Annotated in this window: 50 protein-coding genes and 1 tRNA gene (1 of these 51 running past the window's edge); 30 read left to right on the forward strand and 21 right to left on the reverse strand. The window is 47.4% G+C overall.

From position 1 onward, the window contains the following. A protein-coding gene (locus tag LZD49_RS04810) for an HD domain-containing protein (protein ID WP_234666185.1) crosses the window boundary here: on the forward strand, positions 1 to 39 show its end. The gene continues 2,973 nt to the left of window position 1, outside the view; 39 of the gene's 3,012 nt are visible here — the last part of the coding sequence; its start codon lies beyond the left edge, outside the window; its stop codon occupies positions 37 to 39. Between the two features lie 691 nt (positions 40 to 730). Here LZD49_RS04810 and LZD49_RS04815 read toward each other — a convergent pair. The 3 genes from LZD49_RS04815 to LZD49_RS04820 all read right to left on the reverse strand — a co-directional run bounded on the left by LZD49_RS04815 (position 731) and on the right by LZD49_RS04820 (position 1,901). Further along, on the reverse strand, positions 731 to 898 hold the full coding sequence (locus LZD49_RS04815; protein WP_234666186.1) for a hypothetical protein: 168 nt from the start codon (positions 896 to 898) through the stop codon (positions 731 to 733). A 254-nt stretch (positions 899 to 1,152) separates the two neighbouring features. Next, positions 1,153 to 1,656 carry a DUF3805 domain-containing protein gene (locus tag LZD49_RS35985; protein WP_409021295.1) on the reverse strand — a complete coding sequence of 168 codons (504 nt, stop codon included), beginning with the start codon at positions 1,654 to 1,656 and terminating at the stop codon, positions 1,153 to 1,155. Between the two features lie 29 nt (positions 1,657 to 1,685). Further along, complete coding sequence (locus LZD49_RS04820; RefSeq protein WP_234666187.1) at positions 1,686 to 1,901, reverse strand: hypothetical protein; 216 nt, start codon at positions 1,899 to 1,901, stop codon at positions 1,686 to 1,688. Between the two features lie 445 nt (positions 1,902 to 2,346). On the opposite strand from LZD49_RS04820, the gene LZD49_RS04825 reads away from it, so the two are divergent. From LZD49_RS04825 to LZD49_RS04860, 8 genes are all read left to right on the forward strand, one after another. Beyond that, positions 2,347 to 3,258: a hypothetical protein gene (locus LZD49_RS04825; RefSeq protein ID WP_234666188.1), complete on the forward strand. Its 912-nt coding sequence runs from the start codon at positions 2,347 to 2,349 to the stop codon at positions 3,256 to 3,258. A 361-nt stretch (positions 3,259 to 3,619) separates the two neighbouring features. Beyond that, positions 3,620 to 3,937, forward strand: coding sequence for a hypothetical protein (locus LZD49_RS04830; RefSeq protein ID WP_234666189.1), 318 nt, complete (start codon positions 3,620 to 3,622; stop codon positions 3,935 to 3,937). Between the two features lie 4 nt (positions 3,938 to 3,941). Continuing rightward, on the forward strand, positions 3,942 to 4,319 hold the full coding sequence (locus LZD49_RS04835) for a hypothetical protein (protein WP_234666190.1): 378 nt from the start codon (positions 3,942 to 3,944) through the stop codon (positions 4,317 to 4,319). Beyond that, entirely contained in the window at positions 4,316 to 5,014 is a 699-nt protein-coding gene (locus LZD49_RS04840; RefSeq protein ID WP_234666191.1) for a hypothetical protein, read from the forward strand. Before LZD49_RS04835 ends, LZD49_RS04840 begins: the two co-directional genes overlap by 4 nt. Then, the gene (locus tag LZD49_RS04845; RefSeq protein ID WP_234666192.1) at positions 5,007 to 5,531 is read left to right on the forward strand and encodes a hypothetical protein; all 525 of its coding nucleotides are present in this window, start codon (positions 5,007 to 5,009) and stop codon (positions 5,529 to 5,531) included. Before LZD49_RS04840 ends, LZD49_RS04845 begins: the two co-directional genes overlap by 8 nt. Positions 5,532 to 5,739: 208 nt before the next feature. Continuing rightward, positions 5,740 to 6,399, forward strand: a complete 660-nt coding sequence (locus LZD49_RS04850) for a hypothetical protein (protein ID WP_234666193.1) — start codon at positions 5,740 to 5,742, stop codon at positions 6,397 to 6,399. Next, positions 6,396 to 7,241, forward strand: a complete 846-nt coding sequence (locus LZD49_RS04855) for a relaxase/mobilization nuclease domain-containing protein (RefSeq protein WP_234666194.1) — start codon at positions 6,396 to 6,398, stop codon at positions 7,239 to 7,241. Before LZD49_RS04850 ends, LZD49_RS04855 begins: the two co-directional genes overlap by 4 nt. Positions 7,242 to 7,296: 55 nt before the next feature. Beyond that, positions 7,297 to 7,764, forward strand: a complete 468-nt coding sequence (locus tag LZD49_RS04860) for a hypothetical protein (RefSeq protein WP_234666195.1) — start codon at positions 7,297 to 7,299, stop codon at positions 7,762 to 7,764. Between the two features lie 64 nt (positions 7,765 to 7,828). Here LZD49_RS04860 and LZD49_RS04865 read toward each other — a convergent pair whose 3' ends face one another. Then, positions 7,829 to 8,227: a helix-turn-helix domain-containing protein gene (locus LZD49_RS04865; protein WP_234666196.1), complete on the reverse strand. Its 399-nt coding sequence runs from the start codon at positions 8,225 to 8,227 to the stop codon at positions 7,829 to 7,831. 140 nt (positions 8,228 to 8,367) lie between these two features. Here LZD49_RS04865 and LZD49_RS04870 point away from each other — a divergent pair, with 140 nt between their 5' ends. Both LZD49_RS04870 and LZD49_RS04875 read left to right on the forward strand, forming a co-directional pair. Beyond that, the gene (locus LZD49_RS04870) at positions 8,368 to 8,985 is read left to right on the forward strand and encodes a hypothetical protein (RefSeq protein ID WP_234666197.1); all 618 of its coding nucleotides are present in this window, start codon (positions 8,368 to 8,370) and stop codon (positions 8,983 to 8,985) included. A 118-nt stretch (positions 8,986 to 9,103) separates the two neighbouring features. Beyond that, complete coding sequence (locus LZD49_RS04875) at positions 9,104 to 10,660, forward strand: MutS-related protein (protein WP_234666198.1); 1,557 nt, start codon at positions 9,104 to 9,106, stop codon at positions 10,658 to 10,660. A 99-nt stretch (positions 10,661 to 10,759) separates the two neighbouring features. Here the strand turns inward: LZD49_RS04875 and LZD49_RS04880 are convergent, their stop codons facing one another. Both LZD49_RS04880 and LZD49_RS04885 read right to left on the reverse strand, forming a co-directional pair. Further along, positions 10,760 to 11,317, reverse strand: a complete 558-nt coding sequence (locus tag LZD49_RS04880) for a cysteine hydrolase family protein (protein ID WP_234666199.1) — start codon at positions 11,315 to 11,317, stop codon at positions 10,760 to 10,762. Between the two features lie 38 nt (positions 11,318 to 11,355). Then, positions 11,356 to 12,465 carry a serine hydrolase gene (locus LZD49_RS04885; RefSeq protein WP_234666200.1) on the reverse strand — a complete coding sequence of 370 codons (1,110 nt, stop codon included), beginning with the start codon at positions 12,463 to 12,465 and terminating at the stop codon, positions 11,356 to 11,358. A 268-nt stretch (positions 12,466 to 12,733) separates the two neighbouring features. On the opposite strand from LZD49_RS04885, the gene LZD49_RS04890 reads away from it, so the two are divergent. The 4 genes from LZD49_RS04890 (at position 12,734) to LZD49_RS04905 (ending at position 16,305) form a co-directional block, all read left to right on the forward strand. Next, the gene (locus LZD49_RS04890) at positions 12,734 to 13,291 is read left to right on the forward strand and encodes an antirestriction protein ArdA (RefSeq protein WP_234666201.1); all 558 of its coding nucleotides are present in this window, start codon (positions 12,734 to 12,736) and stop codon (positions 13,289 to 13,291) included. A gap of 169 nt (positions 13,292 to 13,460) precedes the next feature. Then, a complete protein-coding gene (locus tag LZD49_RS04895; protein ID WP_234666202.1) occupies positions 13,461 to 13,781 on the forward strand; it encodes a helix-turn-helix domain-containing protein in 321 nt (106 codons plus the stop codon). Between the two features lie 607 nt (positions 13,782 to 14,388). Beyond that, positions 14,389 to 14,523 (forward strand): helix-turn-helix domain-containing protein, encoded by a 135-nt coding sequence (locus LZD49_RS04900; RefSeq protein ID WP_234666203.1) that lies wholly within the window; start codon positions 14,389 to 14,391, stop codon positions 14,521 to 14,523. Between the two features lie 360 nt (positions 14,524 to 14,883). Continuing rightward, on the forward strand, positions 14,884 to 16,305 hold the full coding sequence (locus LZD49_RS04905) for a hypothetical protein (protein WP_234666204.1): 1,422 nt from the start codon (positions 14,884 to 14,886) through the stop codon (positions 16,303 to 16,305). A gap of 814 nt (positions 16,306 to 17,119) precedes the next feature. Here the strand turns inward: LZD49_RS04905 and LZD49_RS04910 are convergent. From LZD49_RS04910 to LZD49_RS04935, 6 genes are all read right to left on the reverse strand, one after another. Further along, entirely contained in the window at positions 17,120 to 17,572 is a 453-nt protein-coding gene (locus tag LZD49_RS04910; protein ID WP_234666205.1) for a hypothetical protein, read from the reverse strand. Positions 17,573 to 17,862: 290 nt separating this feature from the next. After that, entirely contained in the window at positions 17,863 to 20,235 is a 2,373-nt protein-coding gene (locus LZD49_RS04915) for a TonB-dependent receptor (RefSeq protein WP_234666206.1), read from the reverse strand. 30 nt (positions 20,236 to 20,265) lie between these two features. After that, positions 20,266 to 21,231, reverse strand: a complete 966-nt coding sequence (locus LZD49_RS04920) for a DUF4249 family protein (protein ID WP_234666207.1) — start codon at positions 21,229 to 21,231, stop codon at positions 20,266 to 20,268. Positions 21,232 to 21,253: 22 nt separating this feature from the next. Continuing rightward, a complete protein-coding gene (locus LZD49_RS04925) occupies positions 21,254 to 22,543 on the reverse strand; it encodes a hypothetical protein (protein ID WP_234666208.1) in 1,290 nt (429 codons plus the stop codon). Positions 22,544 to 22,868: 325 nt separating this feature from the next. After that, positions 22,869 to 23,207 (reverse strand): hypothetical protein, encoded by a 339-nt coding sequence (locus tag LZD49_RS04930; protein ID WP_234666209.1) that lies wholly within the window; start codon positions 23,205 to 23,207, stop codon positions 22,869 to 22,871. Between the two features lie 434 nt (positions 23,208 to 23,641). Continuing rightward, positions 23,642 to 25,999 carry an ABC transporter permease gene (locus tag LZD49_RS04935; RefSeq protein WP_234666210.1) on the reverse strand — a complete coding sequence of 786 codons (2,358 nt, stop codon included), beginning with the start codon at positions 25,997 to 25,999 and terminating at the stop codon, positions 23,642 to 23,644. A 270-nt stretch (positions 26,000 to 26,269) separates the two neighbouring features. Between LZD49_RS04935 and LZD49_RS04940 the strand changes: the two genes are divergently transcribed. Further along, the gene (locus LZD49_RS04940; RefSeq protein WP_234666211.1) at positions 26,270 to 26,920 is read left to right on the forward strand and encodes a hypothetical protein; all 651 of its coding nucleotides are present in this window, start codon (positions 26,270 to 26,272) and stop codon (positions 26,918 to 26,920) included. A 276-nt stretch (positions 26,921 to 27,196) separates the two neighbouring features. After that, entirely contained in the window at positions 27,197 to 27,619 is a 423-nt protein-coding gene (locus LZD49_RS04945) for a hypothetical protein (RefSeq protein WP_234666212.1), read from the forward strand. 180 nt (positions 27,620 to 27,799) lie between these two features. Here the strand turns inward: LZD49_RS04945 and LZD49_RS04950 are convergent, their stop codons facing one another. From LZD49_RS04950 to LZD49_RS04960, 3 genes are all read right to left on the reverse strand, one after another. Then, the gene (locus tag LZD49_RS04950; RefSeq protein ID WP_234666213.1) at positions 27,800 to 29,071 is read right to left on the reverse strand and encodes an erythromycin esterase family protein; all 1,272 of its coding nucleotides are present in this window, start codon (positions 29,069 to 29,071) and stop codon (positions 27,800 to 27,802) included. 543 nt (positions 29,072 to 29,614) lie between these two features. Then, positions 29,615 to 30,925 carry a site-specific integrase gene (locus tag LZD49_RS04955; protein ID WP_234666214.1) on the reverse strand — a complete coding sequence of 437 codons (1,311 nt, stop codon included), beginning with the start codon at positions 30,923 to 30,925 and terminating at the stop codon, positions 29,615 to 29,617. Positions 30,926 to 31,175: 250 nt separating this feature from the next. After that, positions 31,176 to 31,248 (reverse strand) — tRNA-Lys (locus LZD49_RS04960). 490 nt (positions 31,249 to 31,738) lie between these two features. On the opposite strand from LZD49_RS04960, the gene LZD49_RS04965 reads away from it, so the two are divergent. From LZD49_RS04965 to LZD49_RS05020, 12 genes are all read left to right on the forward strand, one after another. Further along, a complete protein-coding gene (locus LZD49_RS04965) occupies positions 31,739 to 31,882 on the forward strand; it encodes a hypothetical protein (protein WP_234666215.1) in 144 nt (47 codons plus the stop codon). A gap of 21 nt (positions 31,883 to 31,903) precedes the next feature. Next, a complete protein-coding gene (locus LZD49_RS04970) occupies positions 31,904 to 32,083 on the forward strand; it encodes a hypothetical protein (RefSeq protein WP_234666216.1) in 180 nt (59 codons plus the stop codon). A 54-nt stretch (positions 32,084 to 32,137) separates the two neighbouring features. Then, positions 32,138 to 35,167 carry a two-component regulator propeller domain-containing protein gene (locus LZD49_RS04975; protein ID WP_234666217.1) on the forward strand — a complete coding sequence of 1,010 codons (3,030 nt, stop codon included), beginning with the start codon at positions 32,138 to 32,140 and terminating at the stop codon, positions 35,165 to 35,167. Next, positions 35,164 to 35,970 carry a LytTR family DNA-binding domain-containing protein gene (locus LZD49_RS04980; RefSeq protein ID WP_234666218.1) on the forward strand — a complete coding sequence of 269 codons (807 nt, stop codon included), beginning with the start codon at positions 35,164 to 35,166 and terminating at the stop codon, positions 35,968 to 35,970. Before LZD49_RS04975 ends, LZD49_RS04980 begins: the two co-directional genes overlap by 4 nt. Positions 35,971 to 36,311: 341 nt before the next feature. Then, positions 36,312 to 36,896 (forward strand): RNA polymerase sigma factor, encoded by a 585-nt coding sequence (locus LZD49_RS04985; protein WP_234666219.1) that lies wholly within the window; start codon positions 36,312 to 36,314, stop codon positions 36,894 to 36,896. A 138-nt stretch (positions 36,897 to 37,034) separates the two neighbouring features. Next, the gene (locus tag LZD49_RS04990; protein ID WP_234666220.1) at positions 37,035 to 37,643 is read left to right on the forward strand and encodes an alpha-ketoglutarate-dependent dioxygenase AlkB; all 609 of its coding nucleotides are present in this window, start codon (positions 37,035 to 37,037) and stop codon (positions 37,641 to 37,643) included. 114 nt (positions 37,644 to 37,757) lie between these two features. Next, positions 37,758 to 38,201, forward strand: coding sequence for a hypothetical protein (locus LZD49_RS04995; protein ID WP_234666221.1), 444 nt, complete (start codon positions 37,758 to 37,760; stop codon positions 38,199 to 38,201). Positions 38,202 to 38,466: 265 nt separating this feature from the next. Then, positions 38,467 to 41,559: a TonB-dependent receptor gene (locus tag LZD49_RS05000; protein ID WP_234666222.1), complete on the forward strand. Its 3,093-nt coding sequence runs from the start codon at positions 38,467 to 38,469 to the stop codon at positions 41,557 to 41,559. 9 nt (positions 41,560 to 41,568) lie between these two features. Next, a complete protein-coding gene (locus LZD49_RS05005) occupies positions 41,569 to 43,068 on the forward strand; it encodes a RagB/SusD family nutrient uptake outer membrane protein (protein ID WP_234666223.1) in 1,500 nt (499 codons plus the stop codon). Positions 43,069 to 43,300: 232 nt separating this feature from the next. Further along, positions 43,301 to 44,350 (forward strand): glycosyltransferase family 2 protein, encoded by a 1,050-nt coding sequence (locus LZD49_RS05010; protein ID WP_234666224.1) that lies wholly within the window; start codon positions 43,301 to 43,303, stop codon positions 44,348 to 44,350. 10 nt (positions 44,351 to 44,360) lie between these two features. Then, the gene (locus LZD49_RS05015; RefSeq protein ID WP_234666225.1) at positions 44,361 to 46,028 is read left to right on the forward strand and encodes a glycosyltransferase family 39 protein; all 1,668 of its coding nucleotides are present in this window, start codon (positions 44,361 to 44,363) and stop codon (positions 46,026 to 46,028) included. 6 nt (positions 46,029 to 46,034) lie between these two features. Beyond that, positions 46,035 to 46,928: a lysylphosphatidylglycerol synthase transmembrane domain-containing protein gene (locus LZD49_RS05020; RefSeq protein ID WP_234666226.1), complete on the forward strand. Its 894-nt coding sequence runs from the start codon at positions 46,035 to 46,037 to the stop codon at positions 46,926 to 46,928. Between the two features lie 111 nt (positions 46,929 to 47,039). On the opposite strand, the gene LZD49_RS05025 is transcribed toward LZD49_RS05020, so the two are convergent. After that, positions 47,040 to 48,536 carry a choice-of-anchor I family protein gene (locus LZD49_RS05025; RefSeq protein ID WP_234666227.1) on the reverse strand — a complete coding sequence of 499 codons (1,497 nt, stop codon included), beginning with the start codon at positions 48,534 to 48,536 and terminating at the stop codon, positions 47,040 to 47,042. A 228-nt stretch (positions 48,537 to 48,764) separates the two neighbouring features. Here LZD49_RS05025 and LZD49_RS05030 point away from each other — a divergent pair, with 228 nt between their 5' ends. Further along, a complete protein-coding gene (locus LZD49_RS05030) occupies positions 48,765 to 50,342 on the forward strand; it encodes a calcineurin-like phosphoesterase family protein (RefSeq protein ID WP_234666228.1) in 1,578 nt (525 codons plus the stop codon). A 3-nt stretch (positions 50,343 to 50,345) separates the two neighbouring features. Here LZD49_RS05030 and LZD49_RS05035 read toward each other — a convergent pair whose 3' ends face one another. The 5 genes from LZD49_RS05035 to LZD49_RS05055 form a co-directional block, all read right to left on the reverse strand. After that, positions 50,346 to 51,164 carry a ThuA domain-containing protein gene (locus tag LZD49_RS05035; protein WP_234666229.1) on the reverse strand — a complete coding sequence of 273 codons (819 nt, stop codon included), beginning with the start codon at positions 51,162 to 51,164 and terminating at the stop codon, positions 50,346 to 50,348. Positions 51,165 to 51,302: 138 nt separating this feature from the next. Next, positions 51,303 to 52,736: a TolC family protein gene (locus tag LZD49_RS05040; protein WP_234666230.1), complete on the reverse strand. Its 1,434-nt coding sequence runs from the start codon at positions 52,734 to 52,736 to the stop codon at positions 51,303 to 51,305. After that, positions 52,726 to 55,932 carry an efflux RND transporter permease subunit gene (locus LZD49_RS05045; RefSeq protein WP_234666231.1) on the reverse strand — a complete coding sequence of 1,069 codons (3,207 nt, stop codon included), beginning with the start codon at positions 55,930 to 55,932 and terminating at the stop codon, positions 52,726 to 52,728. Before LZD49_RS05045 ends, LZD49_RS05040 begins: the two co-directional genes overlap by 11 nt. A gap of 21 nt (positions 55,933 to 55,953) precedes the next feature. After that, positions 55,954 to 57,039, reverse strand: a complete 1,086-nt coding sequence (locus tag LZD49_RS05050) for an efflux RND transporter periplasmic adaptor subunit (RefSeq protein WP_234666232.1) — start codon at positions 57,037 to 57,039, stop codon at positions 55,954 to 55,956. Between the two features lie 152 nt (positions 57,040 to 57,191). Further along, positions 57,192 to 57,614 carry a hypothetical protein gene (locus LZD49_RS05055; RefSeq protein ID WP_234666233.1) on the reverse strand — a complete coding sequence of 141 codons (423 nt, stop codon included), beginning with the start codon at positions 57,612 to 57,614 and terminating at the stop codon, positions 57,192 to 57,194. Positions 57,615 to 57,671 lie beyond the last annotated feature (57 nt).

Genomic DNA, 57,671 nt, shown 5'->3' on the forward strand with positions numbered 1-57,671 from the left:
GAAATTAAAACGGAATTGGAATTAGAGGTCACCGACTAAGCTTTTTACACATTAGAAATTGGACATGTTCCTGCGGTATGCGGTGCATGAAGAAAGCAGCGATGTTCATTGATTGCATCAAATGACGATGACCGAAAATAAGTCAAAAAAAATGTCTCCGTTGCGATCGAAAAATGCCGCGGGAATTTATCGAACGCCTGGCAATTGTAGCCAGCAACGAAAATGAACCCTACCGATATTCGAGACACATAAAACAATCAAGACAAAAAGGTTGGAGTCAGGCCAGAGGTGGGCCGCCTATTAAACCGATCATTTTTGGAGTTATTCCTGCACTTTGTGCAGTCTCTCTTGGAATAAACTTAATCCTTCTACCCCGCCAAAATGCCGGTGGGCGTATGCAATCGTTCTATAGACATCTCCTAACTATATAATTATCACTTCCATAGATTTTACGGCTCCGCCTACTTATCCTGAGTCGATTTTAGGTAATACCAATTAATCGCATACATGAGCCCGAGCGCCAAGTACGAACCGGCCAAAGTTTCAAGCTTCTCCGTGGTCGTTTTTTCTGAGCCGACAATTACAACTGTAGCGTAGATGAAAGCGATAACCCAGATGGCAGGGGCGAATTTTAGAAGAAACTTTCGTGGGTTGGTAAATAGATCGTTGAGTCTCATTGTGATAGGGGAAGATATCGTTTCAAATACTTATTTATTGCTCCGGTAAGCTGTTACTTCTCTGGTTTCTCTTCCGGATACATTCTCAAATAGGTGAACCGCCAAATCGCCCAAAGGACGCTAGCTACCAATATCCCGGCGAAAAGGCCATACATGGGCATGAGGCTAGCACCGACAACCCAGCAGGATGGCCCGAGGGCGCCTATAATTTTTTTCTTCATCGCGAAGGGACAATTATTCAGAAAAGATATATCGAAGAAAGCGAAAACTGCCGTATCCGATTCCGAGAATTAGATAGGTAAGTCCAAGGAATTTTACTTTGTCCCAAATAGGGACTTCTTCAATGAGGATCAAAACAGTTTGTACAATAGCTATGAGCGCGAATCCACCATAGAATGCAAACGTGGTTATTCGACCTACCGCAAAGTGTAAATCTTTAAAGTCCATCAGAGGCTGTTTAGGTTTGTCATTTGTATCAGTTGAAAAAAATTGGGGTTCTTCTTACCACTCCTTGGTTAGTGGATGATAAGGCTCCTGAGGATACTTTGTACGAATCTAGCTGTTCAGAATTTAGAACCGTACGTTTCTGCTTTTTGTCTATGACAAAAGAGCAAACGAAAAGGTCGTCTCGAACACCTCCGATCCAATAATAGAAAGCATTCGCCTCCTCACATTCTGGGTCCTCCTCTGTGTAGAAGGCCAATTCAAGAAGTTGGCGTAATTTGATTTTTACTGCATCAGGAGAGTCTTTTAGTACACTCTGGACGTGCCTAGCCGCGTTGTTGACAGTTGGGTCTCTCGATATGGCCCACCGGTAAGGGGTGATCCTGAGGTTTCCACTCCAATCCTCAGTCGAGCTATTGAAAAATGAGTAGGTCATCGAGTCATCGTCTTCCTCGCTATCGTCATATTCAAACCAGTCTTTCGGTAGTGTCAGGCTGAACCGGCCGTTTTGTGATCGGAAATCAGTGCTATCCATTTGGGGGGTTATATAGAATGTAAACAAGACTATTTGTTGCGGATGCTGTACCGAACAAACTGAAGAATCAAAAACCCTACCCCGAAGGCCAACAAAATACCACCTAGGGCCTCCAACTTTTCAGAACCAATTTTGTCCGACAGTAGGACGACTCCAATATTCCAGATAATAATGATCCAGAAGAAGACGAAGGAAACTTTTAAGACAATTTTTTGAATAGAATTGACGAGTTCTTTCAGATCCATGGCGATTGAGGCGGCTTGGCATTGGTTACGCAACACAAGGATACTAATTCTCGCTGAGGATTTAAATAGCTGAACCGCTGGAACCGCAAAAAGCGATATAAATCAATTGTTTTAATTTGAGAGCGCTAATGCGTTATAATCCTGTCTCGCCACTCCCTGACTGCAAAAGCGTTATTCCACGGTATTTAATGGCTCCAGCCACTCCATTATGGTTAATGATTTGATGAACAAGATTTATTGTGGAGCTACGAGAAGTCTTAGCGCTTGCAGTTTACGTTCCTGTCGTGGTTTTGTACGGTTACGGATCAATGCATCGCAGGCCAAGTTGATGTGTATCACATCAACGAATACTCAATTAAGCGTTCAGAGAAGATAATCCCGAATTGTCGAAGAGTTTATCCCTAATTTCACTTCACTTTGTTATCTTACGTGTCGTAGGTAAAATTTGTGTAACGAAAACGGAGAGAAAGAGATGAACCTGCATTCCAATTCACAATATCCATTATTCAAGTATCTATCAGAAGAGTTCGCTGGCAGCTTCTATCAGAACGAACTAACCTGTCTGAACAGGATGCTGATTCTTTACCACAACAGATTGTCATTTTCGATTGACGATGACACATCTGGTTTTCTGGACGAATTCGCCCAGTATTTGGAAAAGCCAGTGACCTACTGGTGGATCCCCGCTCCTAAGCGTGTGCACATTAATGCGCTTCGGACCAGGATCGCGTTTGTTCTGAAAAACAACCCTCAAATATTTCGAAACCTTCTGTCCAGACCAGATTACAGCTCGTCCGAGGCAAAGCAACAAACAATCAAAGACATCCATCAATGGTTGCCTACCTTGAATGAGGAAACCGATATGACAATTGACGTTAAAGATTGGCAAAGAGATTTGAGCGCCCGATTCAGCCAGTTTTTGCACGAAGCGAAGCAGGCCAAGGAGAAGAAAATATCCAGAAAACCTGCTTTTGAACATTTTTATCAAATCTTGAAAGGGAAAGACCAAGCCGAGAAGCAGGGCAAATTCGGGCGGCTTGTTGATATTCTTCTCAGAGAGCAATGGATTACAGGGTCGGAGAAACCGGAAATCTACCAATTCCGCAACAGCGGCACAGGCGGCAGGCTTCAACTTGCTGCGCTCTACTACACCCTAAATAAGCAAGGCCACATTGACAGGCAGCTGCCCGCTCCGCAGGTGGCAGGCCTCTTTAATAGCTGGCTCTCATACGATATCTCACGGGAATCTTTCGTTAAGGCCTTTCAAACCGAACAACTCGACACATTCAACTGCTCACCCAACCGGCCCCGCCACAAATACGTGACCGAATGCCGGCTCTTATTGCGGGATCTTTGAGGCTGGATCGTCTCTAAAATTTCGGTAAAAATTCTTTTTATTCCTGCCGGAATAGCAGGAACGTAATTGCCGAAATCTGAGGTGAGATTTGCGATATGTTCAACCAAAACAGTTCGCAAATGATGAATCTGCAATCCACCTTTTCACGCCTGATGCTCTCGGGCCTGAAAGCAATCCGCGCCGAATTGACGGGAGGAAGCCCTAGTCAGTGTTTCGTAAACTGGATTTTCTGCCCGTGGCATCTGCTGGTCAAACTCGGTCCGACACCGCCATGTCACAGATGCGCTCTAACCGGGAGGCTTTATATCAGCCATCGGATATTGGAAAATCGCTGCGTAATAGAAACAAAAACTGCATAACCATGGAGCCTGTATCATTAACAACAGAGCTGCTTCTGATGCTCTATGAGCGGAAGGACGTCAAAAGAAGAAGCTTTCTTTACATGCATTATCAGCGCCTTTTTGCGCAGCACTATTCAATGGGCTTCCTGGTTGAGCTGATCAATCAAGATCTGGGCAAAGCATTGGTCTCAGCCCGAGATATCAAGTACATCAGGGCCAATATGCATAGATGGAAATCGGAGCTGATATCCCAGGACGTGAAGAACATGGACGGAGAGCAGCGGACACAAACAGACGCGGGTGATGATCAGGATTTGACAACGCCTCAAACAGGGTGAGCCCATGGATAAAGAAACATTAGTCGATTTATTTGACAGGCGGGATAAAAAAAGAAGACGCTTGCTTTACCGGCTTTACCAAGATTTGATCCATTCGGATCTGACGGCTGCTTACATCGCAGAAAAGATCAGCTGGGATTTGAAGCGCGAGGGCCTGATAAAAAGTACAGACATTAAGTTCTGCCGTTACCATTTCAAAAAAAGGCCACTCAAAAAGCTAACGCATCCTTCTGGTCCCGCGCCGGTTAACCGGGCAAAGGACCAGAAGCCTGAAACTGCATCTGCCACCGGGCTGAACGGGACTTGGACCGATCCGGAAAAAATCAGCTTAATAGAAAATATAATAGTTGAGTCCAAATTCACTAAAAAGAAAAAACCATGAAACGGAAATTTCATTTTATACTCCAGGCCAAGGGTGGCGTGGGTAAAAGTCTGCATACTTACCTGAGGGCAATGTCCGAAACAGAGAGTTCTTCCTTGTTTGTCGATGTGGACAGTTCCACCAAAACATCGAGCAGACAACTTTTATTTTTAGGGCAGGACAGGCTCGAAAGCGTGTCGCTGATTGATAAGAGGGATGTGCTGGTCAGGGACTTATTCGTGGGATACCTGGAAAGTCTGGTAGATTGTCCTTTTGAGCAAATCTACATGGACTTTGGCGCGCCGGAAAGCGAGCAGTTTCCCGCATTAATATCACGCGATCTGGACTTTAAAGCCTGGTGTGATGAGTTGGGCTTTGAGGTCACTTTCCACATCGTCATGGCAGCAGGCGGAGCATATCTTGCCTGCGCGGAATACCTTCGGAAGATGTTCGAAGTTCTGAATGGGCAATTTGAAATTGTTGCCTGGGAAAACATCTACACCTTTAAACAGTATCCAGCCTTGTCTAACGAGCTCGCAGAAAAGTGCTTGGTAACCGGCATCAAACACCGGCAGTTCGGGGATTTCGACGCCAACAGCCTTTTGGGTATTCAGATATTGGACGGCATCAGAAACGGGTATAGCTTAGACCAGTACCGGCCAGGTGCAAGGATACGCTTGACAAAGGAACTTAGAGACCATTTCGGATATGAATGATCCGCTAAGAGAGCTTCTCAACCGGTTAAATGGGAAGTACGGACAAAAGTACGGGCACCTGATGGACGACTGGACTTCGATGGTTCTTGAAGAAATCCATGAGAATTTTGCAGGGCTCACCTCCGAAATTAAAAGCTGCACGCAGGCCATCAGCCTGGCGCAGACCAAGATCAAAACAAGTCAGAGGGCAGTTCATTTTGGCTCGACCCGTGAAGCTTTGTTTTATGCTCTGGGTGTTACGGCTCCGGCAGCCATTGCCGCAACCATAATCTCGATACTGATTTTTTGGTATGCGTATACGGAAGAGCGTTTTCAGAAGCGAAGAAGCATTATCGATACCTATGAAAATGTTTCGGACTATGTGCTACTCATGCAGGGTGGTCAGGTAATTGAAAGGGCCGGAGTTAACTATTTGGTGCTCCGTCCTGCCCCCTCCAAAGGAAATATGATGGTTGGAGAGGACTATATCTATGACCACAAAAACAAGCGCGTACTTGTGCCTTTAGGCAGAAAATAAGGCCAAAAACGGCCAAGTGGACTTTTATGAACTTTTGTTGCCAAACGCAGCCATCTGTAAACTTTCGTATGCATTGCGGTGGTTTTCCTTCCTAGCCAGCTATCGCCGGTACGTCGCAAAATGCGACTCCCCGGCGGGAGCTGGCCATGGGAAAACCCCTGGACCCCTGCTATTCGCCTATCGGCTCATAGCTAATCAAAAAAGACACATGGAAAATCAGAAACAGAAAGGCAGACCGCCTAAGGAAAAGGGCACTGCCAAAAGAGACCACTTCTCAGTCTGGGTAAGCGCTGATCAGAAAAGACAGATTAACGAGCTGATTGAAAAGAGCGGGCTATCAGCCAGCCAGTTTTTTCTGACACTGGCGCTGGATATACCATTCAAACGACCAGCGAAAAAAACCCTTCCGAAGGCGACTGCTGATACGATCCGGATACTGGAACGACTAGCAGGTGTCTTGTCGCTGGCGGCCTTAAAGACCAAAGGTCACCAGATGCTTTCGGCGCAGTGGGAACAAAGCGGCCAGCGAGTCAGACTGCTCGCTGATCTTATTGCCCTTTGGGTGTTTGAAAGCTTCGAGATCCGTAGTATTCAAAAATCGCTTTCCCAGATTTGCCGATGGGCAGACGAACTAACAGCATATTTAGATCACATCAAAATTCAAAGTGAGGGAAAGCAGTTAGCATTAGAAAGAGCTAAATCGATATACCGGCTCGCAGGTGATTTGCTTCATAGGTATGAAGATTATTATGCCGCGCCCGTAGAAGAGCTTGCGCCTGTCTGGAAAGTCCACGATTCTGATCCCGGATCGGTTCATCATGAAATTGACAAAGCGTTACGGATGATGCATAAACGGGTAGAGCGATGATTGGGAAAGCTGGCTTGGGCAGTTATGCCAAAGGAATATTGGACTACTGCTACTACGGAAAGGAGATATCCGCTAAAATGAAAATCGAGCTCAGTGCGGATACGGTCAGAGGAGAACTGATTTACATTCAAAACCTTGCCATCAAAACACGAAGTGACGGGCGACTGGACATGAATTACGTAGCCAAGCAATTCACCGACAACCACATGAAGAATATCAAACTCGGCAAATTCATCTGGCATCAGTCTTTCAGCTTTGCGCCGGGTGAAAAGCCATCGGATGATACAATAGCACAAATTTCCACCGAATTTGCCAAAGAGTTTGGCTTTGAGCAGAATCAGATGCTTGTTTTCAAGCATGAGGATACCGCAAACTTACACTTCCATATTGTCGCAAATCGGATCAATCACAACGGGAAAAACACGGCGGATCATTTCAAGAACTACGCCCGGACAGGCCAGTTCTGTCGGAGAATGGAAAAGGAGCATGGATTAACCCAGGCACCCGATATGCGGATTAACAACGCGCGAGACATTCAAATCCCACTGGTTGACCAAACCCATTTGAAACTTAAATCCGCTATTGACCAGTCGCTGAATAGCATATCATCGATCGATGAATTAAGAAAGCATTTGGCAAGTAGAGGTTACAAAACTTACACCGGACGTGGCATTTCTTTTTTTGACATTCGGAAAAAAATCAAGATCAAGGGCTCGGATTTGGGACGCAGTTATTCGCTTTCCGCTATCGAGAAGCGGCTCGCACAAAACTTAGAAATGGGCCAAGAAAAGCAGTTGAAACCGGAGTTCAAAACGCAGAAAAAGCGAGGTATTGGCATATAAATGCAGGTTTCTACGTACAATACACTATTTTAGCCCAAAATATCCCGTTACACCCATGAAGCTTAAAGCAATTAAATTCTTTTCCCCAGAGGAAAACGTTTCAAAAACCAAGGCGGCCCCCAAATCAGCACCGCTTCCAACCGGTTACATTTCTAATTCTGGCAAACTTGTTTTTCCGGCAACTGCGCTACAGGATCTTGGAATTGATCCCGAGTCTACTTATTTCAAAATCGGCACGCAAGAAGGAAAGCGAAAAATTAAATCTGTGTACCTGGTTCCGGCTTCCAGTTCTGATGAAACATTTTCCTTTGAAAAAAGCGGCAGGGGCCACGTAATTCCACTTGCAATCATTCTGAAAAAAGGTTACGTCAATTTCGAAAGTGAAAAGCTGATTTTCAAAATCTCCACTTTTGACTTTGATCAAACTACGAAAGGATTTGAGCTGGTCATTGAAGCAGAAGCACCTAAGTCTGAATATACCGGGAAACCTCGTGGTAGAAAGCCTCGCGTACAAGCAGCGTAGTATTCGGCTTGTTACAAGAATTTCGCCCAAAACGAAAAAGCCGCACAATTGCGGCTTTTTGCTATTACTTATTTTTTAGAAATTCTACTTTCTCTCGTTCACTTTGAAGTAGGCGCTCATAAAGCTTTCTATTTTCTTCATAAGCCTCAATGAGTTTGTCCAAGGGATTGAAAGTACACTTGTAGTTTTCGACGTAGGCGACCGACTCGTTGTTGAAAGTATTGGAAATAATATTGAACACCGCCTCTTCACTGAAGTTTTTGATACCTTCTGCCGATACTCCAAGGATGTTAGCGATCTGTTCAAGTATTTGCTCGTCAACGGTTTCGCTTTGCTCAATCTTTGAAATAGTCTGTTGGCTGACGTTCAGCTCGTGGGCAACAAACTCCTGCTTCAAACCGCGGAGTTCACGAATGCGGCCGATCTTATAGCCAATATGATTGGGTTTTGTTGCTGTGCTCATAGTTACAAATAAAGTAAATATCGCGGCTAAGGTCAACTCAAAAGCAAGAAGTATTATACAATCGGTGACGAGTAGGATACAACGTGCCATGGTTCGGCACCTCATGCATGTGTGGCTCCTTGCTCGAAAAAAACTGGATCATGGAAAATTTAGCAATCAATTCTAGCGCCCCCTCGCAAACCGGCAAGGATAAAGTTAGCGAGGCATATCAAGAGATTTCGTTGTTCTTTCAGCCTGGCGATCTGGAGTACTTCCGGGTAGATTTATGGCAATGGCTTAGGGCCGTGACCTGTGAGAAACCATTTTCATTTCGTGGCGAGCCATCTACGGTTGTTGCGCTGCAAAAACAGTTGACGAAAATAATCCTTGCCAGTAGGCTCATGCTTGATGTTGCGCAGACGCTTGGCGAGGATCTTTCGTGTAGCAATTTTCAGCCTTTCAGCGAAGCGCAGATAGCAAACGATCGTCAATATATGAGGGAGATCAAAGAGTTAACGGCTAAATACGGCGGGACAATCAGGAGATTGACCCTTTCGGAGGCAGAGCGACCAATTCTTGCGATCCAACGTTTTTTTAATGCTCACAGCCTGGAAGAATGGAGCGAAATTCTGGACGAATGGGTAGAATACGGCCTAAGCAAGATGAGCATCTGTGAAGCAACCGGAGAATCTGCTCAGGTATTTCAATATGAATTGTTCGAATGTCTGCTTGAGGCGACGCACTTGATAATCAGTCGTCGAACCGCGAATGCCATGTAATTCACATTCTGCCGTTTGACATAATTTTATCTACCAGTCCCACCGGAGTGTTTAAATTGGACTTGCTTCGATTCTTTGATGGCCGAAGCGCTAATGATGACGCAACGCAAGCATTAATTTGAAATCTGACACGGGTAACGTTAAAGCCGGGTACTTCCACCTCGGCCACATTGAGAAGTTCTTTGCGAAGGCCGATTTGCAAGATGCATTTCAGGTGATTTCAAATCGGACTTTTAAGGATCTGGATCTCGAAGATGTATTCAGGTTCATTGATCGCACGCAATCCCGGATTGGTCAACAATATCTATACTATTTGCTGCGGTGCATCCCGCCAAATGGGAAACGCTCAGGGCAAATGGAAGACAGGGTTAATGTATTCCTGCAAAACCCTGACATGCGGGCGTTTGTCTCGACCGAACTTTCCAAACTTAGCGAGCCGGGTGCCTACCACGTCTGTTCGCTTTTTCAGGGCAAGCACATTGAAGCGCCCGCGTGGCTATGGCTTATCCAGGCGCTTTCAGGTATAAGCGTGCTATTGATTTTGCTATCCTTCTTTTTTCCGCAACTGTGGGTTGTTTTGATCTTAGTGTTTCCAATTAACATGGGTATTCATTACTGGAACAAGACAAATATTTATCAATACAGCAGTTCGATACCGCAGCTGGTTTTGATGAATCAGGTCGCGCGGAAAATCCTGGCGAATAACGAATCCCAGCATTTAACGAATATAACGGCTTCGGTCGATTCATTGCGAAGACTAATTCCGCAAATGTCCATTTTTAGAATTGAAGCAAAACTGCAAAGTGAAATTGGTCAACTCGTCGACTATTTTCTGGAATTGATCAAAGCAATGCTGCTGTTAGAGTCGGTCGTATTGTTTGCGACCTTGAAAAAGCTGGATAGCAAAAGAGAAGACATCGCAACGGTTTTCAAATTCATTGGCGAAACGGATGCGGCATTGTCGGTGATTGCCCTTCGGGAAAGCATACCTTACTATTGCAGCATAACGCCTGAGGAAGATAACAAGACTCTGTCCGTTAAAGGTATTTATCACCCATTGTTGTTCAATGGGGTTTCTAATGACATTGTGCTGAAAGATAAATCTGCATTGCTGACCGGCTCGAATATGTCGGGGAAAACGACTTTTATCAGGACAGTTGGCATTAGTGCGATCCTGGGGCAGACGCTCAATACCTGCTTTGCAAGCGAATTTGCGATGCCTTGGATGCAAGTGCTGTCGTCGATCCGAATTTCGGACGATCTATTGGAGGATAAAAGCTATTACATGGAAGAGGTCCTTACCTTGAAGCAGTTGATTGAGGAAAGTCAGGGCAAAAAAAGAACACTTTTCTCATTGGATGAAGTATTTAAAGGCACCAATTCAATCGAGCGGATCGCGATGAGCAAATCCGTGCTGAGCTATTTGGCAGACAACGGCAATCTGGTCTTTGTCTCGACACACGACAGGGAGTTGACCGGTCTGCTATCCGAACATTATGAGCTTTATCACTTCACCGAAGTCATCCAGGAAGAAGAAATCGTATTTGACTATAAAATCAAACCAGGCGTGCTCAACACAACAAATGCGATCAGGATTCTTGAACTGAATAAATTCCCAACACAAATTATTGATGAGGCGATGGAGGTGTCTTTACGGCTTGGACAAAACAGGTAATTTAGTGGTAGATGCCAGAAAGCGACTGCCCGAGGGACTGGTCTGAATTCGCCGACATCATTCCAATCACAGCAGATTTGCGATAAAGAAAACGGAATATCATTTATCGAGAACCTGTTGAAGAAATAAATGATGGGATAATACTTCGATTTTTCCCTTTGTTGGGATCATGTTCTTCCATACCCAATTGTAGTGGTCAATCACCTGGCTTGCTTGTAAATTCGGTCTGTTACCGGTAGTGTGACCGTCTTCGATGACTGTGATGTTATAATCCTTGGAAACCGCTGACTGAATCGTGGATTCAACACAAAAATCTGTGGCGCAGCCCGTAATAACCAATTCGTTAATGGCGAGCATGTCCAGCTTCTGCCCGAGTTCCGAGCGATAGAATACATCATTGGCATATTTGTCAATGCGAATATCGCCAGTATCAGTTTTCAGATCGTCCAGCAATTCCCATTCCGTAGTAAATGGCACGAATTCGTTCATTGTGCTGCCATCATGCTGGATGAATAATACAGGCCATGATTTCGCGCGAAACGTCGTAGCGAGTGAATTGATGATTTGTACAACCCCTTCCGTGTTGTGACGAGGCGTGGCTTCTGTAAAAGAGCCCCTTTGCATGTCAATTACCAGGAGCGCTTTTCTGCTGATCATCTCGGTTGGTTTTAAGTAAGGCTATGAGCTGGTTCTATTCAGGACTTCCAAAGTAGATCAATCAATTTTCTCCATTCGAAGTAATCGGAAAGCTCCCCGTTCATTAAAATAATCAGTCCCTTTTTTGAAAACGGGTCGTAAAGCATGTAGGTGGAAATACCGGGGCCATGCCCGTTATGGCTATATGTGGGTGTCTCCGTGTTGAGCAGATACATAAACCAGGTGTGGAAGCCCAGACTCATATCCTTTGGTGTCAGGCGCTCTACTGAGCTCGCATCAAGAACACGCTTACCATCATACGCTCCGTCGTTTGACCAACAGGCGAGAAACTTCGCCAGATCATTTATCGTGCAGCGGAGTTGACCTGCGGGATAGTCTGGGAACTTGCCCTGGGGCAGTTTTTCAAGTCTTCTGAGAGAGTCGGAATATGAATAAGGCACTGCCAGCCGATCTGATTGGAGAGGCTCTAAAAACCAACTGGTAGTGTGCATTTTGAGCGGGCCGAACAGGTTTGCTTCGCAGTATTGATCGAATGGCATTTTTGCAACCCTTTCGACAAGATAACCTAGCAATGCAAAGCCGATATTGGAATACCCGAAGTTGCTACCAGGTTCGGCATTGTTAAAATTCTTAATTGTATGATAATGTTTACCACCAGCAGATAGATAGTCTGCAAGGAATGTTCCCAATGGGATCTCGGCTCCCTGATATTCATTCTCCCAAAATGGGAGCAGATAGTCCATGTTATCTGATATCGAGGAGCGGTGCCTTAACAGTTGCCTGAACGTGATCGGAGCAGCTGGAAACGATGGATTGACAACGCGAAATGGAAGGAACCTGTTAACGTCATCATCCAGCCTGAAATATCCCTTTGCTTCGAGTTGCATGATCGCCGCAGCCGTTACTGTCTTGGAAATAGAGGCTATATGAAAAACCGTTGAATCTGTCACCGGTATTTTCTGCTCAATGTCTTGATAGCCGTAATAGCGCGTCCAGGAAATCTGGCCATTTTCAACCTTTGCGGCGGCAAGGCCTGGGACATGCAGCTCTCTCAATTTCCCGATGACCAGCGAATCAACCTTTGATGTCTGAGCATGAGCTAATCCAGCCAATAGGGAAAATGCAACTAACAGTAAAGGACATTTCATAAACCGCGAAGAGGATGATACTTGATTGGGAGCCGAAGTTAACAATGCGATCAGTGCAAACGAAAGTTACAAAGTAAAAAATGACGGTTGCAAGCCTGCACTTCGTCATCCGGCTTTTTAGCTGGCCGCACAACTGCCAGCCGCGCCTTAAACCGCAGGATGGGCTTGCAGCCACGGGGACGAGCCCCGTCATCTTTTCTTCAATCGATAGGCAGCGATTGCCCTGAGCACAAAGCTGGGGCCAAAGCAACTTAAATGCCTTTCAATCATGAGAAATCTCGAAAATGCTCCAAGAATTTACGTAGGAACCTATGGTCAGTACAACAGTGGTTCACTATTTGGTAAATGGTTTGACCTGACGGACTATACAGACCTGAAAGAGTTCCTGCAAGACTGCTTTGAATTTCATCGGAACGAACTGGATCCGGAGCTCATGTTCCAGGACTGGGAAAATATCCCGGATTTTTTGATTTCCGAATGCAGCCTTCATAAACAGGCGTTCTCCTACTTTGTGGCCACAGGTGAAATGGACGATGAGACTGCCGAAGCATTCGAGATTTACTGCAAGCAGATCAATTACTGGCCATCCAACGGAAACGAATTGGAAGACCAAATCGAAAGTTTCCGGGAAAACTATCGGGGATACTTTGGCGGATCGATGAAAGACCCAGAGCTTGAATACGCCTACCGATACGTCGAAGAGACCGGTCTGCTATCAGGTGTGCCACAGGCTCTTGAAAGGTACTTCGATTATGAAGCCTTCGCGAAAGATTTATTTTTAGAAGGTTACAGTGCGTACGAAGGTCATGTATTCGCGGATTACTAAAACCCCAAGAGCCGTTCGATGCAGCCGCATCGAACGGCTCTTTATTCTTTTTGTTCCACTGGGAAAAAGAGGAAGCAATAATCAAATGCTGACTATTATTTTCCGATCACAAATCATCGACTGCAAGCTACTATCGATGTTTTTGATTGGTAACGTAAAACAAGCAGCAATGGAAAAGAAGAGCAGGCAATCAGAGGAGAGTTCAGCGTTGTTCACGCATCAATTGGTCACTTTGGCGGACCTGGAGAAATTTAAGGAGCAAATGCTATCTGAAATGAGAAGGCTGCTTGCAGGTGGAGGCACTCAGCAATACAAGCAATGGCTCAAATCTCGGGAGGTACGAAAGCTACTTAATGTATCGCCCGGCAAGCTGCATGCCATGCGTGCGAGTCGTCAACTCACCTTTATGCGTATCGGCGGCGTGATTTATTACGACCGGGCAGACATCGACAAAATGTTCGAAAAATTTAAAACCACTGCGGTCAAATGAAGCGCGAACTGTGCTCGGCTGGTTATGGAGGCCAGTGTCCCCCTGACGAGACATACGTCAGGGTTTATTTTTTACAGCAAGGATCCACAATCATCGAAGCAGTCAAATTTTTCGGTCATTACACAGCAAAAGGGTGGTTAAATCCTAATGGCCACCGGCTCAAAAACTGGAAAAGGCTTGCCTGGACGTGGATATTTAACCGACAGCTATTCTGTTAAGCATTAGCTTTCTCATAATTCGTTTTAGCTTTCCCGTAGGCGTAGTCCAAAAATCCCTTGATCTGTGAATACGTGCTTTCAGACGGATTGACAACACTGCCGATTGTCGCAAAAGGAAACTTTTCTTCATTTAGCTACATGAAGAAGTAGTCTCCATTAGCTTCAACGTCGCGTACATTTTCGTATTCGCTTGAGATGCGGTTTCTTATTTCTGTCAGTTGCATGAATAGGATATTTTGGGGATGCGAAGTTGCTCTGCCAAGGTTACTTTTGCAAGTAGTTATCCCTATGTTCCTTAGGGATGAAAAGTATAGTAGTATTGGTATACAACTTGCTATGATCAAACAAAAAGAAGAAATACAAATGAGGAATGTCCGTTTCAAGCGGCAATGGATCTTATTTCAGGAAAATGGAAGATGTTGATCATTAACACGCTGATGCTCGGTACCCTGCATTTCAAACAACTTGAACGCGCAATCAGCGGCATCAATACGTATGCTGGTAAAGGAATTGAAGTTACTTGAATCGAAAGAGAAAAACCCCTAAATTTTCGCTGAGGGGTTATCATACTGCAACCGAAGTAGAATCCAAAGACATACGTAAATAACTTGTCGCCAGGCAGCATGATACTAGTGAGTAACGTGCAAAGAAAATTTGGTTACCGCGCGGGAGAGTTTCGATCCTCGCATGTGGATGGCTATCTGACAAGCGTCTTGTCTTTACTTGCCGTGGTATTCAGTGGGGAAGTAAACTAAGTTTAAGGATATGCACTTACTTTGGGGTTTGCTCTGAAAATCATTAAATAGATTGTGTGAAATAATTATGTATAGCGCTCACTTTGAAAATTTTTTATGGTTTGCACCTCTGTTAAGACGGCTTGTGTTGTGCTAGTTGTTTCCGCGGGTTTTTCTTTGAATAGGTTTTTATCCAAAAGATTGTTTTGGCCTTGTTCTGCACTGCTAATTTTAGCGCTCTATTCTTGTAAAAAAAAGGAGAAAATTGAGCCCGAGGCAGCCAAAATCAACTTTATAACAAGGGCCAGCGCAAAAGACGCCAATGTTCGAGTCGATACCCTATTGGGATTCATACAGGTGGAACTGCCGACAAACTATTTAAGGGATAGCATAGATCTGATCCTGTCGCTTCCTCAGGGCGTTGGAACGGGCCCTTCTCTGATTGACACTGATAGCTCCAAAGTATTCCTTAGCTATAATTTCGAAGGAAAGCAGCCTAGGGAGGTTCCTCTCTATCAATCGGATGGTACAAAAGTTCGTTTTAAATACTTTAAAGTCTTTGTCAGACATTTGGGACCTCTAAAAGCTACTACCCAGGAAAAATACATTTATTTTAACGCTCTCGCCCAGGACAGTGGGCCTGTTGACGACGGATACATTAAATTTCGTTTGGAATCCGGTCTTGGATCTATACCTGACTCACCTTCTGATACCAGCCGGCTGATTCCTATTATACGGGAAGTGGCCAAGAATATCACAATTAATGGTTACTATGACGAAGCGTATGGCACCGTTGGCTTTGAGGGGATCTCTCCTTTTTTGGGGTCCCAAAATGTCAAAATCGGATTTTCCTACGGGCAGAAAACTTACCTATATCCCGACCCTATTGAAGTACTCAGGGCTCCTCCTAGCGCTAAAATTGATCTAAATTACAAAAGTTTTAAATTCTTAAAATACCGGGAAACCGTGAACGTGGGTGGTGGTTTTTTTCTCCTGGATTCCAAATACAATTTGGAATTTTCACGTCCAGGTCTTAACCGTCCTATATCCATCACCGCAAGACGTGTTAACCATCATAATTTACAAATAGAAATCCCCGAAAGTATTCCCGCAGGAGCTTATAAGGTAAGTTCCTTTGAGGATGGAAAGGGAATGTCACATTCAATCTATCATGTTTCAAGTGACGCCTCGGCCAGAAGTATACACTATATATGGAAAGAAGACTGGAGATGCCCATCTCAAAATTTTGTTGATCTTCCACCAGAGGAGGTAAAAGTCGCGCGAGGGGGGTATGTAAATGTCAATCCGTTTCCGCTTATTGTTCAAAATAGAAACATATCATTTGATCCAAAGAAGTTCACATTCAAACTTGTTTTACGCAGTCAGGGTCGAGAATTTAGCATTCAACCGGACGCCCGCGCAGACGAATGTTATGGTGATGAGTCCTTGTATATGTACTACGGACGGTACCTTATTCCCCACGAAATCACACCAGGACTTTATGAAGTAATCCTAATGGATGCAGCTGGCAAGCCTTCGCTCGCATCTTGGCAAAAAATCTTAATAATATAGGTATGTACTGGGAAGAAAAAATAGATCTTTTAGCAAGACAGGTGGGGCCCGCAGGCTTAAACCGACATTTCACGGATTGGACCGAGATACTAAGACGCTTGGAAGATCGATTCGTAGCTGTAAATGGCCCAAGTCACCGATTCTCCAATTGGCCTGAAACATTGAAGTCCCCCATTTTAATTCGAACTACGGATTGGAAAGCAATCAGCCAAGAAATTGATAGATTGGATCCGGAGTGCAATTATTGGGCAATTTTTGTTCGAGGGGATTACTCTACGGGAAAGCATGTAGTGTTCGAGTGCAAGCCATCTGTTATTAAGGCAATCCTGGCAATCACCCAGGGTGATTTTTATATTGGCGAGAAAAAATACAATTGGCTTGTCCACTTTAAACAGACGACAGACGAAAGAGTTTCCCTGATAAAATCGGGTAGATCTGAGACCCCGCTTGGGTGACGAAACGGAGCCAGGTTTGAGGGTACTCTTTTCTTTGAACAAGGGATTCGTGACACCAAATTCAATTAGTCGAGACTCCCCGTCGCTGCGGGTTGCTACATAATCCAGACCAGTTTTATCTTCGCAACAAAACTAGGGACAGGCTCTTAGTAGTTATTCAACCATATTTTCTAAATAGCAAGACGATGGAAATTACAAGAATAGACAGATGGCAGCGGCCGAGTGAACGCAGGATTGGGCCACAGGAGTAGTGCGGATTGATCCGCTTTTTTATGCCAACGAAGCAAGGCGCGTCGCATCTGCGCTGGTCACTTTTGAACCCCCGCACACGCGCCCTCTGGAGCACTTTTCAGCCGCACTTAAAATATTGAAAAGGAATCCCTTGATCTCGTAGGGATATCGCCCAGAAATTGTGTTGGAAATGGGCGGAGGAATTCGCGAAACTTATAGACTGGAATTTTGTGATCGGCAATCGAGTCTAATTCCTGCGGTGTAGCGTAGAAAAATGATGACCAACCATCTGCCGTGCCAATAAGTAGCGCCCGGTGCCTTTTGTTGTAGTTTGCATAAAACCGAAACCAGGAGCGTGTTTCGAAAGCACTTACCTCATAGTAATCACGATTTAGAAAATTCTCTTCGACCATTTCATTTAGCTTCACGATTGCCGGAATGTCTCCGCCGGTGCCTCCAAACCTGTCAGGTTTTGTTGCGGTATAATCCACTTCTGCTGAATTGCTTTTCGAAACCTTGGAAACTACAAAAATTATAAGAATGAAAGAGCAGGCGTAAAGAGCTCGATTTATTTTGGTCATATCAACTAATTTTCGAATCGGGACATTACAAACTTAACGTTTTGCGGTCGCTTCTTCCAACTTTTTCAGCAGCTCCACTGGCCACTCGGGAATTACATAATGCTCGCTTTCCAGCGCATAGTTCTTTTCCCCATTTCAATAAACAGGTGTTCTAACCATCGTCTGGGTTGCTCCTGAAATTCCTTCTGGAATCGGCTCCGATGCGAGACAGCCTCTGGCGTCCGTGATTATCGGGGAATTGGCAAGAATATGATCTTTGCGCCCATCGTCCGACCGCTTTTTTTGCCTATCTACTTGATGACAAGATTGTAGGTGACAGATGGAACTATGCCAAATGGCGTCAAGCCGCTGATTTTATAATACTGGAACGTGGCATAGTCGACGGTTTTGCTAACGGCTGTGAACACGTTTTTCCGATCGTACAGGTTGTGGACACTAAATATCCATGACGCTTCAGTATGTTTTTTGGGCTTTCTGTGAACGATCAACGAAACATCGAGCCGGTGGTAGGCTGGTAGTTTGAATCTGTTGCGTCCGGGATAGTCGTAGAACAAGGCACCCTGATAGTAAAATGTATTGGAGGGCATCGTAATAGGCGCCCCGCTGTTCAACACAAAATTGGTTGAAAATTCCAGCCGCCGTTTTGGAAATGCGTACAGACTGGTCACCGAAAGCGCGTGACGGCGATCATCCCTGCCGGGATAAGGCATATCGTGATTGATACCCGCAATTTTTCTAGTTGTTTTAGATAATGTATAGGCAAACTGGTAGCGAAAACTCCCGGTTAGTTTTGAAACCATAGTCTCTATCCCATACGCAGTACCGTTACCTACCCTGATCTGGGTTTCGACGGTCTTGTTCACAAAAAGGTCTGCATTGTCGACAAAGTCAATGACCCTGTTCATTCTCTTGAAATATCCTTCGACCGAAAAACTGTATCGCCTGTCGACCGTCGAGGAAAAATACCCGATGGATACCTGCCGGGCCCGTTGTGGCTTGATGAAAGTGTTGGATGGAACCCAAATATCTGTCGGCAATCCGACAGAAGAGTTGGTCAGCAGGTGAGAAAATTGCACGGTTTGATTGAAGCTGGCCTTCAAAGACTGATTTTGGGAAAGTAGCCAGGTGATGCCAAGCCGGGGTTCAAAACCCGCGTAGGACTTCACGTTCTTTCCCCTTGGGTAGTAGAGCGAATCCGCTATTTCAGTACCGTTCGCGTTTGGATAATATTGTGTGGAAGGGCCGAGCAGCGTAAACAAACTTTGCCGTACACCTGCCGATACTTTGACAAACCTTCCCAGGCTGAGCTGCCCTTCCAGAAAAACGGAATTGATCAGAGAATGTTTCTTAGGTAATTTGAAAGGGTTAACAACCGCCAGAGAATCCAATGCGTCAATCCGGCCAGGCTGATTGTTATTTTTCGTTACCTGCAACCCGAAATTGAGTGATAAAAATTTGGAAACAGAATAATCGAATTCCGATTTGAAGTTCAATTCTCTTTGATTGGCATTCCAGTCGAACCGGCGGCCATCGTCCAGAATCTGGTAATGATAACCATAGGAGCTATATGACACATTACTGGTCATAAACAAGCGATTAGAAAGCAGGCGGTTCCACTGAAAGGAGGCGGTCTTGTTGCCCCAGTCCATCAGCGTCGCCCCGCTGAGGATGAAATAGTTGAATCTGTCTTGCCCACTGTAGGCAGACAGTGAGAACCTGTTCCTGCCAGACTTGTCCCCAAAGTTGATTCTCGCATTCAGATCATAAAATTTCACAACATTGTCTGTTCGGAAATCTTTTACTTTGAACGGGAGAATCTCATTTAGCCTCCCCAGTCCATTGATTACTTTTCCGGCATAGCTGTACCGGCCGGAAACGATAAACGAGCTGACGCCTTTTTTGATGGGTCCTTCTAGCGTTAGTCTGCTGGCAATGAGCCCTATGCCCAGTTTTGCCTTGAATTTGTTTTTGTCGCCGTCACGCATCCGGATATCGACCACAGAGGAAAGCCTGTTGCCATATCTTGCCGGCATCAGACCTTTGTATAATTCCACATCTTTGACCGCATCGGCATTGAAAGTTGAAAAAAAGCCGAGTGCATGGGCCGTGTTATATACTGGGGCGCCATCCAGAAGAATCAATGTTTGGTCATAGGAGCCGCCTCTGACGGCAATATTGGTTGTAGCCTCACTGGGCGACTTTACACCTGGCAAAAACTGGACAGATTTCAGAACGTCGGGCTCTCCCGCAAAAGAAGGTTGTTTCAGGATTTGCTCCATACTCACCCGATGGCGGCCCGATACGATGTCCTGTGAAGGCGACTGGCCGACAACACTCACTTCTTCCAGGTTTGTTGAAGAAGGTTGGAGCAATATCGGCAGTTCGGTATTGCCTTTTACTACAACCTTTAAAGACCTGGAATTGTATCCGACATATGATAATGTTAAATAGTAGGTTCCCTTGGGCACTCGCATCGAAAAATGGCCGGATGAATTGGATTGCGCAGTGAATCCCGTCTCCTGCAGGTGCGCAGATGCGTTGGGGAGCGTTTCGAGAGACAGGCTATCCTTTATCAGACCCGACAGCGTGAAAGTCTGAGCGTGGACAGTCTGCCCGAATAGGACAAAAAGCAAAAAGAGCGTAAGCCTGGAAAATTGAATCATGAATTGGAGATGATGGCTTATGTAGTAGTTCTATCTGACAGTAAAGCGCTTGATAGAGGCGGAAGATGCATTGAAAAATCCCAGGGCACCTCCCTTGATGTTGGTTGGAGGAGAAGCTGGTGAGGGGGAATAGGCCCCGCCATCGTTTTGGAAAGCACTGATCAGAACGCTGTAATAGTCGTACGCTTCTTTTGTAAGTGAATAAAGACAGGCATCGTAAATGACATTCTTTGACAGTGCATAAGTGAAATAACTGGATGAGGTTGTTCCCAATTTTAGCATGTACCCATCAATGTAGGAGGGCAAATGGTCATCGCTTAGAACTTCATAATTCCAGATACGATCCGGGCTTTCAGAAAAATGAAAGAATGGTGGTATTTGAATATCAGTATATTGGGGGACGACTGTCACCTTGGGAAGGAAATATTCTTTTACAGATAAATTATTCTGAAAATAGAACAACGGCAGATCGCCGGAGAATTTGTTTATTCCTCTGTTGATATAAATTGTTGATACAGAGTCAAGTTTTGGAACTGGGGGCATGAAAGCGGTGGCAGTATATTCTTTCTCCTTAATTTTTACAAAAAGTTGATAGGTTCTGCCTGCTTTGCCGACCAAATCCCTGGAAGTGTAATAACCATAAAAAGGCTCTCGTTGTGCGGAGTCAGGTTTAAGGGTATCAACCTTGCCAAGGTCATCACGAATTATCACTAGGGCATTCCGAATCGCTTTTGTCCTGTCCCTGGTATAGTTGTTTCCATCCGGCGAAATCTCGTAAGGAACAAAGCTGTTCACCGGGTCGCTGTACGTTAATCGGACGTAATTGCCCTGATCTTCCCGGCGGTATTTCTCTTGAAAATCTCTATCATAATCTTCATCGGTAAGCACGCCTTCGATGACAACTTTTATTTCGCCCTTTGCAGGCGACAAATTTACCTCCGATACACAAGCCAAAAGGAGGGATTGTATAAAGAGCAGGGTAATACATTTTTTCATTTAATTTGGGTTACTAGGTGAGTTATGTGCTGAATGCGAAGCCAACTGTCAGGTTTGCACGCAATCTCAAGATCCAACGTTCTGGCTGTTTCTCATAGTTGCAGGAGGCGTTTAAATCAACATATCCGTTCTTGAACAGACGTTGCTGAATGCCCAGAAGCGGCCCTGCTCGGAAATTCTCGGATTTAATTTTAAATGAGAACTCGCGCAAATTGATTTTGAGAAGGTCGTCCCACCGGCTTGGCCTTGTATGAGTTCCCCTATAAACGGCGTATTCTGAGTTGATACCGCCGTAAATGCCAGATAAGGTGCTTCCGACGCTACCAAGTCTCAATTTTCTCCTTTCGTTCATATAAAACCTCGGTTGAATACTGATAGTATGGGCCTGCTCCTTGGACTTTGTTTCATATGCATACCATCCGTTATGCCAATCAGTCTTGAAGCGCCCATGTAGATAGTTAAAAGCGTTTTGAAGATTCAAATCATATTGAAAATTGAATGATATTGGCGTCCTGCCGAGAAGGACCTCATAAGCGAAGCTTGTGCCAAATGCCTTTTGCAATTTCCCAAATTTGAGATCAGGGATTTGTATTTTAAAATGCTGATTTACTTGCTGGTCGCAGCGTATTAGATCACAGAGTAAAGGTTTGGCCGTGCGCTTCCAGTCACCCAGCGCAACACCCAGGTTAATTTCAGTGAACAGGTTCCAGTTCGTGAAAAGATTCTTTTGTTGAAACGGGTCATTTTTTCGCAGGCCGAGCGAAAGATCTAGAAATCCGTTATTGAGGAAACGCCTCTGAAAACCGGTTCTAAGTGCCAGCCATTGTCGGTTGTTGGTCGGCAATATAGTGGTGTACTCGATTGCTGCATAGTTACCTGTGAAGTTATTCGCACTTCTCCCGGATGCGATTCTTCCCTTCATATCGTAATACCACCGTAGTTGGCCGCCCACAGCTATGTTCTCAAAAATCCAACTTAGTGGAATTGCATTGCCAACCAGCGGCACCTGGCCAAAAATACCAATAGAGAATTGTGGCGCAAACTTGTGCTCGTAACTTAGCTGAGCAGCTGAGTTCTTAAATCCTTTGTCATTGTAGAGCGCGAATGGTGTCGACTGCTGATACTGCGATATCCCAAATTTGAAAATGTTCTTGGTCGGTATTTTGTTCATGAAAATATTTTCATACCGATCAATAAACCTGACAGGCGGGAGGGAATCATATTCCTCGGTAAAAATAATCTGGGTGTTTTCCTGGCAAACTGCGTCAACAGCAATTACAACACCGACCAGCAGCAAGTACCATTTTATCATGTTCAATTCTTATATTTTAAGAAAGAGGCGCCTCTTCGGCAAAAAGGTTGTATGGATGTCATCTTTTATTGTCAAAGACAATTCCAGTAACTATCGATTTGTTAAAAACACGTCGGTAAGCATTGATTTATCTGGGAAAACAATCCTTTCCTGATTCTTCCAAAGGATAGGAATGAAATTGGGTCCCTGATATTCCTAACCGACCGTATAAGTGTCGTTTCCTGTCACTGCGATAGCCACAATAAACGCGTCGTAGGTTTCGTCGGTGAGATATGTAGGCACTCCGTTCTTCCAATAGGTAGCGATATCTTTGGCCCCCTCGTTGTCATAGCCTGAGCAGTAAACATCCGAACCCGAAACAGCGATTGCGCGGGCCTGAGAAATGTCCTTTCCGTCCGGAGGGCTTTCGCTTCACTATTTTTCCAATATCTGGCCGCAAACGTTTCGGAAATGGTTTCAAATCCAGCCAGGTATATATCCCCGCCGGAAACGGCCAGTTCCACTCCGTAGGAATCGCCGCTACCTTATCGAGCGGAAGTGGGGTGCCATTCTTCCACAACCTTGCACGGCTAGTCGATCCGGCGAACTCGCTACCGGATATATACACATCGTTGCCTACGACAGATATGGACGAAGCGGAAGATTTGTTTTTTCCATCAGTCACTCGCTACGACCACGATTGCCGTCGCTCTCGCGCTCGTAGCTCCCTTTATCAAAGTTGTGGGCACACCATTTTTCCGGTACATGGCGACTTCTTTTGATCCATTAACTGATCGCCGGTGACATACACGCCCGGCGCCTTTGGAATTTTATCGTCTTCCTTTTTGCAACTTCCCAACGCGACGGAAATAATGACAGCTATAATTCTTAAAAGGCGTCTCATTGAGAGATACTATCTGGTTAGCTGGATGACAGGGCGCAAAGTATTTCTAAAAGTAGATTATTTTAGTGTATTTGTAGTGACAAACTATTACAACTGGGTTTGCGGAAGAATTTACGGCTCTGGACGGCATGTTTTTCCAGGATTGTGCAGCGGTGCTCCGGCGCTAAATAAGGGGCCGAACTATTGATAAAACATGTATGAGGAGCTATGTCATTCTACTCCGCTTTAATCGATCGAACCGGGTCGAGCATGGCTGCTTTAACACTTTGAAAGCAAATGGTGAGTAATGCTGTGACCATCAGCACCAGACCTGCCAGCAAGAATGTCCACCACTGAATTTCCACTTTGTAGGCAAAATCCTTTAACCATTGATCCATGGTAAACCAGGAAACCGGCGACGCAATCGCGATGGCAATGGCGACCAGTTTTAGGAAATCCTTGGATAGCAGCGTCGTAATGTTCAAAACAGTGGCACCGAGCACTTTTCGGATCCCTATTTCTTTGGTACGTTGCTCGGTGGTAAATGACGTCAATCCGAGCAATCCAAGGCATGATATAATCAGGGCAATTCCTGCAAAAAAGTTAAACAGCTGACCAGTTCGTTCTTCACTCCGATAGAGCGCATTGTAGTCAGTATCCAGAAAAGCGTATTCAAACGGATAAGCAGGCATATATCGCTTCCAAAGCTGCCGGGCTTTGTTTACAGCCGTCGGCGCAAGCTGCGCGGTTGTACGTACATGAACCCTGTAATGCTGTTGAGGGAGACTGTACATGACCAAAGGCATGATGGGCTCGCGAATAGAGGTAATATTGAAGTCCTTCACAATCCCGATGATGGTCCCTTCTGTACCGTTAAGCTTGAACCGCTTGCCGATCGGGTCTCTGATACCAGTCTGTTTAAGGGCGGTTTCGTTTAGAATAATGGAGGTTGAACCCGCTTTGGCACCTCTGAAATTCCTACCGGCGATCAGCCTGAGTTTAAAGTTGGGAATAAAATCCTGGTCTACATTGAGCTGTGCCATAATCAACGTTCTGTTCCTGGTTTTTCCATCCCAATCTGTGGATATGGTGCCGGTCAGGACGTTGACAGGCGTGTCTGAAGAGGTGCTGACCCCCTCGATACTCGACTCGCCGATGAGTGCTTGCTTGATTTGCGGCGTAAAGGTTCGTCCATCGAATGTGAATGTGTGTTTCCGGTCAAAACCCGGATTACGGTCTTTGATAAATCGCATCTGACTGCCGATAACAAAGGTGCCCACAATGAGCATCGTAGCCAGCCCGAACTGAGCCACCACCAGCGATTCGCGCAGGGAGGCGCCGCTCACCTGGCTGGAACGCCCTTTTAAAGCCTGGGTCGGATTGAATCGCGAAATCAGGAATGCAGGATAAATGCCTGCAAGAATAAAGCAGAATGTGAGTGTACCGAGCAGAATCTGCCATACCTGTGGATCGAAAAGTGAAAAACGGCCCGATTTGCCTGTAATGCCCGCATAAAATGGCAGGATGCCTTGCAGTAACCAGATTGACAAAATTAGTGAGAGGCATAATGTAAGTATGGATTCCACCAGCAGTTGTATGGCCAACTGCCGGGAGTCGGCGCCGACGACTTTGCGGATACCAATTTCTTTCGACCGCCTTGTGGCCCGCGCGGTGGTCAGATTCACATAATTAATGCAGCCAATGCTGAGCAAAAGCAGGGCAACGACTCCCATTATCCTTACCTGCTTGTCGGCCGAATCACTGCCCTCGACGGCATGAAGGTGGATTTCGGAAAGGGGCTGTAAGCGGAACTCGGGCGGGTTGGCGACATCTTTGAGCATATTTGCTTGTATGGAAGTTAGCTTTTTCGCGACCGCCGAGGGATCAGCCCCGTTAGCCAGCTTCACATAAGTCCCAAACCCGTAATCATCCCAGTTTTCGTCAACCGGGCGGCCCCCTTTTCCTCGATCAAGAGTTTTCAAAATTGCCAGATTTACATATATATCATTTCTGAAAGAGGAATTATCGGGAGCATCTTCCAAAACTGCGGTTACCATGAAGGTGGCATTGCTTTCAACATGGATAATGGTTTTCCCGATGGCATCAGCCGTCCCGAAGTACTTGCGGGCCTGTTTTTCGGATAATACTACGGCATTAGGGAGCGGAAAAAGTGCCTTTTTGTTGCCGTGAACTACTTTGAAGCCGTTGAAGATTTCAATGAAATTTGGGTCCGCATATGCCAGATTATCCTTTTCCGTAAAGGTTTTGGCGCCGACCCGGAAAGTTGCCGATGGATAGTCGCCTATACGTACTGCACTTTCCACTTCAGGCACTTCCCTCAGCGCAGTCACGGCGACAGGCCCCGGGGTCGAGGTAGATGTATACTCGTCTTCACCTTTGCCGAAATGAGTATTAACCTGGTAGATCCTCCGGGCGTCGGCGTGGAAGCGATCAAAACTCAGTTCGTCCTGAATCCACCGGAACAAAAGCAGGCTAACGGCCAGTACGGCAGCCAGCCCTCCGATGTTCAATGCAGAATACCAGCCGCCCGAATGAACATTACGAACAGCAACTTTGAGGTAATTTCGGATCATATGCTAAGGAGATGAGGTATTTACTGAGCAATACCTTTTAAATGCTGGTTCTGTTGCAATTGCCGGAACTATCATAAAATCTTGTCCTACGACAAGACAAATCTATGTCGTAGGACAAGGCCTAAATTTATCATATGTCATTTCTTTGTATTACTAATATCAACCAAGTTGGGGCCTGAACATTACCGCTAAAAATGATAAAGATGGTGTGGTAAGGCAACTATCCTTTTAATGAAAGTCATCTAATTCAGAGAGCAATAAACAGTCACCATGAAACATCTATTCCTCTTAGTCTGGCCTTTGTTGCTGCTATGTTCGGGATGCGATTTTACTGACCTGAGCATTTTCGAGCCAAAATGCAAGACCTACATACCACAGAAATATAAATTTGGTTATCAGCAGGCCGAAATCTGGACGACATCCCGGCAGATGAGCATTGGCGACACCGTATTCATTCGCGCGCACATCCCCGAAGTCATAATGGATTCGCTGAGCGGCCGCCTGGTGAATATTCGCGGGCGGCTGAGCCTCTTTTTCAGACTTTCGACGGCTTCTTACTTTACCAGCACTTCACCGTTTGCAATGGATACCACCATCGTACGAGTATTTCAAACTTATTTTGATACTTTCGTCCGCACTGGAAAACAGACTGCCACTTACAGCTTCGACGCTGTGAATCAAGGCGGATTCTGGAACCTCGACATTGGTTTTGTTGCCAAGAAAAAAGGAGCATTCGATATTTATCCGGCGATCAACTTTTTGCAAACCGCAGAAGTGGTCCCCAAAGGCACTTGCATGCTCGGAGATTCCGAGAAATACAACGCGATAATCCGTATCAAATCGAGGAACAACCGGATCAACGAAATTTATCCAATCCTTCCCCAGGGATTGGAAGAAAGCTTTGGGTTTATTGTAGAATGAGCATTGATGCGTATCGAATTGAACGCCTTTGCATAGATTGATTGCTGCATTGCTAAACACGGGTTCATACCCGGAGTGAGCTCTTACCCCAGCCGCATAGTCCCGCATTGGGCAGGGAATATCATTGTCGCTCCAGTATTAAAAGCAAGTGCCCATGGCCAGGCTCCAACTGCATGGATACTCTTTCGGAATTTCAACTTTGGTGATATTCCGACCGTTAATATCGAGCATCGGCATTCTGAATCTTAATTCAAGAAATTGTGACTTCTAGTTCAAATGAAAGCAAAAAGACTATACTGGACTTTATTGATTATCATATGCCTTGCCTCTGAATCGACGTTGCATGGGTGCAAAAATGGTGGAATCTTTTCGAGGGAGACAACCATTTTTGGAACTGTAACTGAAATTGCCGGTCATCCGGTTGACAGCGTGCAATTTGTCATCAGTGCATACAAGGACTTGGGAAATACCAAGGGTTTGTATCGTGTGACGTCAGACGCCGACGGTAATTATGAGGCCATTGTGGATGCTCCAAAGGGCTACACAGGAATTGGTATCACAGTTGCGGGTGTTGACAATCCTGCGTTTCACTTGGTATATCGAGGATATGATGTCTATAAAGAAGGGAAGAAGGTGAATTATTGTTGCACTGTTAAGGCTGGCGGGAAGACCAGATACGACTTTAAAGTCTATAAATAGATTATGGATCAAATGTTGTTTCGTATCCGCGCCACAGAAATGCCATAATGCATTTTAAGAGAAGGTAGCTCGCCAAGAACACCATGAGCTTTCCGGCAGTGTGAAAACCGTTCTTCCAACTGTAACGATTGCTTCAATTGATTTGACACTAAGCGCCTACGCTACGTCGACTACTTTCGGTTATCGAGCGGGGCCATCACTATCTTTTTCGCTCGTACACGGCATCATCGTCTTTATATAAAATATTCCGTCGAATACTATCGACCATCTAGCTTCCAAGGTATAGTGGCCCAACGCATTTAGTTTAAAAAAATCGTTACCGGGTTTCATCGGTTGGAGGTCAACAAACCCAAAATCTACGTCATCGGGAATCCAGTTTTCAAAGCTTTTTCGTCCTTTCCTCGTGTAGAAATATCGGGAAACCGTGTTCGAATTGCCGGCGCGCGACGTTCCTGATTTTGAAGTGAAGCCCATCACATAGATGTCGCTCCTGCGTTTGGTCATTTTTGCAAATTGCCCACCCAGTTTGGGAGTGTCATAACGCTTATTTTTAAAAGAGCCTAATTCGGGTGTCATGATATGGCTGTTTGCAGCCCAAACAATGATTTTCTCATTGGGGTATTTTTTTTCGATCAACCATTTTAGGTTTTCTGCCATCGTTCTGTCGCGGGTGTTCAATGTGTCGGTAAATAGCTGGTTATATGACCGTATTTCCTTTGAAAAACTCAGGTAGTTTTTCAAAATCCTGTGCGCCAGGGATGTGCTGTCTCTTAATTGCGAGCAAATAATCTGGGCAGAATTTTCGAATTTGGTCAGATTTTCATGGTTCGAATTTTTTGACAGGCTATCCAGATAACTCCTGTGTTTATAATTCAGGCTCCAAAGCGTATCCAAAAAAGGGACGAAGAAATTAGCATACTCGTCCGAGTGTGCATATGAAGAATTGTCTGCTTTTAGAAGTTTTGTAAGCTGGAATTTCATGTTTTCTGCCGTGAATATGCCGTGAAACTGATCATCGATGCCGGCGACGATCAACGGATTATTGCCCTGCGCCTGTTGCGGAATGTATTGATACAGCAAGTCATCGCACTCGCTGCATCGCGACCATACAGGATACAGGTTTTCCTTTAAAAGCTTCGTTATATTCTCTTTGGTTTTGGGAATCTGATCCCATCCCGCTGTGAGCCCGAAGAAATCACTCTCAAATGCCAGAACATTAAATCCCTTCTTTTCATGCAGGTACTTTACAAGATTTGATTTAACCTGAAACGCAGTCGCATCGCCATGTGATTGCTCACCCAACATGACTACACGAGCGTCGCCGATTGCCTGACCGATCGCATCATAATTTTGTTTGGCCCCTCCCTGCATAGCTACAAAATGGTCCCGGACATACGTTTGGGTAGCTTTTTGACAATAGCCTGTTTTTCCTAGAGAAACAGATAGCACCATTGAAATAATTAAAGAAAATCTTTCTGTTTTTTTGTAGAGCATATATGGCAACCGACAATTGTTTCTAAATTGGACAAAATGCAAACGTTTTTGCTGTTAATCCGTGCTTTGGAAGGAATTCGACTGTGAATTAGCTCGAAAATAACAACTGCTGTCAGTAGTTTCGCAAATTCAAATAAGCAATTTTGAGATGAAATACGTCAAACTATGGATAGAGATCTTTTAATCAAGCGAACTATTAACAATGACTGATTAATCAGTTGTGATTGAATATTTTCTTCATTATCATAATTACAAAAGGTAAATCTAAGTTTTCAAAACATATCTAGGTCCATCTGCCGAAGAGCTCACTCTTGCCACACGACAAGAATTTTCTTCCAAATATCTTCCGAATCAAAATGCCTCGGAAAAGCGATATCTTTTTGAAATGGGATAAGAAAGTGGCCAGGAAAATTCTAGAAAATAGGATTTGATACTTTTTACTATCCGCCCGGCCGCCTTGAATGGTATGTTGACGACCGGGTCAGATAGCTTTATTGGCACCTAGGAAGCCTGCCGAAGCTTGCCGGTTTTAGTAAACAATCTATCCCTTACTAGCCCCACACTCTCGCTAATACGTGATTTTCTCACCCTACAATAGCGCATCGTAGTTCTGATGTTCCTATGGCCGAGCATTTTGCTGACATCTTCCAAGGGAACACCATTATTTAGCATCATATCAGCAAAGAAATGTCTGGCGTCGTGAGTGTCCAGTCTTCTGATACTTCCTGTGATGTCACGAATATCGCACAGGTCTGCCAGCTCCTTCAAATACGTATTGTACCTGAAATTGCTGTTAACTGGGATCAGTTTATCATGGGCTACGCAGTACGGATGGTTCTTATACTTTTCAATCAATTCTTCTACAATCGGCAGTATGGGCACCATTTCGCCGACCTGTGTTTTCCCTCGTTTCCGGACAAGCCACTTTTCTCTCTTCGGACCGACAAGCGTAATGCTGTCCCTGGTCAGTCCATATATGTCCTGGTAGGCAAAGCCAGTAAAACATTGAAAAATAAAGGCGTCGCGTACCTCAGACAGCCTTTCAACATGCAACTTCTTTCGATGAATTCTTTCCACCTGTTCAAACTCTAACGGAATCACTTCAACATCGCCACCAGAGCACTTGAAGCCTTCCATCGGGTTCCGCGTTATGAAATCCTTTTTGACGCCGATTTTTACAATTTGTCTTGTCCACTTGACATCCTTGCGGGCAGATACCTCCGCGAGCGGTTTGGGCTTGTGAAGCGTTAGATATTCGTAAAGTTCTTCCGCAAACAGGCCGGATAGCTCTGAAAAATATAGATCAGATGCCTTGTATTGAAACTTAATGAAAGCGGTAACATGTCTTTTAAGTTTTCGCCAGTGCCGCAGTGTATTGTCAGAACGCATCCCGCGCTGGACCATCAATTCGAATTTTTCGATGTGCTCGTCGAATGCTTGAAGCAGGGTCTGCTGCTTCTTCAACCCTTGCTTGGGGGCATCGCCTTTGTCTTCCACCGGTTTTCCTTTGAAGACGTTTTTAAGCATCGTAGGCGTGATGCATTCAAACTGCGATTGCAGTACCATGAACTGGGAGGTGAGCGAGGTGCGCGCCTGATCGATAGCAATGTTGATCAGTTTTGCCTCCATTCCTGAGGCGGTTACTTTTTTGGTTTGGTTACACCAGTCATCAGGGTGGACCTTTTTACCGAGGGAGATTTCATCATCGAGACCATCGATGGTAATCCGGACATAAATCGGCGCTTTGCCGTCTTTGGTTGCTTTGGCTTTGAATAGCCAGAAGAGGATCGAAAGTTTCTGATTGCTTTTCATCCTTCACATTTTTAAGTGATCTAATGTTGCCTGCGGGAACTTCCCGCAGGCGACGCATCGATTTCCTCAAAACCACATCACACAAGCTATTTTCGGAAATTCGGTTACCTAATTTAGAAAATCAGATAGGTAACCGAAACGGTAACCGAATCGGATAGGTTACTTTGATCAGGAATGATTCACAAATTTTGGAACAAGCTGATTTTCAGAACATTTTAAAACAAAAAAGCGCCCTTTGAGGCGCTTTCAGTGATCCCGCTGGGATTCGAACCCAGGACCCATACATTAAAAGTGTATTGCTCTACCAGCTGAGCTACGGAATCGTTTGGCAACTTAGGTGTGTTCAAAAAACTTCTCCGTCCACTTTATTCGTTGCGCTTCATAAAAAGTTAACAATCGAAGTCGTTTCGGGCGATTTGTCTTTTCCGTGTCGCCGTATCATGGTGCAAAAGTACAATTGCGATTTTATGAAACAAATTTTGAGAGCACTATTTTTTGAGCAGAAATGCACGAATTTCCGCAATGGGCTGGGATTTAGAAATTTAAACGCCTAAAAAAATTTAAATTTTCGTGATTTCATACAGCGATAATATAGCGGTGAACGTATGCCGTAACTTTCTAAGGATGAGGGACAGCTCGGGATGTGTGCTTTTTGTTACTTAGCTCTCATCTCCGGCGGATACTTGTCCCGGATATCAGATGTTTTCTGCCAGCTATGGTTCTATTACAGCCACATTTGAAGCAATGGTCACGGCCTCGCGTGGATATGCCGATTTTTAGATAATCATTCACCCAAAATTCACCACCAGGCATATGGAAACGGGCGGTAATCCGGCGAAAAAGGAGGATCGGCGACGGGCAAAAGGGAGGGTCAGAAAGTTTTTTGACCGGCAATTCGACTGGATTGCCCTATTGCTGATCACGCTTATTATCCTGTTGAGCCTGGTGTATTTCTGACCGGCGGTTGCATCTATTTCTATGAAAACTATTTTAGGCTATCTTACTTTCGCGATCCTGTTCGCACTTTGTTATGTCGAAAGAAACCAGGCAGACGAGGCGAAAAACCAGGCCCGCAGGCACACGGCGAAACGCGGAGGTGTCGGACGCGGACCCGGGTGGGTTAGCCAAAGTAAGACAGCGGCGCGGCTGAGACAGTAAGAACCCCGCTCATTTAGCTTACAACTATTATTTGCTCAGCTTTCTTCAACACGCATGCGTCTTACGGGTTTCGTAATGTTCATTTTCCTGCTTGGCCGGGAGGCCGGCGCGCAAATGCCTGTTCTGACGCTCGAACATCTCACTACCAAAGAGGGCATGCCCTCCAATGACGTATGGTGCCTCAATAAAGACAGGAAGGGCTTCCTCTGGATCGGCACGGGGCGGAATCTTTGTCGTTACGATGGCTATAACTTCCTGCGGCTCGATAGTTTACAACTCGGTTACTGTTCAGGTATCTCGACGGACTCCAAAGGCGATCTGTACACGTCGGTGGATACACGCGGCATTACCCGGATAGACCGGAATACGATGGAGGTGACCACATTGGTGCATAACAACTACGACGACGAGGAAACAGGCAATGACTTGCATGAGCAGGGCACGGTGGATTCGTATGACCAGATGTGGGTCTGTGACTACACCTCGGTGCAGCGGTACGACATCGTGAAGAAGAAGCTCCATCGTTACACCTTCAAAGGAGCGGGTGATGGCGGGGATGTTTACCAGTATGCCAGTTTTTTCGAAGACCATCAACGTGTACTGTGGATCGTTTCGGAACTGGGTCTTTACTATTATGACCGGAAAGGGGACAAGCTGGTGTGTGTGCTGGGCCCGGAGGCAATCTATCCTGAAAACCGCATTGCCATCCGCCTGAGCAGAGGTTCGCAGGATTCGGCGGGCGATCTCTGGATCGGAGGATACGAGTATGGATTGGTGAAGTATACCCCTGCAACGCATCGTTTTTCGGTCCGGAAAGCTGGTTTTGAACAAAATAATGTGGTATGTGCCAGGGAATCCCGCGACGAGAACGGACGGAAACTATTGTTTGTGGGGACAAACGACGGTATCAGCGTGTACTATCCCGAGCGGAAAGCGCTTTATCACTTGCCAGAATTTTACAACAGAGGCATCCGTGTCAAAGATATGTACGACGACAAGGAGAATGGTATCCTGTGGATCGGGACCAGTGAGGGGGTTTTCAAATACCGCTATCACAATGTTGGCATCCGCACGGTCGCGATCCCTCCCGAAGTGGTGCGCCTGCCGGTGCAGGTTACGAGCATTCAACCCGCAGAGAAAGGTAGTTACTGGCTCGGGTTGTCGCATTCGGGGGTGCTGCATTGGGAGCCGTCGGCCAACAGTTTCAGACTGCATCGTTATGAGAAGAAAGAGGCTTTTGGCGATAAAGTGAGGGTGATCGGTGAACAGGCATTTGTGTTTACAGATAAGGGCATTTTCATCGGTAATGCCGCCACGGACCGTTTTCAGCCATGGCATACTGGCACACAGCTTTTCCGCAACACCGATTTCCGGGACGGGCTCTTAGACCGCAAAGGTCGTCTGTGGATTGCCAATCTGAACGAGGGTTTGAAAGTGATCGACCCTTCCACAAACCGGGAATTGCATTTATGGAAAGCCGGGGAAGGTCGCAAACTGGTCAATCAAAGCTATATTAAAGCGATTCGTGAGACACCCGACGGGCGGATCTGGATCGCTACCTGCTCGCGTGGTTTGTTTTTTTTCGATGAAGAAAAGGGCCTGTTTATCAATATCGGGGACTTGCCCCTCAACAAGGGCAAAAGGTTAGGCGGTGAATGCATTAACGCCATTCAGGTGGCGCCGGACGGATCTGTGTTGGTGGCGAGTTGGGGTGGCGTTTCCCGCGTAGCATCCACGGGTCTGATCCGGGACTCATTTGATTTTAATTCGTCTTCCCTGAAAGATACCTACTGCTCTAATATCGCCGAGACGCCCGATGGCCGCTTGTGGTTCAGCACCAACGAAGGTATCCACATCGCCGATCCAAAGACACGCGCCATCCGCTACCTGACCACCATTGAGGGCTTGCGGAGCAATGCGCCGGTAGGTTTTTATTACAATGCGCCCGGCGAGCTGTTGCTTGGTTATGTGAATATGCTGAATGTGTTGAATGTCAATCTGCTGGGTGGGAATGTGCGGTCGCCACGCATTATGCTCGGCGCGGTGGAGGTGAAAGGTAAGAAGCTGTTCCAGGATACGGCCAATGAAATAGTGCTGCAACCCGATGAAAATTCGGTTAGCTTCAGTTTCACCACGTTGAACTTCGAGCCCTCTTCGCAAAACAATTACAGCTATCAGTTGGAAGGGTACGAGGAAGATTGGGTCAATATGGGTAACGAGCATGCTGTGTCGTTTGCGAACCTCCCGGCGAGCTCCTACACGTTGCGTGTACGCAGCACGAATACGTATGGCATTACGAGCAAAAAGCCGCTGGTGATCCGGCTGGTGATCCGGCCTTATTTTACCAGTACCTGGTTTTTCAGGGTGCTGATCGGCCTGACGATCGCCGGACTGATCGTGGTCATGATGCGGTGGCGGGTAAGTACACTTCACGAACGCGACCGGCTCGACCTGCAAATCACCGAATGGAAGCTGAAAGCATTACAGTCTCAGATGAACCCGCATTTCCTTTTCAATTCCCTCAATTCAGTACAAAATTATCTGTTGACAAACCGTGGGGTCGAGGGGGCAAAGTATTTGTCCAAATTCTCTAAGCTCGTACGACAGATCATGGAGAATTCCAACTATCAATACTTGTCTTTTGAAAAAATCATAGACACGCTGAGGTTGTATGTCGAAATAGAATCATTCCGGTTCAATCACGAGTTTACCTATGCTTTCGATATTGAGGAAAACGATCTATTGCTCGATGCGCAGTTGCCGCCAATGCTGTTGCAGCCATATGTCGAAAATGCGATCTGGCACGGACTCATGCCGAAGGAAGGAGAGAAGAAACTGACGATCACCGCGCGGCTGAACGATCGCCACATCATTTGCACGATCGGGGACAATGGCGTGGGCCGTAATTTCTCCCCGCGGAAGGAAGGCCATATTTCGCGCGGGGAGGAAATGACCCGTGGCATTTTCGAGGCACTGCGGCACAAGGACAGTGAGGCCAAGATCGAGCTGATCGATCTCTTTGATGACCAGAACAAACCGGCTGGAACACTGGTGAAAATGATAATTCCGATAGAAAATATATGACTCAGGCATTACGCGCTGCAATTATTGATGATGAAACCAATGCCCGGGAGGCATTGGCCAACCTGATCCGCATAGTAAATCCCGAAGTGGTGATCTGTGGGGAGGCCCGCAATGCCGATGCCGGGGCCGAGCTGATCCGGAAAGAACGGCCTAACCTGATTTTTCTCGACATTCAAATGCCGGGAAAAAGTGGTTTTGATATGTTGTCGACTTTCGAGAAGGTCGATTTTGGGGTCATTTTCACAACGGCTTATCAGGAATATGCCATTCGCGCATTCCGTTTCAGCGCTATCGATTATCTGCTCAAACCCATCGATCCCGATGAGCTGCAAACCGCCATCGGGAAGTTCCGGGAAAAGGTAGGGAGCGTCAATCCCGAGCAGTTGCGAATTTTGCAGGAACAGCTGGACCCTGTTCGTGCGCTGAGGCTGGTGGAGCGAAAACGTAATGACAATCAGCGCATTGCATTGCCTACGTCCGAGGGAATCCATTTTGTACAGATGACAGACATTATCCAGTGCGAGTCATTAGGTTCCTACACCAAATTTCACCTCGTGAAAGGCCCGGCCATTGTGGTATCACGACTTTTGAAGGAATATGAAGAAATCCTGGACAACTACTTTTTCTTCCGGGTTCACCAATCCAATATTATCAACCTGGAACATATCAAACGGTATGTTAAAGGCGATGGCGGCCAGGTTTGGATGAGCGACAATACCGAGATAGAGGTCTCACGGCGGCGGAAGGATGAATTCCTGTCGCTTTTATCAGATTTTTATGTGAATTCAGGGAAGCTCAAATAGCAGGCAGCCGCGGATGTATTTGTCCACTTCGTTGAATGAGGCGTATTCTATCATGCGCGCCACCTTCGAATTTCTTTGAATGTGAACAACATCACGGATCAGGAATATGCCATCGGTTACTGGTCGGTGAACCCGCAGAAACCCAGAAATTCCACATTGAGCGTTGCCTATAAGTTTTAGTAAATAGTTGATTATCAGGAACCGGTAGTGCTGAAATGCGCCCGGTTTTTTTTATTTTTATTTTTTTTGACCCAAACCGATAAGGTTGGCAGGTAAGGAGGGTATTAATGCGCAGAAATCAAGAAAAAAGATTTTTAGTCACTACACCCAACTCCTTACACATGAAAGCATCAGCCAAAAGAAATTACCGCACGCTGACAGATCTCGTCAAAGCTTGCCAAAACTACGATCCGCGTGCACAAACGTTATTTTATAACCGGTTCCGAAGCGAACTCATGCGTATTTGTGTGCGTTTTGCCCGGACGCGTATGGAGGCCGAAGACATTTATCAGGAATCGTTCGTGAAGATCTTTCGGCACATACACAGCGTTCAGAATATCGAATCGATCGAATCATGGATGCGGTCGGTCGTTACCCGCACGGCGATTAATTATTACCATCGCACGACCAAAAAAGAAGTACAGAACCATTCGATGGACATGGCGCCGATGGATTTTGAATCCAATGACCACGTTACTATGGTCGACCGCCTAAGCATCGGCACTATCAATGACATGATCGCCCAACTGCCGGAAGGCTATAAACGGATCGTCAACCTGCACATTATCGACGGTTACTCGCATATAGAAATCGCCGAGGCGCTTTCTATTACCGACAGTACATCCCGTTCACAGTTGCTGCGAGGCCGTAATCTGTTGATGAAAAAGTTGAAGAAATACGGCATTACAGGCTACGAAATGCCGTAAATCATACCAGCGCCAGCGGCTCGTGCGTTCCTGGCAACGCGGTTAGCGATGCTTGTAACACAGGATTAAGATCAGGCACAGACTTTTTTGTCGGCTTTCTTGTTCTCTGTTCCGTAACACATCGATCGACAAACTTCAATGAAACAATTAAACCTTTTTCGCTCGCAGGAGGCGCTGCAATTTCCGGAGGATCTGCTTGAATACTATCCAGGTTTTGTGTCTCCTGAGGAAAGTGCAGAATATATGCAAAAATGGATCGGCGGCGTGTCCTGGCGGCAGCAGGCCATGCAAATGTATGGCAAGAAAGTGCTCGCGCCGCGATTAATGGCATGGTTTGGTGATACCGATAAGTCGTATACGTTCTCCGGCACGCGGTTCGAGCCTTATGCATGGACGACCGAACTCGCAAACCTCAAAAGACGCATTGAGGAAAAAACGGATTTTACCTTCAACAGCGTGCTCCTGAATTACTATCGCGACGGCAACGATTCTGTGGCCTGGCATGGCGATAACGAATACGAGCTCGGGCGTAATCCTGTGATCGCATCGGTGAGCCTGGGGCAGGAGCGGCGCTTCGAATTCCGCTATCGGCCAGATAACAGCCGGAAATACGGTTTGACACTGGAAAACGGTTCATTGCTCATCATGAAGGGCGATTTGCAGCATACCTGGGAGCACCGGGTGCCGAAATCGAAAACGCTCAATGGGCCGCGGATTAATCTGACATTCAGGACGATCCGTAAATAGGGAATGTGCAATGGTAGGCTGCTCTCTTGTTTTAGTTACTATTTTGTTTTTCATTTCCAACGAAAGTGGAAGCGGCTGCATCTATGTAACCGAAACCAATTTAATATTTAGGCCATGAAAACAACGCGCATACTTCTTTCGCTGATCCTGTTTTGGACCGTAATCGCCTGCCAGAATGAAAATGCCGAGCCGCAGGATGACACTGCGAAAAGGGCATTCAAAGAAAACAACGGTCTGGTCGGCAAATGGAAGATCACCGAATACCTGGGCGACCCGGGTGACGGCAGTGGTACTTACCATGAAGTGAAAGACGCGGCTGCCCATGTGATCGAGTTCAGGGAAAATGGTGAATTTGTAGAAACTAAGGGTATTGAACAATCGTCGGCCCAGTTGTTCGATGCTTATAAAATCCTGGATGATAAGCGCATCGAGATGATCCCGGTGGATAAAAATGCGCCATCGCATATCTGGTATTATTCCGAACTATCCGCCGGCAAAGTAACGCTGAGCTACGGCTGCATCGAGGCTTGCTCGGGTAAATATGTGGCGGTAGAATAAAGAACTTCTTGCCCGTAACGCATTTAGAAATACATTTTATAAATACCAAATCGGACTGGATTCCTTCCAGTCCGATTTTTTTGTAGTATATATTCATTGTTAATCTATCAATCTTAAAGAGCACTATTCTTTCTCAAATGACCAGTGTGCTCGAACACATTTTGTTATTTTTTCTTGTTTATCTGGATGATACGGTTAATTTTGGTGTGGTTAGAATTCTAACGAATTTATTCTACTCTTAACTCATTAATCAATTTTAAAATCTATGAAACCGAGATTTACCCAAATTCTGTTTCGAACGGCTGCCATGGTGGGACTCGCCATGCCGCTGATCGTGCCGCTGGACGCCGGTGCGCGGCCACTCGCCAAAACCGCTTCGCGCACTGCGGGCCCTGTCAAAGGAAAAGTGGTCGACAGCAAAGGTGTTCCGCTGATCGGTGTCAACATTGTCGTGCAGGGCACAACCATCGGTACGCAAACCGACGTGGACGGCCAGTTTACGATCAATACCAGTGGCGCCGGGGATGTGCTGGTAGCCAGTTTTATTGGTTTCAAATCGCAGAACATTCCCGTTCAGAACCGCTCGGTGATCGACATTACGTTGATGGAAGACGTATCGAGCCTCGACGAGGTAGTTGTAACGGGTTATTCGAGCCGGTCGAAATCGGAACTCGTAAGTTCGGTATCGGTGATCAAGGGCTCGGAGTTACAAACGGTGACGAGCAATAATACCGCTACCCTCTTGCAAGGTCGCGCGGCGGGTGTGGTGGTATCTAGTGCGAGTGGTGCGCCGGGGACGGAGCCGAGCGTGCGTGTACGGGGTACCGGTTCCATCACGGCGGGGGCCGAGCCTCTGTATGTGATCGACGGGCTGATCGGCGGTACGGCCAATCCCAACGACATCGCTTCCATTTCGATCCTGAAGGATGCCGCGGCAACTGGTTTGTACGGTTCACGTGCTTCCAATGGCGTTGTCGTGATCACGACCAAGACGGGGAAATCGGGGAAAACGCAGATCAATTACAATGGTTCGGTAGGCTTCAGCAATGTGTTGCGAGGGAATTTCGAGGTCATGAACGGGCAGGAGCTCTGGAATTTCACCAATTATATGTACCAGAACGATTATGATGCGAAGCGTACCAATTACATCACCCAGCTAAGCACCACGACGCCTAACCCGACGGACGCGCAGATCAATGCCTATCTGACGGCCAACAATTTCCCGACGGCCTACGCCGGTTACCAGAGCCGCTTCATGCCCGCTACGCCCGGCAATACCGATTGGCTCGACCAGACATTCCGGACCGGCATCACGCATAACCACGCGTTGTCGCTGTCGGGCGGCGGCGACCGCACGCGTTTCCATTTCGGGGCCAATTATTACAATGAAGAAGGGGTAATCCTGAAAACAGGGTACGAGAATGTCAACTTCCGCGCGAATATCGAGCATAACCTGAATGATAAGGTGAAGGTAACTGCCCGCGTGAATACGTTCTTCAACAACCGGCAGAACGACCAGGGCTATTTGTATCAGGGGTATATCAACCTGCCGTGGGACAATCCGTATAATGCCGATGGCTCTTATCGCTACGTGGATGCCAATACCACCGACTGGTATGGCCGCGATCGCAACAACTTTTTGTTCAACAACCAGTACAACTTCAATCAGAACCGCGGATCGGGCATTCAAGGGGATATCAGATTGGAATACAACATTCTCGACTGGCTGACATTTTCGACCTCGAACCGCTATGCCGTAACGAATACCCGCACGGAATCGAATGTGGATGGACGCACGCCAACGGGGAAATCGTACAATGGTTCGCTCACCAATACTTATGAATATACCGGCAGTTTCATTACTTCTAACTTGTTGAATGCCAATAAGTCATTCGGTGCGCATACATTTAATGCGATCCTCGGCGCGGAGTTCCAGGGCAACAAGACCGACGGCATGGGCGGCACCGGGCAAGGCATTTTCCCATCGCTCGACATCCTCAACGTGACGGCCACACCCACCTCGCTTACGGGCTACAAGACCAAGAATGCATTTGCCTCGGCATTTGTTAATGTCGATTACGACTTGCATAACAAATATTTTGCCACCGTCTCCTTCCGTCGCGACGGTTCCTCGCGCTTTGGGAAGGACAACCGCTATGGTAACTTCTACTCCGTCGGTGCGGCCTGGAATGTGTCGGGAGAGGAGTTTTTTGGTTCTTTGAAAGACAAGATCCATTTATTCAAAGTCCGCACAAGCTATGGAACAACCGGTAATGCGAATATCGGCGACTTTGTGGCGCAGGATTTATATGATTTCAACGCACAATATGCCGGCCTGCCTGCGGGTTTCCCGGCCAGAAAAGCGAACCCGAACCTGACCTGGGAAAAGGCTTACACCTACGACGCGGGTATTAACATCGGTTTCTTCAACCGCATCGATCTGGTAGTCGATTTGTACAACCGCCTCAATAAAGATGTGTTGCAAAACGTGCCGCTTGAAGCGACCACCGGTTTTACTACCCAAATCCAGAATATCGGCTCGGTGCGCAACCGTGGTATCGATCTCGAAATCACATCGAAAAATATACGGGGCGCATTCAACTGGGAAACGAGCTTCAACTTCTCGGTTAACCGCAATAAGGTGATGGCGCTGAACAAAAACGAGCCCATCGAAAGCGGTAACCAGCGTATCGAAGTCGGTAAGGAGCTGGGTTCCTGGTATATGCGTAAATGGATGGGTGTGGACCCTGCGAATGGCGACCCGCTTTGGTTGCTGCAAACGAAAGATGCGTCGGGCAATATTGTTGAGTCGACTACCAATGTCTACAATAGCGCTTCCAGGGTTTTTGTGGGTTCGAGGAATCCGAAATTTACGGGTGGTATCACCAACACATTTAAATACGGCGGGGTAACGCTCTCTGCATTCTTCACATTCGTGTCCGGCAACAAGGTTTACATCTACAACCGCGAGCTGTTCGATGACGACGGGGCTTATCCTACCTACAACAAAATGCGTTTGCAGGACGGCTGGTCGCGCTGGGAGAAAGAGGGGGACATTGCGACACATCCCAAAGCTGTTGTGAATGGTAACAGAAACTCCAACAAAACGTCCTCGCGCTACCTGGAAGACGGCAGTTACCTCCGCTTGCGGAACGTGCGGCTAACGTATGATATTCCTAAATCATTCACGGACCGCCTGCATATCAGCGGCTTGTCGGTATTCGCGAGCGGCGATAACCTCATTACCTGGACGAAGTTCTCCGGCGTCGATCCCGAAGTCGATCTCAGCAATGGTACCAACAGCTCGCGCTATCCGAGCAGCAAGAAGCTCATGTTCGGTGTAAACCTTAATTTCTAAGCCATTATCATGAAACGTCCTATTCGATCATACACATTTGCAGCGTTGCTATGCGGCACGCTGCTGACGGGCTGCTCCGACGAGCTCACCATCACACCTTACGACGGCCTTACCTCGGAGCAGGTTGTGAATACGCCCGAAGGCCTTAAAGCGGCGACATTGGGCAACTATGCTATTTTGAAGGACGGTAACTACATCCGTTCCTATCATATGATGTCGGAATTTCCTTCGGACAATGTTTCGCTGAGCGGCACGACTTCCGATCCGCTGTATTTTTCATACAATTACAATCACATCAAAACCAGTGCATTAGCGACCAACTTCTACACGAAGTCGTACCAGGCCGTTTATGGTGCGAATGTGATCATCGAGTTGTTGAAAGAGGGGCAGTCAGCGGAGCTCGACCAGGTCTTGGGAGAAAACTATTTCCTGCGGGCATTACTGCATTTCCATTTGGCGAATGTGTTTGCACGGCCGTATGCACCCGACGCAGGCGCATCCCCGGGCGTGATCCTGGTTAAATCGACCGCCCAGCCGGCTGAAAAGCCAACGCGCGGCACCGTGAAAGAGACCTATGCATTCATTGTCCAGGACCTGGAAAAGGCGATCAGCCTGATGACCGTCGCGAAGAACAACAATTTCGCTTCCAAAGAAGTGGCTTATGCCATGCTGAGCCGCATTTATTTGTATATGGAGAACAATGAAAAGGCGATCGAATATGCCGATAAGGTCATCAGTTCAAACCGCTACTCGCTTGTTTCCACAGCCAATTTACCCAAATACTACACCACCGTGCCCGAATCGAACACCGAGACCATCTTCGCCGTGCGGCACACTGTGAAGGATAATCGCGGTTATTCGGCCATTGGAGCGATGTATTTGTCCGATGGCGAGGGCTGGGGCGAAATGTACGCTTCGGAGAAATACCGGAGGCTGGTCGATAAATTCCCGAACGACAAACGGCGCGAGTACATCATTCCGGTTTACGAGAAGAATGCCGACGGCTCGATTAAGACCGACGCTGCCGGGAACAAGGTGCTTGCTGCCCGGAATGGTTATCCGAAATATTACATCAACAAGTTTTCCTACCAGGAAGGCTACCCGATGCTAAGCTCGCCGGTTTTCTTCCGTCTGGCCGAAATGTACCTCATTCGCGCGGAAGCCAATGCAAAACTTGGCAAGAATGCAGCAGCATTGGAAGACGTGAATCTGATCCGCAAACGCGCGGGATTATCGGGAAGCGAGCTTTTTTCGGCTACCAATATGATGGGTCACGCCAGCGTGCTCGACGTGGTATTGGAAGAATCGCACCTGGAATTTGCCTGGGAAGGACTGCGCAAGCACGATGTTTTCCGCAACAAACGCACGATGGAACGCAATTATCCGGGTACACACTTGCTGGCAGGCGCTGTGAAGCAGGAGATCCCCTACACCCATCCGCGTGTAGTGCATTTCTTCCCGGAAGCGGAAACGGTGCTGAACCCTTCGCTGGTGCAAAACCCGGAGTAGCAAATTTGTATTTATTAGTATAAAAAACTGCCCCGTTTTGTGCGGGGCAGTTTTGTTATGTAATGTTTCCTTATTGTAGTTAAATGGAAAAGCATTTATGAAACAGCAAATAGGTTTATTATCAAATTATTAGCACCGGTTTTTGCATAAACCAAACGCTTGCCTTCCGTTGTTGGCGCATTACGGATTCCGGCGATCCGAACGCATCAACAACCACTTTGTATCGATTATAATGGAAGGATTTTTTGATCTGCATACATCGTATGATTTGTTTCCCGAAATAAGTGAAAAACCTGGTTATCAAATTTCCGTGGTTATTCCGCTTTTTAACGAGCAGGACAATGTGCTGCACCTGATGAGGGCCGTGCAAAATGCATTGACCGGCTACGACTATGAGGTAATCGCGGTAGACGACGGTTCTACCGACAACACCGTCAGAATGCTCAAACAGGTCGCCGACCAGCGACTGAAAATCATTACCATGACCCGTAACTTCGGCCAGACCAACGCCATGGCTGCGGGGATTGCGCATTCTTCCGGAGAATTTGTCGCCACACTCGACGGCGACCTGCAAAACGATCCCGCCGACATTCCGTCGATGCTCGAACACGCCCGCACCGGTGGATGGGACATCGTAGCAGGTTATCGTGCCAACCGCCAGGACGGATGGTTGCTCAGGAAGTTACCCAGCCGGATCGCCAACGCCATGATCCGCAGTCTCACCGGCGTGCACCTCCGCGATTATGGGTGTACACTTAAGATATTCCGGCGGGAAACCGCAGACCGGTTAGGGCTATACGGAGAACTGCACCGGTTTATCCCGGTATTGGGAAATGTTGCCGGCGCGCGGATGACGGAAATCCCAGTGCGTCATCATAAGCGTCTTTACGGGAAATCAAAATACGGCCTTGGCCGGACCACACGGGTGCTGGGCGACCTTTTGCTGATGATATACATGCAGCGGTGGATGAGGAAACCAATGCATTTGTTTGGGGCGGTTGGCATGACATTTCTGGGTTCAGGGATGTTGTTGCTGGTATGGCAAATGCTCCGACTCTTCTCAGAAACTACGGGCACGCTGGCGGGATTAGCGCTATCGCTCACCGGTGTAATGGTTGTTTTAATGGGTCTGATCGCCGAAATGCTGATGCGCACCTACTACGAGGGCGCCGGTAAAACACCATACTCGATCCGGGAGATCATTACCGGCCCGGTCCGAAATGGACATGCATTTCCACCACCACCACTCAAAACAGTGACCGGCGAAACCGTCAGATCTTAGCGTCATTTTTATGCAAACACAGCCACTTTACATCCGGTACCTCTATGCCGGTCTTATCCTCGCAATCTACATCCTGGGCATTCTCGTCCCACTTTTTGACAACGACAGCGGCCACCATGCGCTCATTGGCATGCATATGCACATCACGGGCGATTACGTAAGCCTCATCGACCGGGGCCACGATTACCTCGACAAGCCGCATATGCTTTTCTGGCTTTCGGCAATAGGCGATTTGCTGCTTGGTATTGGTACATTGTCGTATAAGTTGCCGAGCTTGTTGCTGGCCATTCCGGGTATTTACGCTACCTATCGGCTGGGGACACGGCTATACGGGCAGCAGGCAGGGCTTAATGCGGTACTCATCCTTGTTTCGGCACAGGCTTATATCCTTGCGCACAATGATGTCCGGATGGATGCATTATTGCTCTCGTTTATCATTACTGCCACCTGGCTGCTTTATGAATATACGCTAACTGCCCGGCTACTTACGCTGGTGGCGGGAACTGCCGTGCTTGCATTGGCATTTGCCACAAAAGGGATGTCCGGCGCGGCTGTGCCTGTCATCGGGGTGGGATCACAACTGCTGTACACACGCAACTGGCGGTTTATATTCTCTTTTAAATGGCTGTGGGCGGTCCCGATGTTTGTTGTATTCATTGGCCCGGTGCTGTATTGCTATTATTTGCAGTTTGATCTCCATCCCGAAAAAGTGATCCGCGGCATGACCCACATTTCGGGCGTTGCTTTCATTCTTTTTCACCAGAATACTGAGCGGCTGGCGGGCGTCAACTGGGGTAGTTCGGGCGGGAACGATCCGTTTCTGTTCTTCCATTCCTTGCTCTGGGCATTACTTCCGTGGTGCCTCCTGGGTTACTGGGCTGTTTTCAAACGTGGCATCGCGTTGGCCCGCCGGAGATTTTCATCCGAAGAGAATGGAGAGATACTTACCTGGACAACGATTGTCGTGATGTTCTGTATCCTCACTTCTTCTAATTTCCGGCTTCCGCATTATCTCAATATCCTCTTTCCCTTTTTCGCAATCCTTATTGCCGGAGAACTCGAAAAAACGAAAGGTGAAAGCCAAGAGGGTCGTGTGCTGACGGCCTTGCAAAAGTTTGTGGCCGTCGTCATGATAGCGCTGGGCCTTTTCATTAATTTGTATCTGTTCCCCGTCAAAGCCTTTGCGATTCTGCTGCTGGTGCTGCCCGCATTGTACCTCGTGATTTACGAATGGCGTGTAAGCCGCGGCTGGCCGCACCGGCTCATTGGTATCTCTTTGAGTGCTTCCGTGCTGGTCAATGTGCTGATGAATGGCAGCTTTTACTGGCAAATACAACAATACCAGGCCGGGCATCATATAGCGGCTAAAATCAGGCATCTGGGGCTCGCTGAGGATAATATTTATGTCATGAATTGGGAAAGTCCCACGCTGAATTACTATTCCGGTTATTTTTACAACGAGTCCGATTCCAAAGCATTGGTTTCCAAACGGGATTTCTGGGTAATAGGCCAGGTCGAGGAGATCGCTGCATTACAAAAGGCAGGTGGATTGAAAGCGCGGGAAGTATATCAGTACCTCGATTTCGACACGACAAAGCTGAAAGCTGGTTTTATCAATCCCAAAACCCGCGGGGAATCGTGCAAAAAAATCGGCCTGGTGCATTTGAAAAGGGACTGACGGACAATGAGATATTTGAAATGGCTGGCGAAATTTTTTGTAACGGTAGCGTTGTTGTGGTGGGTTTTCCGGCGCATCGACCTGGAAAGCGTTTCGCAGGCCATCGGAAAGGCCGATAAACTGCTTCTGGCATTGGCATTTGTACCCTACATTGCTTCACGATTAGCGGGTGCTGTGCGGCTGACTACGGTACTTCAAGCGCACGAGATTGGCCTGTCACACTACGGAGGGTTGCATTTAAACTGGATCAGCATGTTTTACGGCATGTTCCTGCCGGGAGGGTTGGGAGGCGATGCTTATAAGTTACTGCGCCTGAAACAACATTTCCCCGCGCATGGCACCATGTTGCTGACGCGCATTTTGCTGTGGGACCGCATTATCGGTTTTGTCATGCTTGCGCTGTTGGCGGGTGTCATCGCCATGTTTCGCTTTGACGACTTCCTGCTAATTGGGCTTATTATCGCACTGGCATTGCCGGGAGGCTGGGCGCTCTGGTGGAGTGCGAAAAAATGGCTGCCCGGTATTCTCCCGGTAATCGGCCGTGTGCTGTTGCTTTCCTTCGGAGTTCAGGCTTTTCAGATCATATGCACCGGATTTTTGTTGTATTCGATGGGTGAATACGGCCACTTCAAAGATTATGCGCTGCTGTTTCTGATCTCTTCGATTGCTACTGTTTTTCCGCTAAGTATCGGCGGAATTGGCGTCCGGGAGCTAGTTTACCTGCGTGGTTCTGTGTTTCTGGGTGTTTTGGAACCTGTTGCAGTCACCGTTAGCTTTTTATTCGACATTATCGTTACGGCCACAGCAATCACAGGCGCGGTGCTGGTAATCGGGCAGCGGTCCGACGCGTTACCGGGCATCAGTTCCGGCGAGCGGGATGCGGAAGTTGTTTTGGAATAATACCCGACATAGGAGTGCCAAAAAATCTGAAATAGCGTCTTGTTGTGAGCCTGAGCGGAGTCGAAGGCCGATGCAATACCGGCCTTCGACTCCGCTCAGGCTCACAGTGCATTAAGGCTGAAAGAATTTCACCGTACCATCTTCCTCATTGCTGGTCACGAGCAGGCTTTTTCCATTCGGGCTTTTGTCGGCTGGGATGAAAAGTACACCTTCGGGTGCGTCGCCTGTTTTGATGATTTGCAGGAATTGCGGTGCGCCGGGGTTACTCAGGTCGTAAACGCCGATCGCATCTACACGCTCCATCGCGATAAAACCCACAGGCTTGCCATTCATCCAACCCACGGTGACGCCTTCGGCTTCGACTCCTTTGTCGTCGGAGCGGCTGTCGTCGTAGCTGCCAGCTTTGATCACTTCCTGTTCCAACGAGTTCCCGGAATCATATACGCGCTTCATATCCGCGGCATGGAAAATGCTGAAACCGCGTCCGCCGAATGCGTAAAGCTCTTCGTACACGCCATCGTTATCATGGTCGCCACGTGTGCTTGTCACGCGCAGGCGGCCAAGGTTGGGTGTCTTTTTCAACTCATCAGCGTTCGGAAAATTGGCAGGGTTAAGTTTGAGTGAGCTCACGCGTTTCTGCTCGTCGAATGTGCTGTACTCGCGTGCATCGCCTTCATCGGCCGTGATCACGTAGGGTGTACCGTTCACTGAAAAGTAAGAAATGGCATCAGGCAGGTAAAACGATTTAACCGGCCAGTTTTTCAATTCAATTTTCTTATCGTCGTCGCTTGCGTCGATGGCGTTGAGGATGTTGTTGTAATCCTTCGTTCCCAACGGATGCAAGTTCAGGATTTTGCCGCTGATAAGGTCGATTTCGGCAATACCGTTGTTTTCCTGCAATGTCACAAATGCCTTCTGTGAATTGTCGGAGATCGCTACATATTCCGGTTCGATATCCTGCGCAAAAGTCGCTTTTGGCCCGAACTTGCGGAAACCTTTCGTTGCCAATGCGTCGTAATCGTTGGAGAAAGCAGCGAAATCGAGTGTTCTGACACTGTAACTATCCGTAACATCGATAATGGATACCGATCCGTCCGGATCGACCGAGTAATCTGCATTGGGCTCGCCTTCGTTGGCTGTCACGATGAAACGGCCGTCGGGGCTGAATGTAACCATATCCGGCAATGCGCCCACGGTAATTTGCTTGATCTGTTGCAGCGTGCTGGTGTTTAGCACGATCACACTGCCGGGAGCCTGTTTGTTGGTTGCTTCGAGGGCTATTGCGAGTTTGCCGTTTGAAACCGCCACGCTGTTGGCGACGCCACCCAGCGCCGATACGTCGATCGGTTGTAATTTAGTGATGGTCGGGAGAGCCGAGAGGTCGAGCACGTCCACAATCGCCGCTTTCTCGTTGTTTACCGTGAAAAGCCGTTTGGAAATGGGGTCATAGGCTGAAATTTCGGCTGCAGCCACGTTACCCAGGTCGACGCCAGCCACTTCTTTGAAAGCCGCCGGGTTTTCCTGCCCGGGGTTTTGAGGAAAATGGTCGGTACAACCATTCATAAGAGCTGCGGCAAGCAACAGCGCAAGTAAAGGTTTCTTTTGCATTTGGTTTGTGAGTAGTTTAAAAAGCTAAAAATACTCAGGCGTGAAAGCGGGCGCGCGTCTCTTTGGAGAACTTAACATAAAGATAATTTTAAAGGCTTTTTGATGATCAAAACGACTTAAAATCAGTGTGTTGGTTAATATTAGCATAACAATCCGTTTACATTGCGGAAACAGCGGGGCAGTAGTTTTGCGCTTTCAAAAACTACTCAATACTTCCGTGTTTCACCTATGAAAAAAATCTCCACATTATGCTGCGGGCTGCTGCTCGCGTCGTCGGTGCATGCGCAATCCGATGTCAAAGGCTTTGTGTTCAACGACCTCAACGGGAATGGTCGCAAAGACAAAAATGAAAAGGGTGTAGCACAGGTTTCGGTTTCCAACGGTACACAGGTCGTGCAGTCGGATGCCAATGGCCAATACCAGTTACAGGTTGGCAAAGACAATATCATTTTCGTGATCAAACCTGCTGGCTATAAAGTGCCGCTAACAGAGGACAACCTGCCCAAATTCTACCGTTTGCACAAGCCCGATGGCTCTCCGGCGCTTAAATACAAAGGTGTAGCACCAACAGCCCCGCTACCAACCTCACTGGACTTCGCATTGACTGCCAAAACAGAGGCTGACGATTACACCGCGCTGATCTTCGGTGATCCACAGCCCTACACACTCGATGAGATCGATTATTTCACACGTGGTGTCGTGCGTGAAGTGGAAGGGATCAAGGATGTGGAATTCGGATTGAGCCTGGGCGACCTGGTAGGCGATAACCTCGACTTGCACCAGCCGTACGTAAAGGCTGTGAAAAAGGTCGGTTTAGCCTGGTACAACCTGATGGGTAACCATGACATGGATTACGATGCCAAAACCGACTCCCTTTCCGACGATACTTACGAGGCGCATTTCGGTCCGGCCAATTATTCGTTCAATGTCGGCAAAGTGCATTACATTATTCTCGACGACATCCTTTACCCCGATCCGCGCGACGGCAAAGGCTATTGGGGCGGTTTCCGTCAGAGTCAGCTTGATTTTGTAGAGAACGATTTGAAATTTGTTCCCAAAGACCAACTGGTTGTATTAGCATATCATATCCCATTGTACGAGGACGGCGAGGGCGATGCATTCCGCAACGAGGACCGCAGCCGTCTGTTCAGCATCCTGAAAGACTATCCCAGCACCCTGGCAATATCGGCACACACCCATTTACAACGTCAGAACTTCCACAGAAAAGGGGAGGGCTGGAATGGAGCTAAACCTTTCCACGAATACAATGCCGGCACCACGTCGGGCGACTGGTATTCGGGTGAGTTCAATATCCAGGGCGTGCCGTCATCGACCATGCGCGACGGTACCCCGAAAGGCTACGCATTTCTGCGCATCAAAGGCAACCAGTACAGCATTGATTACAAAGTGGCGGGCGAGCCGAAAGAATATCAGATCCGCATTCACACGCCGCGCGTAGTACCTGCGGGAGGCAATACGTCGTCGGGCATTTACGCCAACTTCTTTATGGGCCACGAGGGGAATGCAGTGCAGTACCGGATTGATAACGGCGAATGGAAAGATATGACGTTCCAGGCCGACGCCGATCCGCATTTCCAACGGCTGGTTTACGACTGGGATTATACCGAGAACCTTCCGGCCGGTCGCAGGCCGAGCAATGCTGTGAAAAGTACGCACTTATGGCGTGCGCCTTTCCCGGGCAATCTTTCGGAAGGCAAACACACGGTTGAAGTGAAAGCAAAGGACATGTTTGGCCGGGAGTTTACGCAGGCACATGCATTCTGGGCCGAGAAAAAAGAGAAATAGGATTTACAAATTACCTGCCCACGCGATCCCACCCATGATATGTTTCATCGAGGTGGGATCGTTGTATGTGGATGCATTGTGGCCAATGGCCGTGTAAAACATCCTTCCTTTGCTAATGGACCGTGTCCAGGAAATAGGATGGTCGCCGCGCATGGCTCTCGGCCAAAATGCCGGGTAGGTGGCTTCATCGACGGTAAGCAGTACCTGAAAACCGGGTTTGCCACGCACGTTTTCGCGGAAGTTATACCATTCGTCTTTTTTCGACCAGCGTGCGGGCAAGCCTTCCGTAGCTGCGTGCGAAACCGGTTCCGTCACGATTTCGGCTTTCGGAATAGGGTAGGGCAGAAATGTGTGATTGCGAAATCGTGTACCGAGCAGCGTTCCGTACCATTTCCAATCGTACTCGCAGTCAGATGCGGAATGGATGCCTGCATAACCACCCCCGTTTTCGATGTATTTTTCAAACGCCTTTTGCTGTTCTTCCGTGAGGAAATCGCCGGTGGGGGAGAGAAATACGACGGCTTTGTAGGATTTGAGGCAAACTTCGTGGAAGTAGGCGCCGTTTTCCGTTGCTACCACTTCCCAGCCTCGTTTCCGGCCTTCTTCTTTGATGGCTTTCACGCCTGCTTCGATGGAGGCATGGCGGTAGCCATTTGTTTTGGAAAAAACCAATACGGCTTTTTCAGTTGCCGCTAGGCAGTTGGCAGGAATAGCCCTTTCAAATACGGGCTTTTGCCACGGCAGCCAGCGCATTAAATGCAGCGCGTAACCGGCAGAAGCTCCCAGCACAATCAATGCGACAGATAATATTTTGAATACCATACCCCTTTGAACATGTTTCATTTTGGCGACGCCGGTCGGTTAATGGGCGTAATTTAGTGATTGAAATACCCCCAAAAAATAAAGATTCCCCCGAAAACCAGGGGAATCTTTATAAAAACCACATCCAAAGTTAATCGATCAATTCCAACCCCCTCCCAATGCCCGGTAGATATTCACCATGGCATTCATCTGCTTCATTTTGGTTTCGATCAATTCAAATTTTGATTCCAAAGCATCACGTTGAGTAAGTAGTACCTCCATGTAATCGGCGCGGGCCGAAGTAAACAGCCGGTTCGAAATCGCAGTCGATTGGTTCAGTGCTTCCACTTCTTTGGTTTTCATGTCGTAGCTTTTGGTGAGGTTATCGATGTTCGATAACTGGTTCACCACTTCGATATAGGCATTCAACACCGTACGCTCGTAATTGTAGATCGCCTGGACCTGCCTTGCATTCGCATTGGCATAACCCGCGCGGATGGCGTAACGGTTAATCACCGGACCGGCCAGGTCGCCCACCAGCGATCCTATGATCGACTCTGGTACGCGTGCCAGGTAAATCGGACTGAATGCCTGGAAACCGAGGCTCGCTGATAAGCCGAGTGAAGGGTAGAAGTTGGCCCTTGCCACATTCACGTCGATTTTCGCTGCTTCCAGATCCAGTTCCGCCTGTTTGATATCCGGGCGGTTCGCGAGTAGTTGCGACGGGATACCGGCCTGTACCACATTAGGTATCAGGTTCTCGAAGCCCGATTTGGTGCGTTCTACCGGCTGCGGATAACGTCCGATGAGGAAATTGATCCGGTTTTCGGTTTCGATGATGTTCTGCTGGATGCCAAATTGCAGGTTCTGCGTTTTCAGCACCTGCGCTTCAAACCGGCGTACGGCCAGTTCTGTCACACGCGTCGCTTCTTTCTCCATTTTTACGATCTTCAACGCATTGTTCTGGATGTCCACGTTCTGGCGGATAATGGCGAGCTCGGTGTCCAGTGCAAGCAGTTCGTAATAGGAGTTGGCGATTTCGGCCGCCAGGTTGGTCATCATAAAGTTCTTGCCTTCAATAGACGACAAATACCTTGTAGCCGCTGCCTTTTTCGCATTGCGCAGCTTGTGCCAGATATCGACTTCCCAACGCGCTACTGCCGCGATGTTCACGTCGGGCAGCGGATCAGGCGTTTCTTTACCGGGCTTGATGTCCGTGGTTGCTTCGCTGGCACCGATATTGGTGTAGCGGCCCACTTTTTCAACACCGGCACCGCCTCTCAGGCCGATAAACGGCAGGTATTCCCCTTTACGGGCGCCGATCTCGTTTTGCGAAATCGCGATTTCCTGCATCGTAATGTTCAACTCCTGGTTGTTTTTGAACGCGGTGTCGATGAGCGCATTCAGGTAAGGATCCGTGAAAAACGATTTCCAGCTCACCTTTCCGGTGTTGGTGGAATCCTGTGAGCTGTTATAGCTCACAGGTACCACTTTATTTTCGCTTCTCTGGACCTGCGTCGGGATGTTGCAGGCCGAATAGGTCAGCCCGATGAAGGCGATGCCGGCCCAGTTCAATATTCTCTTATTTCGCATGTTCGTCTTTGTCTTCTGAATGTGGGAATGCGTCGATGGCGTGAACGAATCCTTCGGACAACGGGCTGTCGTCCTCATTTTTGATCATCTGTCTGCCGTCGGCCAGGCTTCCGAATATGTAATACAAACCAGGGATGATGATGACCCCGAAAATGGTACCGAACAACATGCCTCCGAGTGCGGAAGCACCGATGGTACGGTTACCGATCGCACCCGCACCGGTAGCGATGATCAACGGGATCAGACCTGCCACGAATGCGAATGAAGTCATCAAAATCGGACGGAAACGTACTCTCGCACCTTCAATGGCCGCTTCAAGTATCGTCGCACCTTCCTGTCGTTTCTGCACCGCAAATTCGACGATCAGTACCGCGTTTTTACCCAGCAGACCCACGAGCATGATCAGACCGATCTGTGCATAAATGTTGTTTTCGAGGCCCATCATGTTCAGTACCAGGAACGAACCGAATACCCCAACCGGCAGCGAGCACACAACAGCCAACGGAATGATAAAGCTTTCATACTGCGCTGCAAGTACCAGGTAAACAAACGCTAGTACGATCATGAATACCACCAGTGATTCGTTACCACGGATCGATTCGTCATAAGAAAGACCTTCGAAAGCGATATCGTAGCCTTTTGGCAGCGTTTTGGCAGCCACTTGGCGAATGGCCGCAATGGCCTCGGCAGTGGTGTAACCCTTGGCGGGAAGACCCTGGATCGCCGCTGAATTGTACAGGTTGAAACGCGTGATCTCGTTAGGTCCCTGGCCTTTCTTAAGCTTCATGAACGACGAGTAAGGCACCATTTCTCCGGAGTCGTTTTTGACGAACAGTTTCAAAAGATCGGACGGTAACCTCCTGTACTGGGGATCCGACTGCACGTATACCTTGAAGAACTGGTTGAACTTGATAAAGCCCTGCTCGTAGGTACTACCGATCATGATGTTGAGGTTGTCCATCGCTTTTCCGATCGATACGCCCTTCTGCATTGCCAGTTTATTATCGATTTCCAGCTCATATTGCGGATAGTTCGCAGCGAAGAAGGTGAACAAGCCGGTCAGCTCCTTGCGTTTGGCAAGGTTATCCAGGAACTCCTTATTGATCTTGTCGAATTCATGGTAATCAGTATCAGTGTTTTTATCGAGCAAACGCATCGAGAAACCACCGGAAGTACCAAACCCAGGGATCGCTGGTGGTTCGAAGAATTCGACCGTCGCACCAAGCCCTTTCGACGCGTGTTCAAGCTCTTCCATAATCTCTTTCACATTCTGGTCACGTTCGTGCCACGGTTTGAGGTTGATCAAACAGGTACCCGCGTTGGAACCGCGTCCTTCTGTCATGATCTCGTAACCTGCCAGCGACGAAACGGATTCGATCCCCTTCACCTCTTCGCATATCTTTTGAAGACGGCGCGAAACTTCATTGGTTTTTTCCAACGTAGAGCCGGGAGGTGTCTGAATGATCGCATAGATCGTACTCTGGTCTTCGTTAGGGATAAAACCCGCCGGTACGATTGAGTTTTCATACCAGATACCCGCACAGAATCCAGCCAGTACGAGGAATGTAACCATGCGGCGGTTTACGATCAGTCTCAAAAGACTAACATAACTGCCGGTCATCTTATCGAAGCCGCGGTTGAAGCTGTCGAGCGCGCGGGTGAGCGGGTTTTTCTTGCGCTCGTGTCCATGATGGTTTTTAAGCATGATGGCGCATAATACCGGTGTAAGCGTCAACGCGATCAGCGCTGAGATGACAATGGAACTGGCCATTGTGATGGAGAACTGGCGGTAGAACGTACCCACCGGCCCGGACATGAAGGAGATCGGCAAGAACACCGACACCATCACAGCGGTGATTGCGATAATTGCACCCGATATTTCGCCAAGAACTTTTCTAACAGCGTTAAATGGTGATAAATGCGGCTCTTCTTCCATCTTGGCATGGACCGCTTCTACCACCACAATCGCATCATCGACCACAATACCGATCGCCAACACAAGCGCAAAAAGTGTGATAAGGTTAATCGAAAGGCCGAATGCCTGGATCACAAAGAACGCACCGACCAATGATACCGGAACCGCGAGGATCGGGATCAATGTCGAACGCCAGTCGCCGAGGAAGATGAACACCACGATCGCCACGAGGATAAATGCGTCGCGCAATGTGTGGGTTACCTGTTCGATAGACGCGTCGAGGAATTGCGAAACATCATAGCTGATCTTGTAATCCATGCCCGGAGGAAAGGAAGCCTTCATCACATCCAGTTTCTCTTTCACCTCTTTGATTACATCACTTGCATTACTACCATAGTTCTGGCGCAATACGATCGCAGCCGATGCCTTGCCGTCAAGGTTGGAGTAAATATCAAAGAACTCACTTCCGAGCTCCACTTTGGCAATATCCTTTAAGTGAATGCTCTCACCTGCCGCATTGGCCCGGATGATAATGTCCTCGTATTCTTTCGGTTCGCTGTACCGGCCTTTGTAGGTCAATACGTATTCCAATGATTGCGCCTCGATACCGGAGCTTTGTCCGATCCGGCCAGGACGACCGATGATGCTTTGCTCACCCAGCGCCTTCATCACTTCTTCCACTGAGATGCTGTATGCACGCATGCGGTCGGGATTGAGCCACACACGCATCGCGTAACGACGGCTACCGAGGATCTGCGCCCTTGCCACCCCTTTGGTCCGCTGGATTTCAGGGATCATTTTAACGGTAGCGTAGTTGAAGAGAAATTTCTCGTCAATGCTTTTGGACTTCGAGTAGAGGTTGACGTACATCAACATACTTGGCTGGATAGGCGTGATAATTACCCCTTCACGCTGAACAAGTTCCGGCAGCAGCGGCATTACCTGGTCAACCCTGGTCTTTACCCGGATAACGGCGTCGTTCGGGTCGGTACCAGGCTCGAAGATGATCCGCAGGGTTGCTTCACCGGCACTGGTGGCGTCGGTAGCAATATAACGCATGTCCTGAACACCGTTAATGGCCTGTTCCAGCGTAATGAGCGTGGATTTTACCAACACATCGGCACTCGATCCCGGGTAGGCGATGAAGATGTTAACAGTGGTAGGAGCGATGTCAGGGAACTGCGAAATGGGCAGTTTTTTGATAGCCAGTATACCTACAAAGACTATCATGACCGATATTACAATCGCGAATACAGGTCGTCGTATGAATTGATTAAACATATCTTTTTCTTTTGGACCTGTTTATTCTGCGTACAGACTTAGGTGAGAGATAACCGAATCCGGCTTCTCGAATTTGTAGCTGATCTTTTCGTTTTCACGAACCTGGCGCAAGCCTTCCAGCAATATTTTGTCGTCTTTCTGAAGACCGTGCGACACTGCGAAAATGTGGGGCAACTCGGCTGCGATCGTGATCTCGCGTGACTGGATTTTGTTATCCTTATCGAGTACGTAGCAATATTTCTTGTCGAGTACTTCGAATGTCGCCTTTTGCGGGATGAGCAGCGCGTTTTTCAGCGGCACGGTCACCAGCACATTGCCCGTTTCACCATGGCGCAACAGGCCTTTTGGATTAGGGAATGTGGCACGGAATGCGATGTTACCTGTTTCGTTATTAAAGTCGGCCTCAATGGTTTTTACAGCCCCGGTGTAATCGAAGAGCTTTTCATTGGCCATTTTTAGGTTCACTTTCAGCATATTACCATCATCCTGGCGTGTCTTATAGTCAAGATATTCCGCTTCCGGAACGTTGAAGTAAACCCACATCTCACTGTTGTCGGAAAGTGTGGTCAGCAGGTCGCCTTCGTCCACGAGGCTTCCGAGCCGAACCTGGAAATGGTCCATGATCCCACTAAAAGGCGCGCGGATTTCGGTAAAGCCGAGGTGCGTTTGCGCGAGGCCGAGTTCGGCATTTGCTTTATCGAATTTCGCTTTGGCCAGTTTCAGTTCGTTTTTAGAAACGACATTACTGTCGGCCAGTGCCTTGGTATTTTGGTACTCGATTTCCGCGAAGTTTGCTTCGGCTTGTGCTTTTTGTTGCTCAGCCTGGTAAACCATCGGCATAATCTGGAACATCAGCTGGCCCTTTTTCACCATCTGACCTTCATCCACATATATTTTTTGCAAATAACCTCTTTCCAAAGCCCGCAGCTCGATGTGACTGATCGCCTTGATCTGGCTCACGTACTCCTTGGTGATAATGGTGTCTTTTTGTAAGGGGCTTGTTACTAAGTATTTCACCGCTTCTTCTTTTTCTTCTTCGTGTTTGGAAGTACAGCTTGTCTGATACAACAACGCACCCAAGCTCACGAGCATGAGAATTCTTTTCATGATGATTTTTGGAGTTAGCAAATTTGAATTTTTGATAGTTTCTGTTCGTATGGTTGTGCCTGATGGCACGCAACAGGCAGCCGTGAGCATCCGGGGATTGGACTACGACCACCAGCAATGCAGGCCGTGCGGCGGCCTGCCAATATGCGGGATCATATTCTGAGTACGCGGAGTACCAGGTAGCGGTGAGAGGAAACCAATAAACCGAGTCTTGTAAGGGCACGGGTCTTGGGGATTATGCGGAATTGAAAATCGTAGCGTGGGGCGAGCGCGGCAGTCGGTATACTGCCCGAGCGTGGTTGCTTTTTGACCGAGAATGATTCGGTGGAGTCTTCTTCTTTTTCTTCTGAAATAGCCTTGATAAACTCGGCGAATCTGCGGGCAGCATCGGGAAGGCGGAAAGCCGGACTATCCGGGTCGGCAGCCTTCACAAAATTGGGATGCGCGGATTGGGCAAGAATTTGAATGGGAGCGGTGCAGGGAGCACTCTCCTGCGAACCGGCGTACATATTGCTGATTCCATCCACCAGGAGAATGCACAGGGGTAGGAGATATTTCAGCAATTCTTTGATCATCTTAACGGGTCGCTATTGAGTCTTTTGTATAATTTGAAGGTCTTAATTGTTGCGTTT

Origin of the sequence: Dyadobacter sp. CY261, assembly GCF_021440085.1 — a bacterium.
GTDB lineage: Bacteria > Bacteroidota > Bacteroidia > Cytophagales > Spirosomataceae > Dyadobacter.

What these genes read in the sequence shown, in the direction of transcription:
- LZD49_RS04815 (WP_234666186.1), bottom strand. Translation starts at nt 898, where the DNA reads ATGAAGAAAAAAATTATAGGCGCCCTCGGGCCATCCTGCTGGGTTGTC.
- LZD49_RS35985 (WP_409021295.1), bottom strand. Translation starts at nt 1,656, where the DNA reads ATGGATAGCACTGATTTCCGATCACAAAACGGCCGGTTCAGCCTGACA.
- LZD49_RS04820 (WP_234666187.1), bottom strand. Translation starts at nt 1,901, where the DNA reads ATGGATCTGAAAGAACTCGTCAATTCTATTCAAAAAATTGTCTTAAAA.
- LZD49_RS04830 (WP_234666189.1), top strand. Translation starts at nt 3,620, where the DNA reads ATGGAGCCTGTATCATTAACAACAGAGCTGCTTCTGATGCTCTATGAG.
- LZD49_RS04835 (WP_234666190.1), top strand. Translation starts at nt 3,942, where the DNA reads ATGGATAAAGAAACATTAGTCGATTTATTTGACAGGCGGGATAAAAAA.
- LZD49_RS04840 (WP_234666191.1), top strand. Translation starts at nt 4,316, where the DNA reads ATGAAACGGAAATTTCATTTTATACTCCAGGCCAAGGGTGGCGTGGGT.
- LZD49_RS04845 (WP_234666192.1), top strand. Translation starts at nt 5,007, where the DNA reads ATGAATGATCCGCTAAGAGAGCTTCTCAACCGGTTAAATGGGAAGTAC.
- LZD49_RS04850 (WP_234666193.1), top strand. Translation starts at nt 5,740, where the DNA reads ATGGAAAATCAGAAACAGAAAGGCAGACCGCCTAAGGAAAAGGGCACT.
- LZD49_RS04855 (WP_234666194.1), top strand. Translation starts at nt 6,396, where the DNA reads ATGATTGGGAAAGCTGGCTTGGGCAGTTATGCCAAAGGAATATTGGAC.
- LZD49_RS04860 (WP_234666195.1), top strand. Translation starts at nt 7,297, where the DNA reads ATGAAGCTTAAAGCAATTAAATTCTTTTCCCCAGAGGAAAACGTTTCA.
- LZD49_RS04865 (WP_234666196.1), bottom strand. Translation starts at nt 8,227, where the DNA reads ATGAGCACAGCAACAAAACCCAATCATATTGGCTATAAGATCGGCCGC.
- LZD49_RS04870 (WP_234666197.1), top strand. Translation starts at nt 8,368, where the DNA reads ATGGAAAATTTAGCAATCAATTCTAGCGCCCCCTCGCAAACCGGCAAG.
- LZD49_RS04880 (WP_234666199.1), bottom strand. Translation starts at nt 11,317, where the DNA reads ATGATCAGCAGAAAAGCGCTCCTGGTAATTGACATGCAAAGGGGCTCT.
- LZD49_RS04885 (WP_234666200.1), bottom strand. Translation starts at nt 12,465, where the DNA reads ATGAAATGTCCTTTACTGTTAGTTGCATTTTCCCTATTGGCTGGATTA.
- LZD49_RS04890 (WP_234666201.1), top strand. Translation starts at nt 12,734, where the DNA reads ATGAGAAATCTCGAAAATGCTCCAAGAATTTACGTAGGAACCTATGGT.
- LZD49_RS04895 (WP_234666202.1), top strand. Translation starts at nt 13,461, where the DNA reads ATGGAAAAGAAGAGCAGGCAATCAGAGGAGAGTTCAGCGTTGTTCACG.
- LZD49_RS04900 (WP_234666203.1), top strand. Translation starts at nt 14,389, where the DNA reads ATGGATCTTATTTCAGGAAAATGGAAGATGTTGATCATTAACACGCTG.
- LZD49_RS04910 (WP_234666205.1), bottom strand. Translation starts at nt 17,572, where the DNA reads ATGACCAAAATAAATCGAGCTCTTTACGCCTGCTCTTTCATTCTTATA.
- LZD49_RS04915 (WP_234666206.1), bottom strand. Translation starts at nt 20,235, where the DNA reads ATGATTCAATTTTCCAGGCTTACGCTCTTTTTGCTTTTTGTCCTATTC.
- LZD49_RS04920 (WP_234666207.1), bottom strand. Translation starts at nt 21,231, where the DNA reads ATGAAAAAATGTATTACCCTGCTCTTTATACAATCCCTCCTTTTGGCT.
- LZD49_RS04925 (WP_234666208.1), bottom strand. Translation starts at nt 22,543, where the DNA reads ATGATAAAATGGTACTTGCTGCTGGTCGGTGTTGTAATTGCTGTTGAC.
- LZD49_RS04935 (WP_234666210.1), bottom strand. Translation starts at nt 25,999, where the DNA reads ATGATCCGAAATTACCTCAAAGTTGCTGTTCGTAATGTTCATTCGGGC.
- LZD49_RS04940 (WP_234666211.1), top strand. Translation starts at nt 26,270, where the DNA reads ATGAAACATCTATTCCTCTTAGTCTGGCCTTTGTTGCTGCTATGTTCG.
- LZD49_RS04945 (WP_234666212.1), top strand. Translation starts at nt 27,197, where the DNA reads ATGAAAGCAAAAAGACTATACTGGACTTTATTGATTATCATATGCCTT.
- LZD49_RS04950 (WP_234666213.1), bottom strand. Translation starts at nt 29,071, where the DNA reads ATGGTGCTATCTGTTTCTCTAGGAAAAACAGGCTATTGTCAAAAAGCT.
- LZD49_RS04955 (WP_234666214.1), bottom strand. Translation starts at nt 30,925, where the DNA reads ATGAAAAGCAATCAGAAACTTTCGATCCTCTTCTGGCTATTCAAAGCC.
- LZD49_RS04965 (WP_234666215.1), top strand. Translation starts at nt 31,739, where the DNA reads ATGGAAACGGGCGGTAATCCGGCGAAAAAGGAGGATCGGCGACGGGCA.
- LZD49_RS04970 (WP_234666216.1), top strand. Translation starts at nt 31,904, where the DNA reads ATGAAAACTATTTTAGGCTATCTTACTTTCGCGATCCTGTTCGCACTT.
- LZD49_RS04975 (WP_234666217.1), top strand. Translation starts at nt 32,138, where the DNA reads ATGCGTCTTACGGGTTTCGTAATGTTCATTTTCCTGCTTGGCCGGGAG.
- LZD49_RS04980 (WP_234666218.1), top strand. Translation starts at nt 35,164, where the DNA reads ATGACTCAGGCATTACGCGCTGCAATTATTGATGATGAAACCAATGCC.
- LZD49_RS04985 (WP_234666219.1), top strand. Translation starts at nt 36,312, where the DNA reads ATGAAAGCATCAGCCAAAAGAAATTACCGCACGCTGACAGATCTCGTC.
- LZD49_RS04990 (WP_234666220.1), top strand. Translation starts at nt 37,035, where the DNA reads ATGAAACAATTAAACCTTTTTCGCTCGCAGGAGGCGCTGCAATTTCCG.
- LZD49_RS04995 (WP_234666221.1), top strand. Translation starts at nt 37,758, where the DNA reads ATGAAAACAACGCGCATACTTCTTTCGCTGATCCTGTTTTGGACCGTA.
- LZD49_RS05000 (WP_234666222.1), top strand. Translation starts at nt 38,467, where the DNA reads ATGAAACCGAGATTTACCCAAATTCTGTTTCGAACGGCTGCCATGGTG.
- LZD49_RS05005 (WP_234666223.1), top strand. Translation starts at nt 41,569, where the DNA reads ATGAAACGTCCTATTCGATCATACACATTTGCAGCGTTGCTATGCGGC.
- LZD49_RS05010 (WP_234666224.1), top strand. Translation starts at nt 43,301, where the DNA reads ATGGAAGGATTTTTTGATCTGCATACATCGTATGATTTGTTTCCCGAA.
- LZD49_RS05015 (WP_234666225.1), top strand. Translation starts at nt 44,361, where the DNA reads ATGCAAACACAGCCACTTTACATCCGGTACCTCTATGCCGGTCTTATC.
- LZD49_RS05020 (WP_234666226.1), top strand. Translation starts at nt 46,035, where the DNA reads ATGAGATATTTGAAATGGCTGGCGAAATTTTTTGTAACGGTAGCGTTG.
- LZD49_RS05025 (WP_234666227.1), bottom strand. Translation starts at nt 48,536, where the DNA reads ATGCAAAAGAAACCTTTACTTGCGCTGTTGCTTGCCGCAGCTCTTATG.
- LZD49_RS05030 (WP_234666228.1), top strand. Translation starts at nt 48,765, where the DNA reads ATGAAAAAAATCTCCACATTATGCTGCGGGCTGCTGCTCGCGTCGTCG.
- LZD49_RS05035 (WP_234666229.1), bottom strand. Translation starts at nt 51,164, where the DNA reads ATGGTATTCAAAATATTATCTGTCGCATTGATTGTGCTGGGAGCTTCT.
- LZD49_RS05040 (WP_234666230.1), bottom strand. Translation starts at nt 52,736, where the DNA reads ATGCGAAATAAGAGAATATTGAACTGGGCCGGCATCGCCTTCATCGGG.
- LZD49_RS05045 (WP_234666231.1), bottom strand. Translation starts at nt 55,932, where the DNA reads ATGTTTAATCAATTCATACGACGACCTGTATTCGCGATTGTAATATCG.
- LZD49_RS05050 (WP_234666232.1), bottom strand. Translation starts at nt 57,039, where the DNA reads ATGAAAAGAATTCTCATGCTCGTGAGCTTGGGTGCGTTGTTGTATCAG.
- LZD49_RS05055 (WP_234666233.1), bottom strand. Translation starts at nt 57,614, where the DNA reads ATGATCAAAGAATTGCTGAAATATCTCCTACCCCTGTGCATTCTCCTG.